Raw genomic sequence first — 55,442 nt, 5'->3', positions numbered from 1 at the left:
AGCAAAGCCTTCGTGATAGATGCCCGGATCAATGGGGTGGCGAGTTGATCCCGCCGCCAGCACGAAGGTGAGCATGCATTCGTTCCAACCCGTGATCGGGCTGTCCATCGCCCAGCCGTGGTTCGGGCTCCAGTGCCACATCAGTTGCCGGGCTCCGCGTGTGAACCAGTTCCACTCGGCCTGCAGCAACAGCGCGTTCACGCTATGGCGAAGGCGTGCCTCCTCGGTTGCCATCCCGGCGAAATACTCGCGGGCGCAGATCAGACCTTGAAACAGGAAAGTGGTTTCGACCAGATCAGCGCCGTCATCCTTGCGACGGAATGGAATTGTCGCACCGGTACGGCCATTGATGAAATGCGGGAACACGCCGTGGTAGCGCGGCGAGCTTTCCAGGAAATCCAGCATTCGCAGCAATCGGCATAATGCCACAGTGCGATCGATCCAACCGCGTTCAACAGCAACGATGATTGCCATGATACCGAAGCCAGAGCCGCCAATAGCTGTGAGATCGTTGGCCGGAGCACCGATGGTCTTCTGACGATCTCGGGCAAGACCACTGACGGGATGTGCGCCTTCCCAGAAGTACCGGGCCGTTTGCCGTTGCACGATATCCAGCAGCGCTTCATCGTCGAGCTCGCGAACGTTTGCCGGGAAGTCGGGTGCTTGGAGCGTGCTGGGAATCATCGAGCCGGTGTTCCTGAAATGGGCATACAGACCGCCGGTCAATATGTCGTACCGGCTTTGCGGCATATTGAAAAGTTTTTAGAGTTTCTCCGCCGGGCCGCTGGCGCCAAAGCCCGTTATACCGATGAAAGTGCCAGCGGCGCCTTCTTGTCGAGCATGGCTTTGGCGGTCATCAGATCGTCACTTCGCTTTTATGAGTCCGCAGCCTAAATATACCAGCACCGAGCACAGCCCAAGTCACTGCAAACGCGCCAATGACGTTGCCGATCTTCTCGGGCAGTCCGCAAGGGCTAGCTGCTTCGTGGGCCACTACATCTCAATCAGGACGTAGGCGACACCAAAGACAATGCTCATTAGAACACCAAACCATGCCCACCCCTTCAATGCGGCGCGCACGTCCTCAGGCTCAGCGCCTTTCTGGTTATCGTAGTCGTCCATAATCAGATCCCAGGTTTGTCGATCGTTACTTGGTACAAAATCAATAGAGGATGAGCAACCCCAACCCTGCACGCTAAGCGTTCGCGCTCCTATCTTTCCTCGGAGAAGGCAACGGCCCTTTACATCGCATCTTGTAATTTGACGCGGTCAGGGCATAACCACACTTGCATACGCGCAAGCTAGAGAAGCTCGAGAATTTCTCTCACAAGGTCCGTCTGGTCTGTTGACGATGCCGGAATATCTATCCAGCCTGAGACGTCCTTGCCTCCGGCTCGGCTAGACGCCGGAGGCCTGCTCTGCATTGTTCGAAAACTCATGACGATCATTGTGGCAGGAGTCCGCCGGCCGGTACGATTGCAAGGGTTCCTTCTCCTACTCGAACATGATGCGAGCGGCACCTCTTTTGGCGAGCAACATTCTCCGAGCTTCCTGGATCCGCTGAGCCTGTTGTTTGGTGTATGGACCCATTGGCCGGGTCTTTTCATCGCCGCGACGAACACGGCAATACCAGCGGCCGCTGTCCGAGAAGATTTCAACCAGGGTCGGTGCATCGTTAGCCGCCTGCTTGGCGACCTCGTCGACGAATTTCACGATCTTTGAATAACGCTGGGCGGGCGCAACCGTGTCCAAGCCACGGGTGACACCTAGTTCCTGCTGCTCTGTGGACATAGTCGAACTCCTTTCAGTCACAACCACATTCCGCTTCGCCATTCTGACTCTGACTTCCGCTTTTCGGAAGTCGAACCTAGCTTGCCATTTGGCGCTCCATTTCCAGCTCGGCCTGCAGACTTTCAACGTCGCGGAAGATTGAGGCGACAGCCAGCGTGCGCCCTTCTCGTTTGAAGCGGAGCAGGCAATCTTTGGCGGCAATGTCGCCGTCTACCGCGATCTCGTCCCACCGCTCGGCGTGACCGACATAGTTGATGGGAACATCGTAATGCTGGCTCCAGAAGAACGGCACGGCCTCGAATTTCTCACGATGGCCGAGCATGTTGAGCGCGGCTGCTTGCCCCTGCCTCTCTGCAACCACCCAGTGCTCGACCCGAATGTTCTCGCCACTGTGAGGATCTGGCCACCGCGCAATGTCGCCGGCGGCGAATATGCCTGGTGCGCTCGTCTCCAGAAAGGCGTTCACGAGAACCCCGCGGTCAAGGATGAGCCCGGCCTTTTCCGCGAGGCCGATCCGCGGGCGCACGCCTATGCCGGCGACGACGAAGTCGGCAGCTAACGTGCCGCCGCTGCTGAGCTTCACCTTTTTGCCATCGATGCTGCTCGCCGTGTCCTGAAGATGGAAAACAACGCCGTTCTCCTCATGGATAGTGCGGATGAAGTCACCCATTTGCGGACCCAGGATCCGCTCCATGGGCCGCTTATCCGGCGCCACGACATGAACTTCGATCTTGCGCGAGCGCAGGGCCGCGGCAGCTTCCAGCCCAATGAAACTGGCACCAATCACGACAGCGATATGCGCAGTGGTGGCTCGCTCAATGATCGCCTTGCAATCTGCGAACGAGCGCAGAGCGTGAACATGCGGCTGGCCTGCCTCGGGTATGGTCAAGCGAACCGGTTCGGCCCCGGTCGCAAGAAGTAGCTTGTCGTAAGGAGTCGACGTCCCGTCCGCGAGTACAACCTCGCGAGAGCGCACGTCGATCCGAGCGACGTTCGCATTAAGACGCAGGTCGATATTATTCTTTGAGTAGAAGCTTTCGCCACGCAACGGAATCCAGTCCTCCGGTGCCTTGCCGGCGAGGTAGTCCTTGGAAAGATTGGGCCGATCAACCGGCGGTGCTTCATCATTGCTGAGCATGACGATGCTGCCTTGATAGTGTTCGCGCCGCAACATTTCGGCCGCCGAGAAACCGGCTGCGCCGCCGCCGACGATGACGATCTTCTCCGGAACGGGGTCGGAGCCTCCAACGCGCGGCTTGGGGGCCGTCCGCTTGCGCTTCTCGCCCACGAATATCCGATCATCGCGTTGTTCCACCAACCAGCACGCGAGTGGCCTGAAGGCAGGCGTTCGCAAGGCTTCGCCTGTACGCAAATCAAAGCACGCGTGATGCCACGGACACCGGACGGAGTCTTCCACCACAAGGCCGTCGACGAGCGGTCCGCCGTAATGCGTGCAAGTCGCCCCGACGGCGAAGATCTCGGCCCCGCGGCGCACCAGCAGCACCTGCTCATTGCCGCTATGGCCGACCAGCTTTCCACCGTCGGGAAGATCGGCGAACGCGATGCCCTGGACCAGGTCTGGTCCGATCACCTCGGTAGGGTGCACAGCCATTTTCTTCTCCTTGGCGATTTCGAGAAAATCGCATCCAGGGGAGCGGCGACAGGCACATCAGCCTCTCAGCGCACAAAGCCAGCGCGTCTTCGAATTCTCGATTTCGCTTTCGCCCGACTAGAGCGAAACTCGCGCCCCACGGCTCAATTTCCCGCCATTCCCGACATCATGCAAACGAATTTAATCTGCAATTGAGTGCAAGTTTTATGATAGCTCTCTGCATGCCCTCGCCCGGGCGATTACAGGATCGTTTGCCCCGCCTTCTCCCAGTCGGCAAGAAAGGACTCGAGGCCCTTGTCGGTGAGCGGGTGTTTGGCGAGGTTTCTGAGTACTGCGGGCGGTACGGTTGCGATATCGGCGCCCGCCATTGCCGCCAGTTTGACATGCAGAGGCGTGCGAATAGAGGACGCCAGGATTTCCGTCGTGAACGCTTGATCGTTGTCATAGATCGTGCGGATTTCTCGGATCACCTCCATGCCATCCAGACCGAGATCGTCAAGTCTGCCGACGAATGGTGAAATGAAGGTCGCGCCTGCCTTTGCCGCGAGCAGTGCCTGGTTGGCCGAAAAGCACAGGGTGACATTGACCTTGTGTCCGAGCTGACTGAGCGCCCGGCAAGCCCTGAATCCATCCCAGGTGGACGGCACCTTGACAGCCACATTGGTCGCAATGCCGGCCAAGCGCTGTCCCTCGGCGACCATACCGTCAAAGTCGATGGCCGTGACTTCCGCTGAAACCGGGCCCTCGATCGTCTGGCCAATCTCCTGGATCACATCTCTGATCGGTCGGCCAGTCTTTGCGATAAGGGACGGGTTTGTGGTTACCCCGTCGACAATTCCAGCGGCAGCAAGCTCTCGAATTTCAGATATATCGGCGGTATCGACAAAGAATTTCATTGTCTTTCTCCTCAACTGAGCCCGCCCATCGATGATTGGATGAATTTTCCTTGGTTTGGTTCCGGGAGACGGGTTTGTTGTCGCTGTCGAGACCGCACGCCTACGTCTTTGGCAACGGAGGAGCGATGCGGCGTCTTCATCGCTGTCTCAGCAAAAGCTCTCTAAGGACGACGGCATCGTTGTGGGTCTCGTCATGAGCCGAGTAGACGAGTGTGACGGTGCCCTCCCGTATCATCTCGCGCAGCCGGTCAAGCTCACCGCGATGCTCCTGGATTTCCGCCGCATACCGCCGGCGGAATTCCGACCAGCGGGCTGGATCGTGTCCGAACCATTTCCGAAGCTCGGTGCTTGGCGCGAGGTCCTTCACCCAATGGTCGATGGCCGCTTCGGTCTTCTTGACCCCACGCGGCCAAAGCCGGTCAATCAATACGCGCTTGCCATCGCCGGCAGCAGGCCTCTCATATGCCCTCTTCAATCTTACTCTCTCGTTGAAGATTTCTTCGCTCATCGAGATCCTGTCCCGTCCATGTCTGTGTCGTTGACGGCATCGAGAAGGCTGGCGAATTTGCTCCTCAGGATTTCTTCGTCGACCGCATCCGACACGAATACGAAGATGTCGCCGCGATATCGCTCGATCCAGTGATGGCCGGCGCCGCGGCTACGCAGGTAGCTGCCGATCTGTTGGATCGTGGAATCCCCCAGACCCTTGTGCAGGAGAAATTTCATCAAGGTTGCACTTTGCCCAGGGACAGCTTCCCGTCTGGTCAGGGGCCGACCTTCTGGCCCCGAGCGTTGAACTGTTTCAGATAGGCAATGACGTCGGCGATCTCCTGGTCCTTGCTGAGACCGGCAAACGCCATCTTTGTGCCGGGCACCAGTTTGCGCGGCGCCCTGAGATAGGTCGTCAGCGTCGGTTCATCCCAGGTCAGACCCGAATTCTTGTTCGCCGAGGAATAGCTGTAATCGGGATACTCACCGGCCGTTCGGCCGACGACGCCATTCAAGGCCGGGCCCACTCCGTTCTTTGCCTCAAGGCCGACCTTGTGGCAGGCCATGCATCCCTTGAAGACGACGGCGCCGGCTTCGGCATTGCCGGAAGATGTGTCCTGCGCATGGGCCGAACCGACTGCAGTGAGAATCGCGGTGCCAATCCAGGCATGGTCCATTTCATGTTTGCTGCTTTCAACGAGCACGGGTTGGTTCTGGCCGAACTGGCCGGGGCAATATGGTACGAAACATCCCTGGAGTCCCGGATCCGGATCCAAACCGCCGGATCCGCATCCGATTGAAGTCGCCTCAGGAGGGAACAAGTGGGCCGGGACTCTTCAGATACTGGTTCTTGATCGCATCCACCGCCCAGTAGGCAAGAGCGCCTACGGGTCCGGTCGGGTTCTTCCCCGCGTTCTGGGGAAACACGCAAGCGCCGGTGACGAACACGTTCGGGACATCCCAGACCTGAAGGTATTTGTTCAGAACACTGGTGCTCGGGTCGGCTCCGAAGACTGCCCCGCCTGTGTTGTGTGTGCTCTGGTAAGGCACGATCGAATAAGGCACCGGGGGAATGCTCCGATCGACCTTGGTCGCACCCATCTCCTTGGCGATCGTCACGCAGATGTCGGCCTGAGCGTTCATCTGCTTTACCTCGTTGTCCTGGAAATCGAACGTCATCCTCATCAGCGGACGTCCGAAAACGTCGGTGTAGGTCGGATCGAGGCTCAAATAGTTCTGCCGGTACGCCATTACCGCGCCTTGGTTGCCAATGCTGGCCGCGTGGTCATAATTGTCGACCACTGCCTCCTTCCAGTCGGAGCCCCAGCGCGGCGTGCCCCGCGGCGTGGGATGCGACTGGATCGGCCTGGCGCCCGAGTTGCTGCAGCTGATGCCGCCGCCACCGATGTAGCCGGCCTTCTCGAAATCGTAGTTGTCGCCGTTGAAATCATCCATGCAGGTGCCGAGCGCGCCGGCCCCCATGAAGCGATTCAGGATGGTTTTTTTGTCGAAGAAGGCGGTAGCCCCGCCACCGCACTGATAGGCATAGTTGCGGCCGACCACGCCCTTGCCCGTTGCCGGATCATAAGGCACGCCAATGCCCGATTGCAGCAGCAGGTTGACGTTGCCGAGCGCATAGGCCGACAGGATGATGAGGTCGGCAGGCTGTTCGAACTCCCGCCCTCGTGCGTCGAGATAGGTGACGCTGACTGCCTTCTTGCGGGTCGAGTCGAGATTGACCTTCAGCACGATCGAGTTGGTGCGCAACTCGAAATTGGGGTTCTCCAGCGCCAGCGGAATGACGGTGAAATGCGGGCTCGCCTTGGCATTCGCCTCGCAGCCGAAGCGCTCGCAGAAGCCACAATAGTGACACTGGCCGAAGGCCACGCCATCGGGATTGACATAGTCCCGCGACGCGTTTGAGGAAGGATTGGGGAAAGGGTGATAGCCAAGATTGCGGGCCGCTTTCTCGAACATCAGCATGCTTTGCGCCGCAATCATCGGCGGATTGGGGTACTCGTCCTTTCGCGATCCCTCGAAGATGTTGCCGCCGTCGATCTTCCGACCGTTGATGTTGCCGGCCTTGCCGGAGGTGCCGCAGGTCTTTTCGAACTTGTCGTAATAGGGCTCGAGATCATCATAGGTGATCGGCCAGTCCTGCAGCTGCATATCTGAAGGGATGATCTTTTCGCCGTATTTTTCGATCGTGCGGGCGCGCGCCTGATGATCCCATTCGAGCCAGCGCCAGGTGACGCCGTTCCAGTGCACGCCGGCGCCGCCAACGCCCTGGCCGGGCAGGAACGAGCCGAGCTGGCGCATCGGCAGCGCCGTTTGCGCTTCACCATTGCGGAAGGTGATGGTTTCCCGCCGCACGTTCTGCATGAGGTCGTGTCGGGCGGCGTAGCGCAGTTCGTCATGGATCTGCGGGTCGATGAAGTCCGGATTGGTGTCACGCGGGCCTCCCCTTTCTAGAGCGACGATTTTCAGCTTGGTCGATGCAAGCTCCTTGGCAATGATGCCGCCCGTCCAGCCAAGACCGACAATCAGGACATCGACTGCGTTGAGTTTGGTAGCCATGCTACAGTCTCCTTCGTCTTCTTTCGTCGATTAAACGAGATCCTGAATTCCCTTCGGTTCAGCCGCATAGGCCTTGTTCCGAAATGGTTCTATCTTGTCCATGTACATGGCGTCGGCGCCTGGGAAACCGATCATCTTCCAGGCCGCCCTGTCCTTGTTTCCGCCATACATCGGGTCAGCGAAATAACCCTCGATCGTGAGCTGGAGCAGAAGCCCGAAGAAGGTTTCGGTTGGCACTGTTGGAAGCTCGACCTTCTTGCCCTCGAGGTCGCTCATCACCGCGACTCGATCTTTTGCCGAAAGGATCTCGAAAGCGCTCTTGTGGTTTTTCTGCACGTAGGCGCTGACGTCGGCGATGCCGGCCCGGATCAGTTCCGATGGCGTCATCGGCAATTGATAACCTTGCTCGCGCGTACCTTCCCTAAATGGCCCTTCCAGATACAGCCGGTCGCCCTTGCCGTACCCGCCGGCCATTTGTCTATCGATGTAGATCGCAACGCCGAGTTCCTTGGCGCCGGGGCCTGTTGAATCGCTCGGAATCAGTGTGTCGACCGCGGCCTCGATGAAGGCGGACTCGTCGACATTGAAGAATTCATAAGCCGAGCCGCGTGCATCGGATTTCGAGGCGTCGCTTGTGTGATGATGCGGCTGTCCGGTCGCCGCGGCCATCATTTCGGTCGCCGATGCGGACCCACCCAGCGGCAGGGTACTCGCCGCCGCTCCTGCCGCACCGAAGAGCTTCAGAAAGTCGCGACGCCCCACGTCTTCTTGGTTCTTGTCTTTCGTCGACATGATTTCTCCTGTGACGCTGCTGGCAAAACGATGGGTGAGGATGGAGAGAGCTTGCGCCCGCTCCAACCGGCGCTGCGCAGCATCCAGCGCTAGGCTTGGTGGAATTCTTCGAGCGTAATACTCACACTAACTATGTGACAAACGAAATTGATTGACATTTAAACGCAAATTTTATGCTATATCCGTGATGGACATCGAACTCGCCCGCACCTTTATCGAGATCGTATCGACCGGCAGTTTCATTCGGGCCTCCGAGCGCTTGAATGTTGCGCAGACGACGGTAAGCGCACGAATCCGCAACCTCGAGCATCAACTGGGCCGGGCCCTTTTTGTCCGCCACAAAGGCGGAGCTTCGCTGACCCCGGCCGGCGAGCAATTTCTGCGCCACGCCCCGATGTTCATCCAACTATGGCAACGTACACTTCACCAGGTTGCCGTGCCGCCGGGACGCCGGGCTGTTCTGACGGTGGGCAGCGAAGTCAGCCTTGCGCAACCTCTGCTGCTTGATTGGGTCCGATGGATGCGCGGCTCGCTTCAGGATATTGCGCTTCGAGTGCACGTTGATGTGCCGCAGGATTTGATCAATCAGGTCGCGTCGGGAATGGTCGACTTAGCCATCATGTACGCGCCCCCGCACAGACCGGGTTTGAAGATCGATCTGCTTCTGGAAGAAAAACTTGTTCTCGTGACTACCAATTCCGAAGCACGCCTCCTGGACGAATCCGACTATGTTTACATGGATTGGGGGCCGGATTTTGGGCTTCACCACGGGATGAATTTCCCAAGCGCTGCGCCGGATCTTTCTTTCGATCTCGGTCCGCTCGCACTGAACTATGTTCTAGCGACCGGCGGCTCCGGATATTTCAGGATGAGTTCTGTGCAGCCTCACATAGAAGCCGGCCGGCTGCATCTTGTGCCTGAGATGCCGCAGTTCTCCTATCCGGTCTATGCGGTGCAATCGGCAAGTGCGGACGAGAGCGTAGTTGGTCCAGCGCTGACGGGATTGCACTCCGTCGCAAGCGGCGACATCAAATTGTGAGAGTTCTAGTTGGGCGTCTAAATGTCGACGGGACTGACGGGAACAGAAGGTCGACCGTCGTTCCAATGCCTGGTTCACTCTTTATCCGGATCCGACCACCAACCATCTGGGTCAGTGCCTGCACTTGCGGCATCCCTATCCCGGTACCCTTCTCACCCTTCGTCGTGAAGAATGGATCAAACACCTTCCGCAAGACTTCAGGAGCCATACCGCAACCGTGGTCTTTGACGCGAACGCATGCGTAGGTTCCAGGACCGGGCGGGTCAGGCGTCGCGGTTGTCTGCACCAATCGCTCGGTGATGACGCGGATCTCCCCGCCACTTGGCATCGCATCTCGTGCGTTCATGACGAGATTAAGCACTGCGGTGTCGAAAAGTGCGGGATCGATCAAACAGTCTGGGACACCGGACCCAAGCTCCAGCTTGACGCGGACATCGGCTCCCGCGCCATACCTCAGGAAAGGCTCGAAAGACGTGAGGAACTCATTCAAATTGCCTGCGTGGATATCGAATTCCTGATGCTTTGCGAAGGCCAGTAGCTGTGACGTTAGCTCGATCCCTCGATCGATTCCTTCCCGCGCTGCCGCAATGTAGGCACGAACCCTTTCGGACTCGTCGGCTCTTCGCTCAGCGAGCCCGAGCCCGGATTCTATTACTGCCAGGAGGTTTCTGAAGTCGTGGGCAATACCGCCCGTCATCTCGCCCAAGGCGGCAAGCCGGTGCGTTGCACGCTCGCGTTGCTCGGCAGCAGTTCGGGCATCGAGAGGTGCGTCCGGCACTTGGGTGCGCACGTCGCGTCCGGCCTGAGATGATGGTTGAGTTTCACACGCAAACACGCAGCCTGACATGAAAGTCCCCTAACTCCGGATACCCAAGGAACTCTCGCTCCGTTTGGTATCTTCGGTCGCTTCTGTTGCGGAGGGCCGCGCCTTTCATGCGCATGATCTAAGCTCGCCGGACGACCCTTTTCGTCATGATGTCTTCGACAGTCGGGAATGCTTTTAGGGCCTCCTCCGGTAGGTCGCCATTTGCTCCGACCATTTCCGCCCAGCCATGTGCCTCTGGTTCGCCAACGATAACACGGCCGACCATTCCAGCATGCTCATGCGGGATACAGTAGTAGTCGTAGACCCCCCGCTCAGTGAAGGTAACCGAAAAGCTTTCCTTGGGCAGGAGGTAGTCGGAATCCCACGATTTTGCCGCCTTGGGCATGCGAAGCGGTCGCCCGAAGTTTGCCGGATTGTACGCCGTGGTCGTGTGCGAATTGCCAGGATTGAGGTTGGTCCATCGGACCGTCTGCCCTGGCTTGATCAGAATGCCGATCGGGTCGAACCAGACTTGCGAACCGTCGTCGCGCCCTTGCATCCGGATTTGGATCGCGTCGCCGGCCCATACTGCCACACAAGAGAGCGAGAGGGCGGCGGCAAGGCCGCTGCCCGCACTTAGTATCTCACGACGCGTGAGTGTCATTTGGCGACCTGGGCCTCGTCAGCGGCCGAGACATGCCACAGCACGACGTGGACATGCGGCTCTTCGACTCCCGGATGGCCGGCATTGTAGTAGACATCGACATGGTCGACATTGCCTCCGGGTGAAGCGAGATCGTCAAAACGCTTGTCTGGATTGAGGTCCTTGGTCGGCAGCATATAAATCGTGCTGACAAGCTTGCCGTCGTGGTCATAGGCAAGGAATGGTCCGGCCGGCAATGTCGTCGGATCGATGAAGAGTTGGCCCATGCCCGGCAGGAAGTCGGGCAGCTTCACAAGCTTGCTGACCTGCTGGTAAGGCGCGGCTGGCGGAGATTTGGTAACTTCACCCGCCGCCATGGCGCAAAGCGAACTCCCCGTCGTCAGGGCAACTGCGAGGACGAGTTTCTTCATCACGGATCTCCTTGTTGAAATAAAGCCGCGCTGGCCGAAGATCTGGAAGGCTGTTTTGAAAAAGCGATTTCCACTTTCTGGCACGACCTGTTCGCGTCCGGCCAGCAAGCAGCAGACTGTTTCGCTCGTCAAACGAAATTAATTGGCATTTCAATGCATTATTTCTGCTGCTCGGGTGCGCACTGTTTGCTTGATTTCGAAAAAAACCTTCACTACCTCTGAATTGCTATGAATATTTTCAGCCTCGATTTCCGGCGGGAGCCGAAGCGCTTAAAAACGGGCCTTTAGCCCGGACGCGAGAAGGCCCTGGCTTCGCGTCCGGGGGTAGCCAGGATTTCCACTTATCCCGCGGTGCATTCTGCCTGCCTAGGCAGTGCGGCTGCACTCCCATTTTGCGATTCCGGTTGGGATCGACATTGAGGTTGACCCCGATGATCTGCCCCATCCTGTCAGAAGAAGACATTTCGCTTGATCTTGTGACAAAGGGAAAGCAATCAGCCCTGTCAAAAATTGCGATCAGGATTGCGCGAAGGACCGGGCTGGACGAGCAGATGGTTCTTCGTGGCCTTTTCGACCGCGAGTATCGCGGCTCCACGGGCATAGGTCGTGGGGTCGCGATCCCTCACGCTCTACTTGGCACAATCTCTTCGCCTGCCGCGTCTTTGACACGTCTGGCCAAGCCCATCGATTTCGACGGCCCCGACGACGATCCTGTTGATCTCATTTACACGGTACTCTGGCCGCGCTCTGCCACTTCCGCCTTCCTCCCTGCCCTTTCGCAAATTTGTCGTCTCCTCCAGGCATCTCAGGTTCGGGAGCGACTCCGATCGGCACGCTCATCCGATGAGGCGTTGGCCTTTCTCGAAAATGGGTCACATCGGAGAATTTCCGCCAATTTGCCTACTGCCCGGGTCGGGCCTAGCGTGATGATGTCCACGCAGTTCAGCAATGCCCAGGTCGGACAGGCCTACCTTTGGTCCGAACCCTCCGTCGGAGAATAACATAGATTGACAATCTATCTTTTATAGAGGATGCCTCAAGGAGCGAACCCAGCGGCTTGAACCGGCTTGCATGGGAGAAAAAGCAGGAGCTGCAGATGAGCGAGGATGGTCGAAGCACGAGAACGATCGTAGTCGATGGCGTTCCGCTGCCGGACCTGCTCGACGAGACAATGATCCGCGGCGTGGTGCATGGTCTTTATGATGAAATTCATCGCGATGACCTTCTCGGCCCCATTTTCCACGATCAGATCGAGCCGGACCGTGGCCACAGCATCTTGCGAAGATGTGCGACTTCTGGTCTGCGACGTTACTTCGAACGTCCCGATATGAAGGCCGGCCACTGCCACCACATCTGGCCATAGCCGGCCTCGGCTCGGCGCATTTCCGTCGCTGGCTACAGTTGTTTCGCACAACGGTGCGCCGCATCTGCCCGCCCGAGGTGGCAGCGCTTTTTATGGAGCGCGCTCTGCGCATCGCTCACAGTTTCCGTCTCGCGATCGCCTTCAATCGCGGCGAGACCACGATCGGCATCGAACCCATCGTTGAGAAGGACCTGTGATGCAGGATTGGTTTGTGAGGGTTTCCACAAACGCGCAGCGATCGACGGAAGGAGACATCCATGCGGCTTACAGCTTTCTCGGACTATGCATTGCGGCTGCTGATGTACACGGCCTCTGCCGGTGGCCGGGTCATAACGATCGAGGAAGCTGCGCGTAGCTTTACCGTGTCGAAGACGCATCTCAACAAGGTCGCCAACACGCTGACCCGCAGCGGCTATCTGAAGGCGATCCGTGGCCGTTCCGGTGGTCTCGTTCTGGGGCGCCGGCCCGAGTTGATCCGGATCGGCGATGTCGTGCGATTGACCGAGCCGGATTTCGCACTGGTTGAGTGTTTCTCCACTGCAAACCAGTGCATATTGACCGGCTCTTGCAAGCTTTCAAGCATGTTTGGCGAAGCGATAGCATCCTTTCAGAACACTCTTGACCGCTATACGCTGGCCGACATCACACTGATGCCGGAAGACTTCATTGGCGGTCCAATACTATCGGTGCGCACCGGGGTGGCACGCAACGGGGCGTAGTATTACGTGGTTTCTAGGCTTGCTGCTTTACTCGGATGGAGATGAGTCATGGCCGAATCAAAGAAGAACGACAAGCCGCTAACGAAGGAGATTGATTCTGGTATCGACCCCGACAACAGTCTAATGCCAATGCTTATCGGTGGGCTTGTCCTGATAGTCCTCGGCGCGATCATCGTTATGATGTTTGTCTAGTTTCGCAACGACGGCGTGTGGTGCTGTCGAAAACGTTTATGCCTGCAGGCTAAGCGCCCACATGCGAGTTTTGTTGAACGATCAAGTGCGACACTCTCGTGATAGTTCTCGCCAGCGGTAGAGCAGTAAGGAATCCCTGGCGCTATCGAATGTTCCTCATCCCTGCCAACTTGAGCTTCTCGACGCACCGCGAGCAACGAAACGCGGCCGCCCTGTCGGTCGAAACCCATGAGCAGCAGCAGGGCCGTATGGGCTTGCTGCATTTAGCCCCCCGAAATGCCAAGCTTGAAAGGTAGAGCAATTTCGGCTTCTGTCGCTCCTTATGGACTACAATGAAGCGTTCTTTACTTGCGATGCTGGTGGGACTTACGATCTTTACTGCTGACGCCCGAGCAGCAGTGGATCCCAGGTACAAGGCAGAACAGAGCGCCCTGATTAAATGCAATCTGTTGTGGTCGGCAAAGCTATCAGTTCAGCCCGGCGATCCGTACTCGTTAGCCAGAAAGGCGCAGCAATATGCCGGCGATAGTTACGAGCCAAAACTGCCGCGCCGATGAGCGCGCTCACAGCCCCAGTCCCTGCCTTCTGCCGAAGCTCCAGTCGATACCGCCGCTGTTTTGCACGAACCCGCTGATGTGCTGGCCGATGCGCTTGTCGAGCATCGGCTGCCACGGCACCAGCTGAAACCCGAGCCCGTCGTCCAGCACGGCGAAGCGCCCGCTGGCAAGTGGGACCGAGCCAAGGAGCGTGCCGCCGACATGGTTGCCGGGCTGAACGGGCGCGTAGGTGCGGCCGCGCGCCGCGGCCATTTCCTTGCCGACGCGCGTGATCTCCTGGCCCTCCAGCGTGGCAACAAGGTCGCGCGCGAAGGTGACCGTCCCGCTCCCCGCATCGCGTTCGCCATGGCCCATCCTGACGAGCTGGGCAGCCCGTTTGTCGAGCGCGTTGTCCACGTCGAGACCAAAGCCTGACCTCACCAGCGGCACCGGGCTTTTGGCCGTGAGCTCCCGGTCGAGCCAGGTGGCACCGTCGCTGCCGATCTGCGCGTCAAGATCGAACGTCGAGAGCACACGCACGGAGAAGTCCTTGCCGGCGTTGCGGGCGTCGTAGGCGATGCCGCGCTCGGACAGGTCTTCCGGAACGCGCCAGTGGTCTTCGTCGATGCGCTCGACGTGGCCTGCCCGGCGCAGCGCTTCAAGACGGCGGACATGGAAACGGACGAAGGCATCCGGGTCCTTGCCCTGCCCCAAAAATGTCTCGCGGATCGCGTCCAGGTGCTGGCTCGGGCGATAGATGCCACCCTCGCCGGCTACGACGCTGATGTTGCGGTCGGCCGCACGCGGCTCCTGCTTCGGCAGGATCGGATCGAGCGCTACGATATGCCCGCGCTGAACGTCGTCGAACTTTGCCGTATCAGCAGTCTCGACATAATGCGTGCGCCCGTCGACGCCGTCGATGACGAGCGACAGCCGGTCGCTCATCTCGTCGCCGGCAAGGCCCTTGGCCAGCACGCGTCCGACCACCGGCTCGGTGATGGTCTTCCGATGCATGACATATTGCGCAGCACCCCGTTCATCGGCGAGGCCGTGCTCGAGCGCCCTATGCATGGTCTTGATGATGTCGTTGCGCTCGCCAAGTGCCCGCAGCGTGCTTTCGGCTCTGTCGGAGATGACCCATCGGCCGGGCTCGATCTCGTTCGCCAGGCCGAAGTGCTGCAGCCTCTTTGAGCGATCGATCAGCAGGTAGCGGTTGCTGGAAATGGTGTAGCTGTCGCTGGCGTTGGGACGGAGGTCGACAAGGTCGTGCTCCCGCTGTTCGGTAATCAGCATGCGGTCGAGCCGGGTCAGGCGTTCGGCGTCCACCTCGTTGGCGAGCTTGCGGGCGACCTCGAGCTCGCTTTGCAGCCCGAGTTCCCGTTCCACCAGTTCGCCTGCCCGGTGGCGGATGCCGTGGGCGATGTAGTCGCCGGCGATGTTCAGGATCTTGCCGTCATCGGTAACGCCGCGCACCAGGATGTGGGTGTGCGGATGACCGGTGTTGTGGTGGTCGACAGCGATCCAGTCGAGGCGCGTGTTGAGGTCGGTTTCCATCTGCCGCATGAGATCGCGGGTGAAGGAGCGCAGGTCTTCCATCTCGGCGGCATCTTCCGGCGCGACGATGAACCGGAACTGGTGCCGGTCGCCACGGCCGCGCTGGACGAAGGCCTTGCCGTCGGCCTCGTCCTCGACGGCCGAGTATACCCTGCCCTCCTTGCCGTCCCTGGTGACGCCGTCGCGCTGGAGATAGCGCAGATGCGCATCGACGGCCTTGCTCGTCGTCGCGAATTTTTGGCCGCGCGCGCTGATCCCCTTCCCTTGCTTCGGCAGCTTGACAACGCGCGCCTTTACCACGACGCGGCGGGAGCGAAAGCGGACGCCATTGGAGTCCTGCTTCCAACTGCCGCTGTCCCTTGGCAATCCTGCCGCCGCTTTGCCGCCCCGGCCGCGAGCATTGAAGCGGCCACTCCCCTTCCCGGCGTTCCTGCTTGCGCCGAGGCGATTCGGATTGCCGCCCTGCTTGCGGATGGCAATCTCGACCTGGCGCAGAAAGGGCAGCGTGCGCGAATTAACCGGCGTGCTGCTGCGCCGGATCCGGCCAATGCGAACCTCGAATCTGTCGCTGTCACGATCTGCCATGACGACAGCATCGGGAGTCGGATTTGGTGCTTCAAGGTGGCCGGAGCGCCGGGCGTTCTACGGCGCGCAAAGACTTGCTGCGGCGTAGAACAACCGATCGCACATCGCTGCGGCACGACAGCTTTGCTTTTCTGATCAACAGCATAGCCATAGACCGTCAACCCCGCACCTCGCGTCATTCTGCGTTGCGTCGACATCCGCCCGGAAAAACAATGTGCAGACAGACACTTACGAGCGAAGCGAGCGCGAGCGCCAGCTCGCTTTATCTTGCTGTCCTAATCCACCCTCGCTGTCCTAATCCACCCTCGGTAAGCGTCCGGTCCCTGCACCTATTCGGCTAGTGCAATTGAGCTTCATGTGGGGTTCCTTCGTCATATGGAGGATCTCCGATGGCGGCTCGCCGCTCCTGGGCCAAGGCCAACAGTCCTTACTGGTCGTCGCATGTTGCGAGCTGGTATCGCGGCAACCAGGATGCACTGGAATACTGTCGCCGACGCGATCTCTCGATCACCACATTCGAGCTGCGGATGCGCCATCTGGTGAGCGCGGATGATCTGCGCAAGCGTGCGGAAAGGCTGCAGAACTTGCACCGGAAGAAGGCAGCACGTTCGCGCAAGGAGGTGCCGCCGAAGCGGCCCAAAAGGCCTCCGCGCCATCGCTACGGCAGGCGTACGGACAGCGGCCCGATCGCTCTGCGGGCATTCTGGAGCATGCATGTCAAGGCGATGAACTGGAGCGGCATGGGGGCACGCGGAGTATGCCGCTGCACTTGGTCTGTCGCCGCATGCGTTGCGGATCTGGCGCAATCGCCTGGAAGAATCCGGCGACGAAACCGAGTGGCGATCCCTGCTTCACCCGAGTGCCCGAGCCCAATCAAGCAGCGCTGCTAATTGCGCGCGACGCAAATACCGCTTGACGCCGGACGCGGTCGACGGGCGATCGAACCGGCGCCGCTTCAGCGACAACCAGAAGCGGGCGATCGTGCAGGAGACGGAGAAGCCCGGCGTCGCCGTGGCGCAGGTCTGTCGCCGCCATGGCGTCGCCACCAGCATGGTGTTCCGCTGGCGGGTCGAGTTCGGCCTGACCGCTCGCAAGGCGCCGCAACTGGCAACGGTGGTGCTTGCCGATGGCGCAGCAAAAGAGCTGCCCGCGCTCGGGGCCTTGCGCTATCTGGTGCAGCCGCCCGACGGCATGGTGGCGATTGAGCTGGCTGATGGACGGCGCGTGTTTGCACCGGCCGGCAGTACTCCGGCTGCGGTAAAGCGGCAGCTCACTGGGAAGGAGAAGGCGTCATGATCGTCGTTCCGGCCGGCGTGAAAGTGCACCTGGCGCTCGGTCACACCGACATGCGAAAGGGGCTCGATGGCCTCGCCACGCTGATCCAGGAACATCCGAAGAAGGACCCGTTCTCGGGACATCTGTTCGTGTTCCGCGGCAGGAATGCGTCGCTCCTGAAGATCCTGTTCTGGGACGGAACGGGCTTTGTCTGTTCACTAAGTGCATCGACCGCGGCAACTTTTGGTGGCGGCGTCTGGCCGAGCCAGGTGGGTCGGTGATGCTGTCGCCAGCACAACTCGCGATGCTCATCGAAGGGATAGACGCACGCCGGAACGCTTCTGGCGACCGCTTTTGGCCGGCTGAAAAGCGTAGCAAAATCGCACCAAATCGAGCGAAGTTGCTTCTTCGAATCAGCCGATTCGGGTAGATTCGGACATGCTGCTCGACCTCGACAATCTGCCCAGCGAACCGGCTCTTCTGCAGCATCTTGTGCGTGACATAGCGACGGTTGTCGAGCACCGCGAGGGTGAGATCGAGCGCCTTAAATCCATCATAAAGCAGCTGCAGCGCGCGCAGTTCGGCCGCCGTTCCGAGCGGCTCGATCCTGATCAACTGGCGCTCGGACTGGAAGAGCCCGACGGTGATCTCGCCCGCGAAGAGGAGCGCCGTCCGCGTGTCGCGAGACAGCAGATCGAACAGCCGTCCCGCCGCAAGCCGCTGCCCCATCATCTGCCGCGCGAGGAGGTTCTGGTCGATGTCGACGGGACCGTCTGCGCCGGCTGCGGTGGCGCGCTGAATCTTATCCGCGAAAGCGTGAGCGAGATGCTGGACTGGGTGCCAGCGCAGCTGCGCGTGATCCGCACCACGCGCCCCAAATACGCCTGCCGGACCTGCGAGAAGGTGGTGCAGGCGCCGGCTGCGGAGCGGCGGGTTGGCGACGCCGGCGCTGCTCGCGCAGGTGCTGGTCAGCAAATATTCCGATCACACGCCGCTCTATCGGCAGTCGCAGATCTTCGCAGGAACGGTGTTGATCTTCCACGTTCGACGCTCGCCGGCTGGGTTGGCGGCTCCTGCTGGTGGCTGGAAGCCCCGCACGAGCGACTGGCGAAAAACGTCTTCGCCTCCGATCATCTTTTTGCCTATGACACACCGGTTCCGGTGCTCGATCCAGGCCGTGGCCGCACCAAGACGGGACCGCTGTGGGTGTAAGCCCGCGAGCAACACCCCTGGGGCGGACCGGAGCCGCCCGCGGCAATCTATCTGTTTGAACCAAACCGCAAGGCCGAACGCCCGGCCTCGCATCTCGAGCACTTCGAGGGCGTGCTGCACGTCGATGGCTATGCCGGCTTCGAGCAACTCACCAGCAAGGGAGATATCGTTCTCGCCGCTTGCTGGAGCCATAGGGTGTGGGCCCCCTCCCGCGCAGAAGGCGAGCGGAAAGATTCGCTTCTCCGACGCGATCAGTAACATTGACTGCAGCCGGGCCGAACGATGGAAGCGAAGCATGCCCGCTTGATATTTGCAACCAATTAGGTTTGTTGGCGGAAATAACGAATTGTTTGCGAGATTGGCAATAAACAGCTCATCCGTTTCAACGCGCGCCATTAGACAAGAGGAAAACTCGATGACCGTTCCTGCAGACCGAAACTACAACGATGATCTCGTAGCAATTACCGCCGACATCGTTTCCGCCTACGTGTCGAACAATCCGCTGCCGGTCGGCGAGGTGTCGAAGCTGATTGGGGACACCTATGTTGCCTTGCAAGGGATCGGCACGCCTGTCGCTCCGGCCGCAGTCAAGCTGGAGCCGGCGGTATCGGTCAAGAAATCAGTGTCACCTGATTTCATCATCTGCCTGGAAGATGGAAAGAAATTCAAATCCTTGAAGCGACATATCGGGACGCATTACAATCTGAGCCCTGACCAATACCGGCAGAAATGGAGCCTGCCCTCGGATTACCCGATGGTGGCGCCGAACTACGCAGCTACCCGCTCGGCTCTGGCAAAATCAATCGGCCTCGGACGCAAGGCGGTGGCGCCCACTCCTGCCGCGGCGGAAAAACCAAAACGGGCTGCCCGTGCGGCAGCAGCGACAGCAACCGCAACGGCAATCAAGTCGCCGACTAGGAAGGCGCGCAAGGCACTCGTCAAAGCGTAGCGTGCTGCACCTAACAGGAGTGCCAACGAGTGGCGGACCCGAACTTGGCGAAGCCCCGCCGAGCGGCGGGGCTTCGTGTTAGCTCGGATCATTCTGCGGCGCGGCGAGCCCATATCAGCGAGAACTCGCCGTCGGTGTCGGTCTCGACCAGGCTCGCATAGATCGGAGCGGGAAAACTTGGATCGTCGAGCTTGACCGAGTGGTAGTCGCGGCCCTCACGCGAGGTCTTCTTCCATGCCGCTCCGAATTCGGTGGCTCCGGCAAAGATGCGGAAGTCCGGACCTTTCTCGTTGTCGCCTTCGGCCGGTGTCAAAGTCACCGTCTTGACGTTGAGGTTCAGGGTCTTGACCGAGCCGGAGAAGCCGTTCGCGGTGCGGGAGAAAGTGCCGATCGTCGCCATTGTGGTCGTTCCTTCTGTTTTCTCGGGCCGCGCCTATCGCGGCCTCGATGGTGGTCGTGAGACCGGGGACGATCGGGCCGCACCCAAAGTGGCTGAAACGAAGTGGAAGACGGCGGCGCGAGGCTTTCTTGGGCCGCGAGGAATGGACGCAAACCGGGCTCCCCGCCATGCCTGCGTGGTGGGGTGGTATGGCCAGGGGAAGAAAACGAGAGCGCCGTCGTTGCGCGAAGACGATCGAGACTGAGCGAAGCGAAGGCGGTCCTTGGTCAGACCCAATCCATCGAGGACGGCATAGGCTCAGGATGAACAGACAGGAGTGAACGCGGGGACCGCGATCAGTCACGCGCTTGCCCATCCGTGTTATGAGCGCGGCGATGACGCGTATGGTTGTGACGCCGCGCGAGGCTCCCGTAGCGAACGAAGAACTCAGGGTCAAACGCTCAAGTGAGTATTCCTACGGTGGAAGCCGGCTGAGCAAGTGATTTTCTGAGCAGTAGCGACTATGTCAGGAATGGGGCCGTGAGCCGACTGTCAGCTTCTAGGCTGAAGTCACCAGCAAATGGACGTTCCGCTGGCGACCTCATTGCGGACCTAAACAGAACAAACAATCTCTATTGGCGGATGGTTCAAAGCCTAGCAGTCTGGCATCGCGTTGCTCGCCAACAGTGACGATCCGACCTCTCCGTCGAGCGCAAAACGCTGGCAGCGCTCGCCGTGGGACTCATCGATTAAGCTCTCGATATGTTTGAAGCCGAGCTTCGCCAATATTCGCAGCGACGCGAAATTGCGCGCCGCTGCCTCGGCCGTCACCTGTTCAAGCGCCAGAGTTTCAAAGGCGTAGCGGAGGACTTCGCGCGCCGCCTCGCTGCCCAGTCCGTGCCCCCAATGCGCACGCGCCAGCACAAATCCCAATGCGGCTGCCTTGGCGTCGGTTGCGCCGAAGGACAGGGTTATCGTCCCGATCGCGTCCGATACTCCTGCTTGGTCTACGGACCACTGGATCGCCTTGCCGTCAGCGAATCGCTGACGCGAACGGGCGAACCACCGTTCGCCTGCCCTTCTGTCGTCACGAACGGGATCGCCGGCAAGGGACGACATCCATCGCGCGCGCAAACCATGCTGGGATATCCCGTTCGCTCGGCGCCCGAAGCACGAGCCTTGGTGTCGTGAGCTTGGGAAATCGGACTGCTTCCATGGGGCATTTTCGACCTGAGGCGGCGCCAACGCAACGGCCCTGGCAGGCCGCTAATCACCAATGACAGCCCCTTGGTAGTGTGCCGTCTTCAGGTCGCAGCCCAATCGCTGAGACCCATTTATCAACCAGCCGGGCATACTGCCGTGTGCTCATCGGCGCCTCGGAGAGCCTTGCGTCCGAAACCAACCATCCAACCACGATCAGCCCGTGAGGCGCGCACTAAACAAGGTGCAGCCGTCCGCCAGGCGCGACCTGGAGATATCCCGGAATCCAGCCTCGGTCATCCACGCTCGATACTGACCTTCAGTGTACGATTCGCCGTGGCCATAGAGGTTCAAGAAGGTGATATTGAGAAAGACACCCTCAGGCGGGCCGAGGCGGTCGTCATCGACGACACCCCACCCCGCAATTGCGATCTCGCCTCCCGGTGTGAGGCAACGCGCCGCGTTCAGGATCGAACTGCGCGCCTGGTCAGGCGGAAGGACCTGGACGACGGCCTTCAGGATCGCCAGATCGTGCCGACCGATCGATGGCGCGACAGTTATGTCCCCCTCTTCGACAACCACGTCGTCGGCACCGTATTCTGACAGGATATCTGGCGCGGCCGCTGCGACCGTTGGCAGTTCCATCAATGTCGCCGCAATCTGCGGCTGCCGCTCGCGAAGTCCGACGAGAATGGTCCCGGAGCCCCCGCCGATGTCGATCACCGAACCGATCGCCGAGAGGTCTATCTCCCGGGCCAGATGTCGGCCGAAGATCACCCCGCCCGGTGCGAGCATGCGGCTGAAGGCCGCCGCCGCTGCGGGCCCTGCTTCAGAAAAGTCGTGCAGCGCAGCCGGCCGGTTCTGTCGCAGCGACTCTGCGGTCAGCAAGTCGGCTCCCCAGAGCTCGCGCAGGAGCGCATGATCGCCGCCGCGATAGGTCGGCTTGGACGCGTCGAGGAAGGCCGATGCTTCGGCTCCGTTGCGAAATTGACCATCCTTGACTTCGAGGAGACCGATGCTGGCGAGCGCGTAGAGGAGCCGCGACAGACGATCGGGCTCGACTTTGAGCGCGGCCCCCAGGCTGTCAGCAGTCACCGCGCTGCCACCGAGCCGGGTGAAGATGCCAAGGTCCAGCCCGGCTCGAAGCGCTAAGGCGGGGGGCACCGCTGCGATCAGCTTGTCGATCCGAGCAGAATCCACCATGTCGCCCCCCTTCCGCGATCCAGGACCGAATTTGAAGCAGCTCCCATAGATTAGAACCTCCGTTCTCCGGAAAGTGAAGACAAAATCATTATTTGGAGCGACCGACACGATGACGTAGCGGATACTCCTGGCAAAGCTGAACGTCAGCTTCTGAGAATGTCTATCGCCGCCTCGAACGGCCGACATAAGCGCAAAGCGGTTATGCGCGGCTTCATCTGCGATTGTTTGCTTCGAGCCAAAAGGGGCGACCACCTATGGTTTGGAGTTCTGCCCAATTTGCGGCCAGACATTCGACAAGCGAAACCTTGTCGAGTGCTGCATCATCACCTTCCCGGCATGAGCCGTTCGCGACGGATAGGTGACGGAGGTCGAAGCCGACTCGGTTTCCGCGAATTGGATAAAAAGTCCCGCCGCACATGCCAAGACGGCGGGATCCGATCAAGTGGCTTGCACCACGCTGGGGGATGCGGGATGGGCCTGCCCGGTGCACGCGGACCGTCAGGGACTTTAGGCGCATCAGCTGCAATGCGTCCACCAACCGACGGTTGGAACGAAATTCGGCCACCGACGGATCGGTCATCCCGGATCGCTGTGGCCTGCAAACCCGTGACAGGGACGCATCCCGGGTGAAAGCCTTTGTTAAAGAAACTAAGGAACGGTGGACGAGGAAGGCGGCAAGGTGACCATCGACGTGAGGCCGCCGGTGACGATCGACCTCGACAAGGCCAGGCTGGTTGAAAATACAGGCCGCCGAAGCGCAAGAGCCCCTGCGGGCCATGCTGGATTAGCTCTTTGTATGTAAAAAAGAGACATTGAACATTTTCCGGCAATCCTGGTTAGGATTGATGCCGCGCTATTTCTTCGACTTGTCCAGCAATGGAGAGACCTTCCCAGACCCTGAAGGTTCAGAGCTTCCGAACCTGGAATCTGCGGAGGACGAGGCAGCAAAAACGCTGCTTGAAATCGCAAGAGAAAAGCTGCCCGATGGCACCTATCACGAGGCTGGCATTCAAGTCCGCGATGAAGCAGGCAACCAGCTAGCCCAGATCGTGGTCAAATTCGAACTGAACCGCATAGTCCGCATCAGACAATGAATCGATGGGAACCTGATCGTCTTCACCTTGGTCACTCGAGCCACTTGTCCGATCACCCGCTCAGAAATTTCTATCAAACATTCTGGTCTACCATTCCAGACGAAATCGTCGAGAGAACAAAGCAGAGGTCAGATGCGGCCTGCAGCTACCTTCGAAAGCTGCTTAGTCTATCATTAAAACGAACGCTGACGGATGAGCAAAAGTTGCTTAGGGGGCTTAAGGGGCGGCAAGGGCGGCAAGGAGTGACCCTTATGCCAAATCATTGGGTCTCCCCTCCGGTCCCTGTCGGGACTGAGTCTCCAAGTATGACGAACCACGTCAACAACGCCGATGCAGCGGCTAAGGAACTCCTGAAGTGGACCAAACGTGGCCCTCAGTGGAATCTCGCGGTGCACGTCTGCGTCGCTGTGCTTGCCGACGAGATGGAGCCTGAGGAGGCCCGCAAGGCATTCCTGGCTGCCGCCAAGGAGCAGGGGATATTAGTCCCTCCATAAGGCGGGCCCGCCACTCGTGAGAAAGCCGGCGGACCCAACAGCGGCTGCATCCACGAAGAATTGACCGCTGCGATTTCTAAACTACCGAGGACCTGCGTTGTTCCATTATCGCGGACTACCACTGGGTGGTCGGCAGGCTCGTCCCGCCCTACATTCCCGTCATGCCAACCCATTGGTTCGTCCCTCCGGTGTTCGTAAGGACTGAAGCCGGTGATCGGCGTAGCTGCAACAATGCGAGGGCAGCCCTTGAGCAGCTCAAGACGTGGACCCGGCGAGGACCTCGCTGGCACAACGCTGTGACCCTCTGCCTGTCGGCTGTGGAGGGCGATCCGATTGACCCTCACGTGATCCGAAAGGCATTTGAGGCTGCCGCTAAGGAGGCCAAAATGTACCTCTCCCCTGAGAATTAGGTACACGGTCAAGGGAGCCCGGGTGGATATAGTGGCAGCCGCCGAAGGGCTGCCCGTGCGGTTATGCCGGCTGGCATGAACGCGCTCTGGTGACTATCGTCCCACTGAAGGGAAACCATGCGCGCGGGCTCATTTGTGGCCTGTTTCCTCGGGACGCTCGCCGCAATGGGTCGCGCCTAGGCACGCGCGTCCTATGGCAGCTCGGCCGTGGCAATGCCTCCTTGCAAGCCTTCGGCTCGCCCATGGCGTGCGTGGCATAGATCAGGCAGCGAATAGCGTGGCGCGGCGACGACCAAAGTAATCGGCCCCAAGCGTCGCCACCAAATCGGCGACTTGCAGAACAATGAGTACTGTGATGGCGGTTTTCACGGTCTTTCCCCCCGGGCCGGCGCGGCCCAGATTCAGTGCATCAATCCCACGAAATGCCCGCCACCGCCACTGGCACCCCCTACGTATACGCGCGGAGCTATGATTATGGGACGGAAGGCGACCCGAGCAGCAGGACGTGAAGGAAACGAAGGGGGCACGGGGGGCGTAAGTTGAACATCAACCGCGAGCAATCGGCCTTCATGTTCTCCATTGTATGGCTTAGACTCGCCGCATGGGACTATTGACTTTCAGCATCAACGTCACCCTGGACGGCTGCGTCGACCACCAGGAGGGAATTGCCGACGACGAGACGCACGCCTTCTTCACCCGCCTTATGGATGAGGGCGGAGCAATGCTGTGGGGTCGCGTCACCTACGAGATGATGGAGAGCTACTGGCCGGCAGTCGCCCGCGGCGACGAGGAGGCGCCGCCGGCGATACGCGAGTGGGCGGTCAAGCTGGAGGCCAAGCCGAAGTACGTAGTGTCATCGACGCGAAAGGCCTTCCCGTGGACCAACAGCCACCACATCGGCGGCGAACTGCGCACGGGCGTGCAGAGGCTCAAGGACGCGACCCCGGCCGGCGTGCTCCTCGGTAGCGGCAAGCTCGCGACCGAGCTGGACCGGCTGGATCTAATCGACGAGTACAAGCTCCTCGTGCACCCGAGAATCGCGGGCCACGGCCCGACCCTCTACCAAAGCGGGCTGCCCAGCACGCGACGGCTCGAGCTGATCTCGGCCAAGCCGCTCCGCAGCGGCGCGGTCGCCATGCATTACCGGCGCGCGCGCTGACTCGGAGCAGGCTCAACGCGCCCAGCTCGGGGGCTTGCGCGTCGCAGGAGCGCCGCCGATTCACAGTCGGCTTTGGTCGCCTGGCGTCCTGGATGAGAACAGATGCACCCAAGCGCAAGAAGCCCCTGCGGGACATGGTGGACTAGTATGGAAACGGGCCTTTGCTCTCGCAGCAAACATGAGGCACCGCTCCTGTGCCGCGACGGCAGCGCGTAGGCTTTGGCGCCGGCCACTTTCAGCCCCCTCGTTCAAAAGTTGGCTTCCAGCCGCGATTGCGCGCACGCTGCTGGCCTTCGTAGTCAGGAATGCATGTGAAGAACACCGGCCGGCGGTCACGGCCGGCAGCCCTGCAATCTGAGCAAACAAAAGCCCGACTAGGTCGTTACGCATTGAGCCGTGGTCACGGCCGAGCCTGTCACTCAGCGCCGGATATCGAGCCTCGTCGATTTTGCAGCACATCGGATGGCCGCAATTGACATAGGCCGTCTCGCGGGCGGCCAGAGTGTCGGCAAGTGTTTCTGAGGCATGCATGGCGATCTGTTGAAGGTGTCGCCGCACCGAATTTCACTGTCCGGTCTGTCGGCCGGATGCTAGTCGCTTCAGGGCATTTCCACCATGCCGCCTTCACGATGCAGCATGGCGTCGAAAATGACGTCGAAAACGTTCCCGACCTCCTCTTCGATCTCATGTGCCTTGATGCCGCTCTCCTCAGCCGCTTTGAGAGCCTGGTCGGCAAGATCCCTAATGGCGAACGGATCGTTTGACCTTGCGTTAGGCAGATGCTCTGCCATCCATTTGTCGAAGAAGTTGATGCCGCGTGTGCTCATCCAGCCATAAGCTGGCGAATGGGATTAAGTTCCTTCTTCCCGAAAATCCTGCAGCGAGGCGTGCCAAAGGTCCTCCTCGCCCCTGAGACAGGTGTACGCCCTCGGCAAAGTTGCCGCGCAATCCGGGGCAGTCTTCGGTTATGTTTCCCTTTGACCCAACCCGGGTCGCGAGATCGACTGCCCGGAATTCAATGGAACTCCCCGCCCGCCTTGAGACAAACTTGCAAAACTGCGGCTCTTGCGGATGGATGATATGAGGTCGTCGACTCGGTCCACCGGCTCGGCCACCGGCTTTCTCGCATGCGATCGAGCCTCCAGCCGGTTGTCATAAATGCGCTTCAGCAAATCGCAGGCCACTTTGGCGCGCTGCCATGTCCGACCGACAAGTGAGCAGCCTCCTAAGCTTGCCGGGGCATTGTCGACCTCATCCCACACCATCCACGTGCCGGACGGCTCGGGGTGACAACGGAATCTAGATTGATCGTCTTCCATAGACGACTAACGAGAAAGCCACCTCTAGGTTCGATGTAAGGCGATAACGTGGTTAACGTGGCGCCGACCTTTTCTTCTACCCTTGGCTGCTTTCGGCTTTTCTTTGTTCCCGGTCCGCCGAGCGAACTCTTGGTCGGGGTTGCTTCTGACCTGCCACTGAATTTTCATCCGCCTGCAGTTAGAGCCTCGGCGGGTTTTACGCCGTATGGCGCGGGTTGAGCAACGGGTGATCGGCGGAACTGGTCGGGTTGCGCAGCCGATCGTCCGTTGCGGTGAGATTGGCGGCATAGGCCGCAGGCGTGAGGTATCCGAGCGCCGAATGTGGGCGCGATCGGTTGTAGTCGTCTGCCCATTCGGCGATGGTTGTTCGGGCATGGTCGAGGCCGAGGAACAGGGTTTCGTTCAGCAACTCGTCCCGCATCCGCCCGTTGAAGCTTTCGCAGACGCCGTTCTGCATCGGCTTGCCCGGCGCGATGAAGTGCCATTCCACCTGATGATCCTTCGACCAGGCGAGGATCGCGTTCGAGGTGAACTCGGTGCCGTGGTCAGAGACGATCATGCCCGGCTTGCCGCGCCGGGCGATCAGTTCCGTCAGTTCACGCGCCACCCGGCGGCCGGAGTTCGAGGTGTCCGGGATCGCAGCCATTCGCGCGTTCACGTCGTCGACGATGTTGAGGACGCGGAAGCGCCGGCCGCAGCCGAACTGGTCATGGACGAAATCCAGCGACCAGCGCGCGTTCGGCTTCCCCTGGACCAGGATCGGAGCCCGCGTTCCTACCGCTCGGCGCCTGGAGCGTCGCTTGCGCACGGCCAGTCCTTCTTCGCGGTATAGCCGGTAGATGCGGTTGATACCCGATGCCTCGCCTTCGCGCCTGAGCAGAATGAACAGCCGCCGATAGCCGAAGCGCCGGCGCTCGTTGGCCAGATCGCGTAGCCGGCCGCGCAGTGCCGCCTCAGGTGGGCGACAAGAACGATACCGGATCATCTTGCGATCAGCGCCCACAAAGGAACAGGCCCGCCGCTCCGACAGGCCCACGAGGCCTGCAGATGCGCGACGGCTTCGCGCTTGGCGGCCGGCCCTACCATTTTTTTGACAGAAGCTCGCGCAGTGCCGACGTTTCCAGCATCTGGTCGGCGAGCAGCTTCTTCAGCTTCGCGTTCTCGTCTTCCAAAGCTTTCAGCCGTTTGGCATCGGAGACGTCCATCCCGCCATACTTCGCCTTCCAGTTATACAGCGTCGCCTCGGAGATCCCATGCTTGCGCGCCAGGTCGCCCGCCTTCGCCCCCGCTTCGTGCTCACGCAGAACCGCGATGATCTGCTCTTCCGTAAACCGCTTTCTCTTCATCAGTCCGTCCTTCAATCGAGGCCGGACTCTAATCTCAGATGGAGGAAAAACTCAGTGGCAGGTCATGCCCCATCAACCATCGTCATGACTCCCAATTTCGAGTTCGTGGGACTCGATTTCGATTTGTTGTCAGGCCGCTTGCCCACAGTAGCAAAAGAACGCCTCGTCAATAAAAAGGGCGTACAAAGCGCAGTCGATGAAATGTCCATTGGTCTAAGGAGGATTCATTTCGTCGACGTAGCCAGTTCGTGACCTCGAGACCGGTTAACCGGGTGCCGAAGGAGCGTCAGCATAGCGGCGCCACAGGCGAGACGCGGGACCGCCACCCCCGGCGAGAGGTGCCGTACCGCGACTGATCTGCAGTCGCGTGCCATAGATGGTGGGTTGCGGATTCCGATCTCCGGCGGATGAAGGCCTAACGCCGATCGATTTCAGAGCTGCCGCCGCAGGCCCGTTTTCCGATTTCTACGCCGAAGCGCGCCGCCGCACTATGCCAGAGCCAAACCGCTTTTCTCACCTGCTCCTGCTGCCATTATCTCCTCTGTGTCATCACCGAGCCGAAAACGGAGATGGGAACCGCGGATGAATTGTGCTCTGCCACGGGTCAGCACGGTTCCTGAGTCTGTGACGTTAGAGCGAATTGACCGCGCTCTGGATACACTGGCGCTTGCTATTCACAAGGCTGGCAAAAAAGGACAAGCGTATCTCCCAATTTACGAGCGTCTTGAAAGCGAAAGGAAGAAACTGATGGCAGAGACGGGCGCAATGCTGCGCGTCCAGGAACGGCTCAAACGATCTCGGGATCGAAAGGCAAAGCAATTTTTTTGAGCTCGTCGCGTCGCCATTGCAGTGATCCGCCCGAACCATACTCTACCCGCTCGATCGTATGGCCCATCAAGATTTTGCGAAGCTCACTGTCGAGGCCTGCCTCTTTCATACGATCCTCGAAACTGTGCCGGAGCGAGTAAATCTTGTGCTTCAGAGTCGGGAACAGTTTGTGGGTTTTGAAATACTTATTCAGGTTTGCTGAAAGTGCCTCTTCACGATTGCGGTAGCGCGGAAATCCCTGTGGACTTCTCTTAAAAACTTCCAAGGCGACGCCTACCAGCGGCACATCTCGCACGGACCATTCGGTCTTGATTTCGCGCGGATCATCGGCGTCCTCCCGTGGGGTGATGCGAATGTAGGGAACCGGTGTGTCAAGGAAGATCACGGTCTCGTCGAGATTGCATATCTCGCTTGGCCGTGCGCCTGTCTCGATCAGCGCCAAAACGCATCGGCGCGCTTGAGCATCCAGGGATGCTAAAGCGCCTGGCCTCATGATCTGATCGGATATCCATTTGGGTTCGAATGACGGGCGTTTACGACGGCGCTTGCCACGCTCCGAAAAGCGGAGGTCATCAAATGGGGTGCCTTTTTGTTCCTCGCCCAGATGTGCGAAATAGCGCCTGTAGAGATCCCGCATGTTGCCGAGATCTCGATTGCCGGCCGAGGCGGAATGTGTTGCGGGTCCGACATCAGGCGACGGCGCAACGCGCTTGAGCCAAAATCGGTAGAAAGCCAGTCCATCCTCGCGCGTGATTTCACCGATGGGCTTGTCGCCGACCAGGGCGACAAAATTGCTGACGGCCCTCTGCTTTACTTTCCTCCACATTCGGCGCTGAGACTGGCTCTTGCCTGCAATTTCATGTGCCATGATCTCATCGGCATAGAGATCAAAAGCGTCTGAGATTTTGACCGGCGGCACCGGCACACCGCCAAGGAGAGCGTCGGCCACGGCGGGGGCCGCTTGAACGCGCTCCAGCGCTTCGACACGCTTCAAGATCGCATCAACATTCTGAAAGCCTGCCACTTGTCCGTTTGAAAGATAGGAGACCCCCATGGCTTCAGCTCGGCGGACCGCGTAGCGATACTGATCAAGTGCTGATCTTGTCTCGCCGCCGCAAAGAAGCACGGCCCACAGGGTCTTATCCGCGTCTTCAAGCCTGTCGCGCATTGCACGTGCCAGGCGACGCTCGTCCGTTCCCAAAGACTTGCGAATGAAGCTGCCTCGATCGTCGATGCCGGCCAGCTTGGCAGGCACTCGCCGATGGTAATAGAAAATCCCGTCGCGCTGGATGAGGTAGCGATCCGGGTCCCTGGCGGGCTCTGCGACGGCCTCTTTTCGCATGGGCCAATCTCGCGATGTATCTCTTTTTGTATCGCAGACTGTATCGCATTACAGCAAGAATTCCAAGTTCCCCCCGAGAACGGGGGATTTGTCGGAATGATATTTCAATGAGTTAGGAGAGTCAGCTCACAAGTCTAATGGTGCGGTCGAGAAGACTCGAACTTCCACGGGTTGCCCCACAGCGACCTCAACGCTGCGCGTCTACCAATTCCGCCACGACCGCACGTGGTAGGAGCCGGAACCAACCGGCCCGCGGCGTGTAGCAAATCGTTTCCGGTGAAACAAGTGCGCGGCCAGCAATAATCGGCCGAACATCGGCATAACTCTTCAAGGGCCGAGCGTGCCCGGAACTGGACGTTTGTACCGATTGCCGCCATATGAGTGGCGAGACGAGATATCATGACAGAACGCAGCCAGATCGCCACGTCGTTCCTGCCCTCCCCCGGCTCGGCACCGGTCGAATGGCGCATCGAACCAGGCCTCACCGCCTACCCCGATGCGCTCGCCGTGATGGAGGCGCGCGCCGAGGCCATCCGCAGCGGCACCGCCGTCGAGATGGTCTGGCTGGTCGAGCACCCGCCGCTCTACACGGCCGGCACCAGCGCTCGCAGCGAGGACCTGATCGAGCCGGAGCGTTTCCCGGTCTTTGCCGCCGGGCGCGGCGGCGAATACACCTATCATGGGCCGGGCCAGCGCGTCGCCTATGTGATGCTCGACCTGAAGCGGCGGCGCGAGGATGTCCGCGCCTTCGTCGCCGCACTCGAACAATGGATCATCGGCACGCTCGCCGCCTTCAACGTGCGTGGCGAACGCCGCGAGGATCGCGTCGGCGTCTGGGTGGTGCGGCCGGATCGCCCTACTTTGCCCGATGGCTCGGCGGCCGAGGACAAGATCGCCGCCATCGGCATCAGGCTGAGGCGCTGGGTGAGCTTTCACGGCATCGCCATCAATGTCGAGCCGGACCTCAGCCATTTCAGCGGCATCGTGCCGTGCGGCGTCCAGGATCACGGCGTCACCAGCCTTGTCGATCTCGGCCTTCCCGTGACCATGGCCGACCTCGACCTGGCGCTGAAATCCGCCTTCGAGGACGTGTTCGGGCCCGCCGCGGTATCGCCCGTCGAATTGTCCCGCAGGGCCGGCTGAAACACTCGTCGAACGCCTGCGCCGAGGTGCGAAGGCGGCCCTCGCTCATCAGCGTCGAGCCACATCCTTGAGCTCAATCCTCACATCGCACCGATCCAGATTGCCATGGAAATGAGGAACGTGCTCATGCACACCAACGAGACGACATCCTGAACAAGATCGGTCATAACTCTCTCCTGTTGTTAGTATGTTCGTATTTTGTTCTAATTTTGTTCGAATGTCAACGAGCCCAATCCCGGCATGGCCGGAATTGGGATCGGTCATTTTCGGCAGGGTTAAGAAAGGGTTGAGAGGGAGATTGCCGACCCTTTCGGGGCCGACAGCGCCCGTGGAATGCGGCGGGACGGCGCACGCCGCCTCGCAGGCCGTCATCACCTCAATTGCAGCCCACACCTAAAGTGGCACGACCTTGCCGTCGGCCAGCGTCACGCGGCGGTCCATGCGCGAGGCAAGCTCGTGATTGTGGGTGGCGATCAGCGCCGCCAGGCCCGATTGCCGGACCAGCGCTGCCAGCGCCTCGAACACATAGGAAGCGGTCACCGGGTCGAGATTGCCGGTCGGCTCGTCGGCCAAAAGCACCAGCGGCGCATTGGCGACGGCACGCGCAATGGCGACCCGCTGCTGCTCGCCGCCGGAGAGCTCGGAAGGGCGATGCTGCGCCCGCTTGCCGATCTGCATATAGTCGAGCAATTGCGCCGCCCGCTCGGCCGCCTCCTTGCGCGGCAGCCCTTTTATCAGCTGCGGCATCATGATGTTTTCCAACGCCGAGAATTCAGGCAACAAATGATGGAACTGGTAGACGAAGCCGACATCGTTGCGGCGGATCGCCGTGCGCTCGTCGTCGGAAAGCCGGCCGCAGGCGCGCCCCGCCAGGATCACGTCGCCGGCGTCCGGACGCTCCAGCAGCCCGGCCGTATGGAGCAACGTCGACTTGCCGGTGCCCGACGGCGCCACCAGCGCCACCATCTCGCCACGCTTCAGCGAAAAATCGGCGCCGTTCAGGATGGTCAGCTTGCGCGGCCCCTGCACATAGTGCCGCTCGACGCTCTTCAACTCGATAATGGCCTCGGCCATCATTCGTACCTCAGCGCTTCGACCGGATCGAGCCTGGCCGCGCGCCAGGCCGGAAACAGGGTCGCCAGGAACGACAGCGCCAGCGCCATGAGAACGACCGAGATCGTCTCGCTGGCATCCATCCGGGCCGGCAGCTGGCTTAGGAAATAGAGCTCGGGATTGAACAGCCGCTCGTTGGCCAGCCAGGAGAAGAACTGGCGGATGCGCTCGACGTTGAGGCAGATCACGATGCCGAGCAGCACGCCGGCGATGGTGCCGACAACGCCGATCGCAGCCCCTGTCATCAGGAAGATGCGCAGGATCGCGCCGCGCGTCGCGCCCATGGTGCGCAGGATGGCGATGTCGTGGCCCTTGTCCTTCACCAGCATGATCAGCCCCGAAATGATGTTGAGGGCCGCCACCAGCACGATCAGCGTCAGGATCATGAACATGACGTTGCGCTCGACCTGCAGCGCGTCGAAGAACGTCTTGTTGCGTTGCCGCCAATCGACAAGGCTGATCGGCCGCTGCGCCGCCACTTCGACCTTCGGCTTCAGTGCGTCGATATTGTCGGGATTGTCGGCGTAGATCTCGATCGTCTGCGCCCTGCCGTCCATGTTGAAATAAAGCTGCGCTTCCGAAAACGGCATGTAGACGATGGAGCTGTCATATTCCGACATGCCGACCTCGAAGATCGCGGTGACCGGATAGCCCTTCATGCGCGGCGTCGTGCCGAGCGGCGTGATGTCGCCCTCGGGCGAGATCAGCGTGATGGTATCGCCGAGCACAAGGCCGAGATTTTCGGCCATGCGGCTGCCGATGGCGACGCCCTCGCCGGTGTCGAAGCCGACGATCGAGCCCTCCTTGATGTTGTTGGCGACGATGGTGATCTTGCCGAGATCCTCGCCGCGTATGCCGCGCACCAGCGCGCCGGTGCCGCCGCCGACATTGCCTTGCGCCAGCACCTGCCCGTCGATCAGCGGAATGGCGTATTTAACGCCGGGCAGGCCGTTGATGCGGCCGGCAACCTGGGCATAGTCCTCCAGCGGCATGTCGAGCGGCTGCACGATCAGGTGCCCGTTGACGCCGAGGATGCGCGTCAGCAGTTCGGCGCGAAAGCCGTTCATGACCGCCATGACGACGATCAGCGTGGCGACGCCCAGCATGATGCCGAGGAAGGAGATCGAGGCGATCACCGAGATCACCGTCTCCTTGCGGCGCGAGCGCAGATAGCGCCACGCCACCATGCGTTCGAAGCCGGAAAAGGGTCCTGCCGCCGAAGGTTTGGCTGCTGCCGCTTCGTTCATGCGGCGGCACCGAAACGCTTTTTCACGTCACCGATCGGCAGCGTCTCGCGCTCGCCGGTCCTGCGGTTCTTGATCTCGACCTCGCCGGCGGCGACGCCGCGCGGGCCGACGATCACCTGCCACGGGAGCCCGATCAGGTCGGTGGTAGCGAACTTGCCGCCCGGCCGCTGGTCGGTGTCGTCGTAGAGCACCTCCTTGCCGGCGGCGGCAAAGGCGGCATTCAGTTCGCCGCAGACGCGGTCGCATTCGGCATCGCCAGCCTTCATGTTGATCAGGCCGACATCGAACGGTGCCACCGCTTCCGGCCAGACGATGCCGTTATCGTCGTGGCTGGCCTCGATGATCGCCGCGACCAGTCGGGACGGGCCGATGCCGTAGGAACCGCCAGAGACGAAATGATCCTTGCCGTCCGGCCCGGTCACCTTGGCGCCCATCGGCTTGGAATATTTGTCGCCGAAATGGAAGATATGGCCAACCTCGATGCCGCGCGCCGAGACCCGGTCGCCGGTCGGCACCTTCTCCCATGCCGCCTCGTCATGCATCTCGTCGGTGGCGGCATAAGGCGTCGTCCACGTCTTAACGATCTCGGCGATCTCGGCGTCGTTCGAAAAGTCGGTATCCGCCCCCGGCACCTCAAGCGAGAGATAGTCGCGATGGCAAAACACCTGGCTCTCGCCGGTGTCGGCCAGAATGATGAACTCATGGCTGAGATCGCCGCCGATCGGCCCGGTGTCGGCGCGCATCGGAATGGCCTGCAGCCCCATGCGGGTAAATGTCCTGAGATAGGACACGAACATGCGGTTATAGGCGGCTTTGGCGCCTTCATAATCGAGGTCGAAGGAATAGGCGTCCTTCATGAGGAACTCGCGCGAACGCATGACGCCGAAGCGCGGGCGCACCTCGTCGCGAAACTTCCACTGGATGTGATAGAGGTTGAGCGGCAGGTCCTTGTAGGACTTGACGTAGGAGCGGAAGATCTCGGTGACCATCTCCTCGTTGGTCGGCCCGTAGAGCATATCGCGGTCTTGCCGGTCCTTGATACGCAGCATCTCCTTGCCGTAATCTTCATAGCGGCCGCTTTCGCGCCACAGCTCGGCCGATTGGATGGTCGGCATCAGGATTTCGAGCGCGCCGGCGCGATTCTGCTCCTCGCGAATGATCCGGCAGACCTTGTCCAGCACCCGCTTGCCGAGCGGCAGCCAAGAAAAGCTGCCCTGCCCCTGCTGGCGGATCATGCCGGCGCGCAGCATCAGCCGATGCGAGACGATCTCGGCCTCGCGCGGATTTTCTTTGAGAATGGGCAGGAAATAGCGCGACAAACGCATGGACTGGTCCGTGAGAGAGGATGGCGGCGCCGGAATCGGCGCAGCGCTGGCTTGCTTGCCCCGGCTTCATAGCCATTTCATGGCGGAATGGAAACCCGGCCCAGGCGCTGCATAGACGCCGCAATTGCCGCACACGGCTTGCTGGGCGTTTCGCAAGCAACGCCTGCCGTACTATTGTGCACTGCAGCACGAGATTGCCTGTTTCCGGGCAAAATTCTTCGTGACATTTTCACCCGCCTTAGGCTAGTGTGCCCCCATAACCGAGAGGGTAGAGAAAAATCTGCTCTCCTACGCGGTCAAAGTCTTGGGAGGATGCGATCTAGGCGCGGTAACTCGCTGCCGCCGGACACCGGAAACAGATCGGACGCGTTTAAATTGCAAGGCCTCGCGCCTTGCATTTTTTTTGTGCAATCATTTGGTTAGCACGACAGATTACCAAACTACATGACGTTGCGTCAGCCCAAACCCGCCCCGGCCTTTACTTTGGGTTGACCTTGCTGGCGCAGCTTGATTTCAGGGCGTCGGCTAGGCTGGGATAGCCGGACACGGTAGGTAGCCGGCTAATGCGCTGGGCTCTGGTTGAAATCCGGCACGATGTGCGGGATGTCGTCGATACCGAGACCAAGCCCTCTCGTGATGCCGTAGAAGATACCCATGAGGACCAGCGTGGCGATTGTCGTGCGTAGCGCCGCGCGCAACATGTGCGGTCCGCGCGGTGCACTCGGAACCGTGCCAAGCGTCACGTCCTGGTCTTCGTCCTGCGTCCGCATGCTGAACGGCAGGACGGCGAACAACACCACCCACCATGTGGCGAAGAACAGGGCGACAAACGAAACCCAGCTCATGCTTGCTCCAGTTCGACCAGCGTGCCGAAGAAATCCTTGGGGTGCAGAAACAATACCGGCTTGCCATGTGCGCCGGTCTTCGGATTGCCGTCGCCCAGCACGCGCGCGCCGCTGGCCTTGAGACGGTCGCGCGCCGCAACAATGTCGTCCACCTCATAGCACACGTGGTGCATGCCGCCGGACGGATTCTTCTCGAGGAATGCGGCGATCGGCGAGGCTTCGCCGAGCGGCTCGAGCAACTCCATCCTGGTGTTGCCGACGTCGACGAACACCACCGTAACGCCATGCTCCGGCAGCCGCTGCGGCGCAGTCACGCGGGCGCCAAGCGTATCGCGATAGACCGCCGCAGCCGCAGCCAGATCCGGCACGGCAAGCGCAACATGGTTGAGACGTCCGAGCATAGAGTACTCCCGGGTTAGGGGAGTAGGGGAGTAAGGCAGTAGGGGAGTAGGGAAAAACTGGATCTAGAAGTGCATCTGTTTGCGCTCCTACCTGCTACTTCCCTATTCCCCTACTGCCTTACTCCCCTACTCCCTTGTTCGTCACCGCGTGACGAACACTGTCACCAGCGGCTTCTTGCCCCAGGCTTCGTTGGCCGCGCCACGCACCGCGCGCCGCACCGCCTCCTGGACCAGGTCGAGGTCTTTTCGGCGCTGGCGGGGGATGGAGTCCACGGCGCCGATTGCCGCATCGATCATCAGGTCTTCCAGGCTCTCGCCGCTGCCGTCGGCCTCGGCGACGCCGATGGCGACGAGATCGGGATCGCCGGCAAGCTCGTATTTGTCGTCGAGCACGACATTGACGGCGACATGTCCGGCGAAGGACAGCTTGCGGCGGTCGCGAATACCCATCGCCTGGTCGGTGCCGATCAGCCTTCCGTCCTTGTAGATGCGGCCGAACGGCACCTGGTCGATAATGGCGGCGGCACCCGGATACAGCCTGAGCATGTCGCCGTCGCGCACCTGCGCCACCTGGCCGATGCCGGACGTCGACATCAGCGAGCCCTGCGCTACCAGATGCGCCGCCTCGCCATGCACGGGAACGCCGATCTGCGGCCGCACCCATTCATACATCTTGCGCAATTCGCTGCGGCGTGGATGGCCGGAGACATGCACCAGCGCATCGCCATCCTCGATGATCTTGATGCCGAGATCGATCAGGCGGTTCTTGATCTCGAGGATCGCCTTCTCGTTGCCGGGAATGGTGCGCGAGGAAAACACCACCGTGTCGCCGGCCGTCAGCGCTACCGACTTCATCTCGTCGCGCGACAGCTTGGCAAGTGCGGCAAGCGGCTCGCCCTGGCTGCCGGTGCAGATGATGACGAGGTTTTCGCGCGGGATGAAGCCGTAATCCTCCTCGGCGATGAATTCCGGCAAGCCGTCCATATAGCCGAGTTCATCAGCCACATCGATGACGCGCTTCATCGAGCGGCCAAGCACCAGGCACTGGCGACCGGCATCGCGCGCTGCCCTGGCGATGGAGACGATGCGTCCGACATTGGAGGAGAAGCTGGTGACGGCGACCCGCCCCTTGGCGTTCTGGATGACGCTCTTGAGGCCCTCGCCCACCGCCACTTCGGACGGCGATTCCCCTTCCCGCATGGCATTGGTAGAATCGCAGACCAGCGCCAGCACGCCCTTGTCGCCATAGGCGCGGAAGCGCGCCTCGTCGGTCATCGGCCCGACCGTCGGCGCCGGATCGATCTTCCAGTCGCCGGTATGGATGACGACGCCGGCCGGCGTGGTGATCGCCAGCGACATCGGTTCGGGAATGGAGTGCGCGACGGGGATGGCTTCGATCTCGAATGGGCCGACGGTGAATTTCTCGCCAGCCCGGTAGATCGTCACCGGGATCTTCGGCGCCCCTGGTTCGCCCTGCCGCTTGGCTTCCAGCAGGCCGGCGCTGAACGGCGTCATCCACACCGGCGCCTTGAGCTTCGGCCAGATGTCATGCAACGCCCCGTAATGGTCCTCATGCGCATGGGTGATGACGATGCCGCGCAGATTGGCGACATTCTCCTCGATGAAGCGGATGTCGGGCAGTACCAGGTCGACGCCGGGCAGGGTTGCATCGGGAAAAGTAACGCCGACGTCAACGACGATCCATTCGCGCGCATTGGCCGGCCCATAGCCGTAGAGGGCGAAGTTCATGCCGATCTCGCCGACACCGCCGAGCGGCACGAAGACAAGTTCGGCGTTTTCCGCTATCGCCATGGTCTTTCCTTCCTTGCCGGTCAAAATTGTGGGCCGGTCAAAATTGTCGGCCGGTCAAATTCAAGCTGGTCAAATACCTGGCCAGTCAAACGTATTGGCCAGTCAACCGCCAGCCGAGGCAACCGCGCCGAAATGCACGTCGCCGGCAGCGATCGTCAGAACCGAACCTTGATCGTCGCGGATCACGAAACGGCAGTCCTCGTCAATGGTCTCGAAGGTGCCGCGCACCACATTACCGTCAATTCTGACAGCAACCTGCCCGCCAAGCCCCGCCGCACGCGCCAGCCACCGCCGCCTGACGGCGGCAAGCCCACGCCCTTCGTTCCACAGCCGCGCATTCTCGCTCCACGCATCCGACAGCGCCAGAAACAGCGTCTCGGCATCGCAAGCAGACCCCAGCGCGTTGAGCGACGTCGCTGGATAGGGCAAATCCTCAGGGTATGCCACCACGTTGACGCCGATGCCGACAGCCACCGCCGAACGGTCGCCATCCAGCATCGCCGATTCCAGCAGGATGCCGGCGAGCTTGGCGCCCGAGGCAAGCACATCGTTCGGCCATTTCAGCTCGAAACGGTTCTTGCCTTGGCTCGCACCATCGAGGCCGATCGCGATCCTGCCCTTCGGCACGACGGCGTCGAGCGCGTCGGCCAGCGCCAGTCCGGCAACGAAGCCGAGCGTCGCGGCAAGTCGAAGCTCGGTGTTGGTAATCACCAGCAGCGTCGCGGCCAGATTGCCCTCGGGCGTCGCCCAGGCGCGGCCGCGGCGGCCACGCCCGGCCTCCTGCTTTTTTGAGACGACCCAGAGTTTGCCCGGATCGCCGGCCCGCGCGTGCTCCAGCGCCAGCGCGTTGGTGGAGCCGACCGTATCGTGCGCCTCGAGCCGGAACCCTTCCGAAGCCGCGGTTGGAGCAAGCCTGAACGTCATTCCGTTAGAAGAAGGTCTTGGCCGCGGCTGCCGCGTAGGTTCCGATCGGGCCGCCGATCAGCACGTAGAACAGCACGAAGGCGCCACAGACACCGAGCACGACGCGCAGTTCGGTCGCCATCGGCACGAAGCCGCCGACCGGTTCGTCGAACCACATGATCTTGATGATGCGCAGATAATAATAGGCGCCCACCACAGAGGCGAGCACGCCGATGATCGCCAGCGCGTAGAGATTGGCATTGATGGCGGCGAGGAACACGTACCATTTCCCCCAGAAGCCGGCGAGCGGCGGGATGCCGGCCAGCGAGAACATCAGGATGGTGAGGATCGTCGCCATGATCGGATTGGTCGCCGACAGGCCGGCGAGATCGCTGATCTGCTCGACATTGCCCTCCTTGCGTCGCATGGCGAGGATGAAGGCGAAGGTGCCGAGCGTCATCACCAGGTAGATCAGCATGTAGATGGCGACGCCGCGCACGCCGTCCTGGCTGTTGGCGGCAAGGCCGACCAGTGCATAACCCATATGGCCGATGGAGGAATAGGCCATCAGCCGTTTGATGTTGGTCTGGCCGATGGCCGCAAAGGCACCGAGCGCCATCGAGGCGATCGAGATGAAGACGATGATCTGCTGCCAGTCGGCGGCGATCGGCTTGAAGGCGCCCATGGTGACGCGCACCATCAGCGCCATCGCCGCCATTTTGGGTGCCGCCGCCAGAAAAGCCGTCACCGGCGTCGGCGCGCCTTCATAGACGTCGGGCGTCCACATGTGGAACGGCACCGCCGAGATCTTGAACGCAAGGCCGGCCAGCACGAAGACCAGGCCGAAGACGAGGCCAAGCTGGCGCTCGCTGCCGCTCAACGCCGCGGCGATCTCCTGGAAGCCGGTATTGCCGGTGTAGCCGTAGACCAGCGAGATGCCGTAAAGCAGCATGCCCGACGACAGCGCGCCAAGGACGAAGTATTTCAGCCCGGCCTCGGTCGAACGCAGATTGTCGCGGTTGATCGCCGCCAGCACGTAGATCGCCAGCGACTGCAGCTCGAGGCCGAGATAGAGCCCGATCATGCCGTTGGCCGAGATCATCAGCATCATGCCGAGCGTGCAGAGCAGGATCAGCACCGGATATTCGAACTTGTCGAAACGCTCCGCCTGGGCAAAGCGGACCGACATGACCAGCGTCACCGCCGAGCCGATCAGCGCCAGCACCTTCATGAAGCGGGCGAATGGATCCTGGATGAAGGCTTCGCCATAGGCGTTGCCCTGCCCCGGCGACAAGATCAGCCAGGCGCCGGCGATCACCAGCACGGCGACTGCAAGGCCGCTCACCGTGACGGTGGTGTTGGCGCGCGAATAGGCGCCGAGCATCAACAGCGCCAAGGCGCCGATGGCGAGGATCAGCTCTGGCGTCGAGAGCGACAGGCTGGAGAGAAGGTCCGGCGTCATGGTTCGCAAAACCCCCAGTCAGTTCGCCGCCGCGGTCTGCGCGGCGCCGATGGATGCGGTGACATTGGTGACGAGCGCCTTGACCGATTCGGCCGTCGCGTCGAAGATCGGCGCCGGGTAGACGCCGAAGAAGATGACCAGCGCGACCAGCGGATAGATGATCACCTTCTCGCGCGTCGACAGGTCGAGCAGGCCTTTCAGGCTTTCCTTGGTCAGCGCGCCGAAGATCACCTTGCGGTAGAGCCAGAGCGCATAGGCCGCCGACAGGATGACGCCGGTGGCGGCGAAGAACGCCACCCAGGTGTTGACCCGGAACACGCCGAGCATGGTCAGGAACTCGCCGACGAAGCCGCTGGTGCCGGGCAGGCCGACATTGGCCATGGTGAAGATCATGAACACGGTTGCATATTTCGGCATGTTGTTGACCAGCCCGCCATAGGCGTCGATGTCACGCGTGTGCATGCGGTCGTAGACGACGCCGACGCAGAGGAACAGCGCGCCGGAGACCAGGCCGTGCGACAGCATCTGGAAGATCGAACCCTGGACGCCTTCCTGGTTCATGGCGAAGATGCCCATGGTAACGAAGCCCATGTGAGCGACCGACGAATAGGCGATCAGCTTCTTCATGTCCTCCTGCATCAGCGCCACCAGCGAGGTGTAGATGATGGCGACGACGGAGAGCGTGAAGATCAGCGGCGCGAACATTTCGGATGCAATCGGAAACATCGGCAGCGAAAAACGCAGGAAGCCGTACCCGCCCATCTTGAGCAGGATGGCGGCCAGGATCACCGAGCCGGCCGTCGGCGCCTCGACATGCGCGTCCGGCAGCCAGGTGTGCACCGGCCACATCGGCATCTTCACCGCGAAGGACGCGAAGAAGGCAAGCCATAGCCAGGTCTGCATACTGGCCGGGAAATTGTGCGTCAGAAGCGTCGGGATGTCGGTGGTGCCGGACTGGAAGAACATCGCCATGATGGCGAGCAGCATCAGCACCGAGCCGGCCAGCGTATAGAGGAAGAACTTGAACGAGGCATAGACGCGCCGCTTGCCGCCCCACACGCCGATGATGATGAACATCGGGATCAGCCCGGCTTCGAAGAAGACGTAGAACAAGACGATGTCGAGCGCGCAAAACACGCCGATCATCAGCGTCTCGAGCAACAGGAAGGCGATCATATAGGCCTTGACGCGCTTCTCGATCGATTCCCACGAGGCGAGGATGCAGAGCGGCATCAGGAAGGTAGTCAGGATGACGAACAGCATGGAGATGCCGTCTACGCCCATATGGTAGGAGATGCCGGAATCCAGCCAGGCAAACTTCTCGACGAACTGGAAGCCAGGCTGCGAATTGTCGAAGCCGGTCCAGATAAACAGCGAAATCACGAACGTGAACGCAGTCGTGAACAGCGCGATGGCGCGGATGTTGCGGCGCGCGTTCTCGCTGTCGTCGCGCACGAAAAGGATGAGCAGCACACCAACCAGCGGCAGGAAGGTGACCAGCGATAGGATCGGCCAGGCGGTCATCAGAGCATCATCCAGGTGACGAGTGCGGCAACGCCGATCAGCATGGCGAAGGCATAGTGATAGAGATAGCCGGTCTGCAGCTTGACGACCCGGTTGGTGACGTCGACGACGCGCGCCGAAATGCCGTCCGGCCCGAGCCCGTCGATGACGGTGCCGTCGCCGGTCTTCCACAGGAAGCTGCCGAGGCGCTTTGCCGGCCGCACGAACAGGAAGTCGTAGAGCTCGTCGAAATACCATTTGTTGAGCAGGAAGGCGTAGAGCAGGCGATGGTTGGCGGCGACGCTCCGAGGCATTTCCGGCGCGCGAATATAGAACTGCCAGGCAATCGCAAAGCCGATCAGCATGGCGATGAACGGCGACAGCTCGACCCACAACGGCACTTCGTGGATTTCGTGCAGGATGTGGTTGTCCGGCAGCGTGAACAGCGACGCCTTCCAGAATTCGGCATAGCCCTCGCCGATGAAGGCGCCGTGGAAGATCACGCCGGCGAACAGCGCGCCCGCCGCCAGGATGAACAGCGGCACCAGCATGACCGGCGGCGATTCATGGACATGGTGCATGACCTCGTGGCTGGCCCGCGGCTCGCCATGGAAGGTCATGAAGATCAGCCGCCAGGAATAGAAGGAGGTGAAGCAGGCCGCGATCACCAGCAATATAAAGGCAAACGCGGCGACCGCGTTGTGGCCGGCGAAGGCCGCTTCGATGATGGCGTCCTTGGAAAAGAAGCCCGCCGTGCCGATGATCGTGACCGGGATGCCGACACCGGTCAGCGCCAGCGTGCCGATCACCATCATCCAGTAGGTCGTCGGGATGAGCGTCCTCAGGCCGCCCATCTTGCGCATGTCCTGCTCGTCGGAGACGGCGTGGATGACCGAGCCCGAGCCGAGGAACAGCAGCGCCTTGAAGAAGGCGTGGGTGAACAGATGGAAAATCGCCGCCCCATAGGCGCCGACGCCGAGTGCCACGAACATGTAGCCGAGCTGCGAACAGGTCGAATAGGCGATGACGCGCTTGATGTCGTTCTGGACGAGACCGACGGTCGCCGCGAAGAAGGCGGTGAAGGCGCCGATGAAAGTGACCACCGTCAGTGCCGAATGCGACAGCTCGAACAGCGGCGACAGCCGCGCCAGCATGAACACCCCTGCCGTGACCATGGTCGCGGCATGGATCAGTGCCGAGACCGGCGTCGGGCCTTCCATGGCATCCGGCAGCCAGGTGTGCAGCGGCACCTGCGCCGACTTGCCCATCGCGCCCATGAACAGGAGCAGGCAGACGACCGTCATCGCAGCCTGCTTATCGAGTGCATAGCCGAGGAAGGTCAGCACGGCCGCACCTTGCGGCGCGCCTTCCGCCGGAATGAACGTCGCCGCATTGGCGAAGATGGTGCCGAGATTGACCGAGCCGAAAAGCACGAACACGCCGAATATGCCGAGCGCAAAGCCGAAATCGCCGACGCGGTTAACGATGAAGGCCTTGATCGCAGCCGCATTGGCCGACGGCTTCTTGTACCAGAAGCCGATCAGCAGATAGGAGGCAAGGCCGACGCCTTCCCAGCCGAAGAACATCTGCACGAGGTTGTCGGCCGTCGCCAGCATCAGCATGGCGAAGGTAAACAGCGACAGATAGGCGAAGAAGCGCGGCCGGTCCGGGTCGTGATGCATGTAGCCGATCGAGTAGATATGGACCAGCGCCGACACCGTATTGACGACGACCAGCATCACCACCGTCAGCGTATCGATCCGCAGCGCCCACGACGCTTCGAGGCCGCCCGACTGGATCCACCGCATCACCGGCACGGTGAACACTTCGCCGCCGCCGAAGCCGACGGAGAACAAGGCGACCCACGACAGCACAGCCGCGATCACCAGGAAGCCGGATGTGATGTATTCGGAAGCCTTGGCACCGAGCGAGGTGCCGAACAGGCCGACGATCAGAAAGCCGAGCAGCGGAAGGAAGACGATGGCCTGATACATGGTGGTTCCGTCAACCCTTCATCATGTTCACGTCTTCGACCGCGATCGAGCCGCGGTTGCGGAAGAAGACGACGAGAATGGCAAGGCCGATCGCCGCTTCGGCCGCGGCCACCGTCAGCACGAACAATGCGAACACCTGGCCGACCAGATCGCCGAGCGCCGCCGAAAAGGCGACGAAATTGATGTTGACCGCAAGCAGGATCAGCTCGATCGACATCAGGATGACGATGACGTTCCTGCGGTTCAGGAAGATGCCGAACACGCCGAGCGTGAACAGGATCGCCGATACGGTCAGGTAGTGCGCGATGCCGACGACCATCTCAGACTCCTTCGCCCGTCTTGACCTTGCGGATTTCCACCCCGGTTGCCGCCGTGCGGCCGACCTGGGCGGCGATCGACTGCCGCTTGACGCCCGGCTTGTGGCGCAGCGTCAGCACGATGGCGCCAATCATCGCGACCAGCAGCACCAGCCCCGCAATCTGGAAGTAGTAGAGGTAATCCGTATAGAGGATGTCGCCGAGCGCTGCCGTGTTGGAGCGCGCGGCCAGGTCCGGAATGGGCTTGGCGACCGTCGCCGCCAGTTTCGGCGCGAATGTATAGCCGCCGAGCACGACGATCAGCTCCGCCGCCAGGATCAGCCCGACCAGCGCGCCGATCGGCGCATATTGCAGGGCGCCTTCCTTCATTTCAGCGAAATCGACGTCGAGCATCATTACGACGAACAGGAACAGCACCATGACCGCGCCGACATAGACGACGAGCAGGATCATCGCCAGGAACTCGGCGCCGGTCAGCATGAACAGGCCGGCGGCGTTGAAGAAGGTCAGGATCAGGAACAGCACCGAATGCACGGGATTACGCGCCGAAACGACCATGAACGCCGATGCCACCGCGACAAAGGCGAAGAGGTAGAAAAAGGCCGCCTCTAGTCCACTCAGCATGGGTTCCCCCGGGGTTTCCTGTCAGAACAGGACGTTCGTCCTGTTTTTTGCCACCGCCTCCGGTTGGCAAGTTGCGTGTTCCTTAAACGAGGGCCCTCGCCCCGTCCATGCGTCAAATATCAGCGGTAAGGCGCATCCAGCGAGATGTTGCGCGCCAGTTCGCGCTCCCAGCGGTCGCCATTGGCCAGAAGCCGATCCTTGTCGTAATAAAGCTCCTCGCGCGTCTCCGTCGCGAATTCGAAATTCGGCCCCTCGACGATGGCGTCGACCGGGCAGGCTTCCTGGCAGAAGCCGCAATAAATGCATTTCACCATGTCGATGTCGTAGCGCACGGTACGCCGTGTGCCGTCATTGCGGCGCGGGCCGGCTTCGATGGTGATGGCCTGTGCCGGGCAGATCGCCTCGCACAATTTGCAGGCGATGCAGCGTTCCTCGCCGTTCGGATAACGGCGCAGCGCATGCTCGCCACGAAAGCGCGGGCTGACCGGCCCCTTCTCATGCGGATAGTTGATCGTCTCCTTCGGCGCGAAGAACTGGCGCATCGACAGGAAGAAAGCGCTGACGAAATCCTGCAAAAGCAGCGACTTGGCGGCCTGAGATAGCGTACTCATTCAGCACCCCCAAATATCTGTATTGCAGCGATTGCGCCAATGAATCCGAAAAGGACAGGCATCTGGAAACGGTACATAAGCCTCGTAAGCGACGCCATTTTCTGCTTGTCCCAACCAAACACCGGAACTCGGTAGTTTGCTGCCAACCTTCGGTCCTGTTGCCGCAAGACGTAGGGCAGCACAACAATGTTGCCAAAGACCGCAACGAGCACGCCGACAACTGCACCCAGAAAACCAACGGTCAGATTGCCCATCACGCAAACCCCGTGATCTTTAGGAATGCGGCGGTGGCGACCACCATGAACAGCGAGATCGGCAGGAAGACCTTCCAGCCGAGCCGCATCAGCTGGTCGTAGCGGTAGCGTGGCACGAACGCCTTCACCATCGAGAACATGAAGAACACCAGGCAGACCTTGAGCACGAACCAGATCAGCCCCGGCACCCAGGTGAACGGCGCGAAGTTGAAGGGCGGCAGCCAGCCGCCAAGGAACAGGATGGTGGCCAGCGCGCACATCAGGACGACGGCGACATATTCGCCGAGGAAGAACAACAGGAACGGCGTCGAGGAATATTCGACCATATGGCCGGCGACGAGTTCCGATTCGGCTTCCACGAGGTCGAAGGGCGGACGGTTGGTTTCCGCCAGCGCCGAGATGAAGAAGACGATGAACATCGGGAACAGCGACAGCCAATGCCAGTCGAGGAAGGTGTTGGGCAGGCCGAGCCGGGTGCCCAACCCGTCCTGTTGCGACAAGACGATGTCGGACAGGTTGAGCGAGCCGACGCAAAGTAGCACGGTGACTATGACGAAACCGATGGAGACCTCGTAGGACACCATCTGCGCCGCCGAGCGCAGCGCGCCAAGGAACGGGTATTTCGAATTGGACGCCCAGCCGCCCATGATCACGCCATAGACCTCGAGCGAGGAGATGGCGAAGACATAGAGGATGCCGACATTGACGTTGGCGATCGCCCAGCCCTCATTGACCGGGATCACCGCCCAGGCAGAGATCGCAAGCACCGCCGACACCAAGGGCGCCAGCAGGAAAACGCCCTTGTTGGCGCCGGACGGGATCACCGGCTCCTTGAAGACGAATTTCAGCAGATCGGCGAAGGCCTGCAGCGTGCCCCACGGGCCAACGACATTCGGGCCTCGGCGCAATTGCACCGCCGCCCAGATCTTGCGGTCGGCGTAAAGCACATAGGCGACGAAGATCAACAGAACGACGATCAGCACGACCGACTTCAAAAGGATCAGCAGCGCCGGCAGCACGTAGAAGGAGAAGAAGGTGTCCATGTCTACTCCGCCGCCTGCCTGAAGCCGTTCTTCGCCAAAGCCGAGCACTCGGCCATCACCGCGGAAGCCCGCGCGATCGGGTTGGTCAGGTAGAAATCCTTGACCGGCGAGGTGAAGGTGCCCTTGTTCAGCCGCCCGCCGAGCTTGGCCACCCTGGCGATGTCGGCCGGATCGCCGGCCGCGACATGGTCGATGCGGGCAAGATGCGGGTATTCCGCATAGAGCTTAGCGCGCAGCTGCGGCAGCGAATCGAACGGCAGCTTCTTGCCGAGCACATCCGACAGAGCTCTGAGAATAGCCCAGTCCTCGCGTGCTTCGCCGGGCGCGAAGCCCGCCCGGTTGGTCTGCTGTACGCGGCCCTCGGTGTTGACGAAGGTGCCCGACTTCTCGGTATACGCTGCTCCCGGCAGGATGACGTTGGCGCGATGCGCGCCCTTGTCGCCATGCGTGCCGATATAGACGACGAAAGCGCCGCCGGTCTTGGCCATGTCGATCTCGTCGGCGCCGAGCAGGAACAGCACGTCGGTCTCGCCCAGCATGCCGGCGACGTTCCTGCCGCCCTCGCCCGGCACGAAGCCGACATCGAGGCCGCCGACGCGCGCCGCCGCGGTGTGCAGCACGGCAAAACCGTTCCAGTCGGCCCTTGCGGCATTGACGGCGACGGCGAGCTTCGCCGCCTGGCCAAGCACGGCCGCGCCGTCCGGACGCGCCAGCGCACCCTGTCCGACGATGATCAGCGGATGCGTCGCCTTCTTCAGCAGCTGGAAGAATTTGCCGTTGCCGTCGGCCAGATCCTTCAGCGATTCCGGCCCGGCGCCGAGCTGCTCGTAATCATAGCGCGTATCGCCGACATCGCCGATAACGCCGACCGGCAGATTGCCGGCCCGCCAGCGCTTGCGGATGCGAGCGTTGAGCAAGGACGCCTCGAAGCGCGGATTGGCGCCGATGATCAGCACCGCATCGGCCTGTTCGATGCCTTCGATGGTCGGGTTGAACACATAACTCGCCCGGCCGAGCGACGGATCGAGTGCGGCACCGTCCTGGCGGCAGTCGGTGTTCTTCGAGCCGAGCGAAGCCATCAGAAGCTTCAGCGCGTAGATCTCCTCGACGGCGGCAAGATCGCCGGCAATGGCACCGATCTTTTCGGGTGCGGCATTCGACACCGCTTCCTTGATCGCGGCAAAAGCCTCCGCCCAGCTTGCCGGGGCCAGTCTGCCGTCCTTGCGCACATAGGGGCGGTCGAGGCGCTGCGTGCGCAAGCCGTCCCAGATGAAGCGGGTCTTGTCGGAAATCCATTCCTCGTTCACCGCCTCGTTGGTACGCGGCAGGATGCGCATCACTTCGCGGCCCCGGCTATCGACGCGGATCGCCGAGCCGACGGCGTCCATCACGTCGATGGATTCTGTCTTGGTCAGTTCCCAAGGCCGTGCCTGGAACGCATAGGGTTTGGAGGTCAGCGCGCCGACCGGGCAAAGGTCGATGACATTGCCCTGCAGCTCCGAAGTCATCGCGCTTTCGAGATAGGTGGTGATCTCGGCATCCTCGCCGCGGCCGATCAGACCAAGCTCCGATATGCCGGCAATCTCGGTGGTAAAGCGGACGCAGCGCGTGCAATGGATGCAGCGGTTCATGATCGTCTTGACCAGCGGCCCGATATACTTGTCTTCGACCGCCCGCTTGTTCTCGTGGTAGCGCGAGGAATCGACGCCGAACGCCATCGCCTGGTCCTGCAGGTCGCACTCGCCGCCCTGGTCGCAGATCGGGCAATCCAGCGGATGGTTGATCAGAAGGAATTCCATCACGCCTTCCCTGGCCTTCTTGACCATCGGCGTGTTGGTGAAGATTTCCGGCGGCTCGCCGTTCGGGCCCGGGCGCAGGTCGCGCACGCCCATGGCGCAGGACGCCTGCGGTTTGGGCGGCCCGCCCTTGACCTCGATCAGGCACATGCGGCAATTGCCGGCGATCGACAGCCGCTCGTGGAAGCAGAAGCGCGGCACTTCCGCGCCGGCGTCCTCGGCCGCCTGCAGCAGCGTGTAATGGTCGGGTACAGTGATCTCTTTCCCGTCGACCTTGAGCTTTGCCATTTCGCCTCAAACCCCTGCGGACGTTCCGCAATCTTTCCTTCCGGGCGCAGCCGAGACCGCGCACGACATTGAATTCACTTTTTGGCCCCGGCCAACGCGGCCGCCTGACCGATCCAGCCGTCACGGCCGATGCGGCCCTTCAACGACAGGTAATCTTCGACCCAGGCGATCTCTTGCGGCGTCCACGCGGCAATCTGGGCGTATGTCCAGATGCCAAGGCCGTTCAGCACCTTTTCCAGTTTCGGCCCGATGCCCGATATCGCCTTGAGGTCGGCCGGCTCGGTTGGCCGGTCCATCGGCTTGGGCTGCTTGAAATCCTCCGGCATCAGCCCGGCCGACGCATCCGCTGCAACGGTGCTCGCATTCGCTAGGCTCCGCGCCGCACTGCTCGTCGCAATGTCGGTCACGTCGTTGGCGAAGGACTGCGCCTCGGCAATCAGGGTTTTGGTGGCTGCGCGCGCCTTTGTCGAGGAGCTTTTGCCGGTCGCAGAAAAGCGGTCAGTTCGGGCCTCGGAATCCTCGGCAACCGGCTGCCAAAGCCGCTGCGAGGTCTCGGCCGCGCCTGAAAGCACGCCCATCCAGATACCAAAGGCGTGGTTGGCGAGGCCGATGCCGAGTGCCGTCATCGCCGCCGCGCCCGCGACAGGATGCGCCAGGAGATTGACGGCATTGGCCATCTCCTTGGGCATCATCCTGGTCAGATCCTGGTTCATCTTCAACAACGGGTCCATTTCGGGCGTAAAATCGTCGGGTGTCGAAAACAGCGACATAGGTGGTCTCCTGGTCGTTTCCGTCTGCCCCGCGCTCGTTTCCTCGTTTCGGACATTCGCCCGCATTTTTGAATTCTTCTATTCCGCCGCAGCCAGCACCGGTTCGGCGCGGTGTGCGTTGCGCGAAAACTCGTCGATGCGCCGCTCCACCTCGCCGCGGAAATGCCGCATCAGGCCCTGGATCGGCCATGCCGCGGCATCGCCCAGCGCACAGATCGTGTGGCCCTCGACCTGCTTGGTCACGTCGAGCAGCATGTCGATCTCGCGCTTCTGCGCCTCGCCGCGCACCAGCCGTTCCATCACCCGCCACATCCAGCCGGTGCCCTCACGGCAGGGCGTGCACTGGCCGCAGCTTTCGTGCTTGTAGAAATAGGACAGCCGCGCGATCGCTTTCACGATATCGGTGGATTTGTCCATGACGATGACAGCTGCCGTGCCGAGGCCCGATTTCAGGTCGCGCAGCGCATCGAAATCCATCGGCGCGTCGATGATCTGCTCGGCCGGCACCAGCGGCACCGAGGCGCCGCCGGGAATGACCGCCAGCAGATTGTCCCAGCCGCCGCGAATGCCGCCGCAATGCGTCTCGATCAGTTCGCGGAACGGGATCGACATCGCCTCTTCGACGGTGCACGGATTGTTGACGTGGCCGGAGATGCAGAACAGCTTGGTGCCGACATTGTTGGGCCGGCCGAAGGACGAGAACCAGGCGGCACCGCGGCGCAGGATGGTCGGCGCGACCGCGATCGACTCGACATTATTGACTGTCGTCGGGCAGCCATAGAGGCCGACATTGGCCGGAAATGGCGGCTTCAGCCGCGGCTGGCCCTTCTTGCCCTCGAGGCTTTCGAGCAGCGCCGTTTCCTCGCCGCAGATATAGGCGCCGGCGCCGTGGTGCATGTAGATATCGAAATCATAGCCGGACGTGTTGTTCTTGCCGATCAGCTTGGCCGCATAGGCCTCGTCGATGGCGCGTTGCAGTGCCTCGCGCTCGCGGATGAACTCGCCGCGCACATAGATGTAGGCGGCGACCGCGCCCATGGCGAAGCCGGCAAGCAGGCAGCCTTCGACCAGCGTGTGCGGGTCGTGGCGCAGTATGTCGCGGTCCTTGCAGGTGCCGGGCTCGGATTCGTCGGCGTTGACGACGAGATAGCTCGGCCGGCCGTCGCTTTGCTTGGGCATGAACGACCATTTCAGCCCGGTCGGGAAACCGGCGCCGCCGCGGCCGCGCAGGCCCGAAGCCTTCATCTCGTTGACGATCCACTCGCGCCCCTTGGCAACGATGCCGGGCGTGTTGTCCCAGGCGCCGCGCGCCATGGCGCCCGCCAGCGACTTGTCGAAGCGGCCGTAGATGTTGTTGAAGATGCGGTCTCTGTCCTGAAGCATTGCTCGTTCCTCAGACCGGCTTCTTGCCGGTCGGCCGGCTCCTGTTTCCGGGCGACGGCTTGGTCGCCTTGGCGGCAGCCTTCGCCGGTTTGACCTTGGCCTCCGGCGCCTTGAAAGCAGACGCCGGCTCGGCCTTGTTCTTGGGCCCTTTGCGCTGTTTCGAGACGTCCTCGACCTGCGGCTCGGCCTTGTTGGCATTGGCGGCCGAATGCAGCGGCGCTGCAACGCTCGCCGCCTTCTCCGCCGCGGGCGCGACTTTTGTCGCCGACGGCGATTTCAGCGCCGGGCTCGTCTCGACCGCATCGGTTTTCGGCTTGCTGGCATTCGAGGGCGCAACCGGCGCCGGCGCGGCAGGAGCGGCTGGCAGGGCCGGCGCCGCGGGTGCTGCGGCGGCAGCCGCCGGCGCCGTTTCCTTGGCGGCCTTGGTCGCCGCCCTGGTTTCCCGGTCGCGGGTCGCCTTTAGGATCGCCTTTTCGCTCTTGAGGGTCGTCAGGCCGCTGGCCGGCTCGGAGGTGACGCGGCCGTTTTGCGGCCCTGGCGTCACCGAAGCACCCTTGCCGGTGTCATAGAGGTCAATGATCTCGGCAAGCCGCTCCGGCGTCAAATCCTCATAGGTGTCCTTGAATATCATCACCATCGGTGCGTTGACGCAGGCGCCGAGGCACTCGACCTCCTCCCACGACAGCGTGCCCTTGTCGTTGGTGTGGAACTGGTCGTGATGGATCTTCGAGCGGCACACATCCATCAGCGCCTCCGAGCCGCCCAGCATGCAGGGCGTGGTGCCGCAGACCTGGATATGGGCGCGAGTGCCGACCGGATTGAGCTGGTATTGCGTATAGAAGGTGGCGACTTCCAGCCCGCGAATATAGGGCATGCCGAGCATGTCGGAGATCGTCTCGATCGCCGCCTTGGTCACCCAGCCTTCCTGCTCCTGCGCCAGCATGAGCAAGGGGATAATCGCGGATTGCTCGCGCCCCTTCGGATATTTCTTGATCCACTGCTTCGCCGCTGCCGCATTCGCCCGGTTGAAGGCGAAGGAGGCTGGCTGGAGGCTGGCTTCTGCGAGACGGCGGACTGACATTTAGCGATCGACCTCACCAAACACGATGTCGAGGGAGCCGAGAACGGCGGTGACGTCGGCCAGCATGTGGCCGCGGCACAAAAAGTCCATGGCTTGCAGATGCGCGAAGCCGGGCGCGCGCAGCTTGCAGCGATAGGGCTTGTTGGAGCCGTCGGAGACGAGATAGACGCCAAATTCGCCCTTCGGCGCCTCGACGGCTGCATAGACCTCGCCGGCCGGCACGCGGTAGCCTTCGGTGTAGAGCTTGAAGTGATGGATCAGCGCTTCCATCGAGCGCTTCATCGCCTGGCGCTTCGGCGGCACCACCTTGCCGTCGAGGTTGGACACCGGCCCGCTGCCCTCTTTGCCGAGCAACAGGTCGACGCACTGGCGCATGATTTTCGCCGACTGCCGCATCTCTTCCATGCGCACCAGATAACGGTCGAAACAGTCGCCGTTCTTGCCGATCGGAATGTCGAAATCCAGCTCGGCATAGCATTCGTAGGGCTGCGATTTACGCAGATCCCACGGCGCACCCGAGCCGCGCACCATGACGCCGGAAAAACCCCAAGCCCAGGCGTCCGCCAAGGAGACGGTGGCAATGTCGACATTGCGCTGCTTGAAGATACGGTTACCGGTCAAAAGCGCGTCGAGATCGTCGACCGACTTCAGGAACGGATCGATCCACTTGCCGATGTCCTCGATCAGCTTCTGCGGCAGGTCCTGATGGACGCCGCCCGGCCGGAAATAGGCGGCGTGCATGCGCGAGCCAGAGGCGCGCTCGTAAAACACCATCAGCTTTTCGCGCTCGACGAAACCCCACAGCGGCGGCGTCAGCGCGCCGACATCCATCGCCTGCGTCGTCACATTGAGGATGTGCGACATGATGCGGCCGATCTCGGAGTAGAGAACTCGAATAAGTTGCCCGCGCTTCGGCACCTCGATACCGAGCAGCCGCTCGGCGGCAAGCGCAAAGGCATGCTCCTGGTTCATTGGCGCGCAATAGTCGAGCCGGTCGAGATAAGGCACGGCCTGCAGATAAGTCTTGTGCTCGATCAGCTTTTCCGTGCCGCGATGCAAAAGCCCGATATGCGGATCGACGCGATCGACGACTTCGCCGTCCAGCTCAAGAACCAGCCTCAAAACACCATGCGCTGCAGGATGTTGAGGGCCGAAATTGATGTTAAAATTGCGGACGGAGGTTTCAGCCATTTACTGCTTTGCCTTCTCATCCCCGGGCAGCACGTAATCCGTGCCTTCCCAAGGGGACAGAAAATCGAAATTGCGGAATTCCTGCTTGAGCTCGACCGGCTCGTAGATGACGCGCTTGGCTTCGTCGTCGTAGCGCACCTCGACGAAGCCGGTCAGCGGAAAATCCTTGCGCAGCGGATGGCCCTCGAAGCCGTAGTCGGTCAGGATTCTGCGCAGATCGGGATGGCCCGAAAACAGCACGCCGTAGAGATCATAAGTCTCGCGCTCGAACCAGTCGGCGCCGGGATAAATGCCGGTGATCGACGGCACCAGCGTCTCTTCGTCGGCCTGGACCTTGATGCGGACGCGGATATTCTGTCTCGGCGACAGCAAATGATAGACGACGTCGAAGCGCTTTGCCCGCGACGGGTAATCGGCGCCGCAGACGTCGATGATCGAGATGAACTGGCATTTCGGGTCGTCGCGCAGGAAGGTCACCACCTCGATCAGGTCGCGCGGCTCGACCGAGATGGTGAGTTCGCCATAGGCGAGCACCGCCTCGCCGATCCGGCCGGTCAGCTTCTCGCCGAGATAGGTCGAGAGATCGTTCAACGCCTGGGTCATGCCGCTCACCGTTCGATCGTGCCGGTGCGGCGGATCTTCTTCTGCAGCAGAAGGATGCCGTAGAGCAGTGCTTCGGCGCTCGGCGGACAGCCGGGCACGTAGATGTCGACCGGCACGATGCGGTCGCAGCCGCGCACCACCGAATAGGAATAATGATAATAGCCGCCGCCATTGGCGCAGGAGCCCATCGAGATGACGTAGCGCGGCTCCGGCATCTGGTCGTAGACCTTGCGCAGCGCCGGCGCCATCTTGTTGGTCAGCGTTCCGGCGACGATCATGATATCGGACTGGCGCGGAGACGCGCGCGGCGCGACACCGAACCTCTCCGAGTCATAGCGCGGCATCGAGGTGTGGATCATCTCGACGGCGCAGCAGGCGAGACCGAACGTCATGAACATCAACGAGCCGCTGCGCGCCCAGGTGATCAGCGCCTCGGTCGAGGTGACGAGAAAGCCCTTGTCAGCGAGCTCGTTGTTGATCTCCAGGAAGAACGGATCATCCTCCCCTACCGGCCTGCCGGTGTTGGGGTCGATGAGGCCCTTGGGCTTCGGCGCGACGAGCGTGCCGGAATTGTCGCTCAATCCCATTCCAGCGCTCCTTTCTTCCATTCATAGGCAAAGCCGATGGTCAGCACCGCCAAAAACACCATCATCGACCAGAAACCGAGCATGCCGATCTGACTGAACGACACCGCCCAAGGAAACAGGAAGGCCACCTCCAGGTCGAAGATGATGAACAGGATCGACACCAGGTAGAAGCGGATATCGAACTTCATGCGGGCGTCGTCGAACGAGTTGAAGCCGCACTCATAGGCCGAAAGCTTTTCCGGATCGGGGTTGCGGTAGGCCACCAGGAAGGGTGCGGCGAGCAGCGCCAGCCCGACCACCAGCGCCACGCCGATGAACAGGACTATGGGCAGGTACGAACCTAAAAGTGCGTTCATGCTGCAGTTTCCGTTGGCGGCCAATCCACTCTGATTACAGCACCGGACCCACTTGCGGAAGCGTGACAGTTTAACCACTGAACCGTTTTAAGGGGGCTCTATGCTGCAACGCGGCGAGGGTTAGCGCAGCGCTTTCGGCGAAGCAAGTCAAACCTTGTTCAAATCGCGGTGCTGGGCGGCATATCCGGCAAAACTGGTCCGATCCGCTCCTGTTTGATTTCTTTCATTTTTCACTCCACTTTTCTCTCCTGACATGGATGCCGCCAAAACCCTGCTAGCATGGCACGGAATCGCAGGTTCTCTGCTCTGTCCAGCATCATCAGGATACCGCGTTGATGAAGGAAAAAATCTCGCTTCGCATGGCCCGTCGCATCGCGCTGGCGGCACAGGGATTCAACGACCCCCGCCCCGCCGGTACGCCCGACCGCAGGCATCTGGCCCGCGTGCTTGCCCGTACCGGCCTGCTGCAGATCGATTCCGTCAGCGCCGTGGTGCGCGCCCACTATATGCCGCTCTATTCGCGGCTTGGCCCCTACAAGCTGGCGCTGCTCGACGA

At 61.2% G+C, this 55,442-nt stretch carries 57 protein-coding genes, 1 tRNA gene and 3 pseudogenes (2 of these 61 only partly in view); 17 read left to right on the top strand and 44 right to left on the bottom strand.

What is annotated here, in order from left to right:
• From NKG60_RS01950 to NKG60_RS01905, 10 genes are all read right to left on the bottom strand, one after another.
• Positions 1-726: the 5' portion of a glucoamylase family protein gene (locus NKG60_RS01950; protein WP_352973938.1), read on the bottom strand. It extends 657 nt beyond the left edge of the window; the window shows 726 of its 1,383 coding nt (coding positions 1-726); its start codon is at positions 724-726; the stop codon falls past the left edge of the window.
• A 267-nt stretch (positions 727-993) separates the two neighbouring features.
• On the bottom strand, positions 994-1,122 hold the full coding sequence (locus NKG60_RS01945; RefSeq protein WP_352566357.1) for a hypothetical protein: 129 nt from the start codon (positions 1,120-1,122) through the stop codon (positions 994-996).
• A gap of 372 nt (positions 1,123-1,494) precedes the next feature.
• Positions 1,495-1,791, bottom strand: coding sequence for a hypothetical protein (locus tag NKG60_RS01940; protein ID WP_352668574.1), 297 nt, complete (start codon positions 1,789-1,791; stop codon positions 1,495-1,497).
• Positions 1,792-1,867: 76 nt separating this feature from the next.
• Positions 1,868-3,403 carry an FAD-dependent oxidoreductase gene (locus tag NKG60_RS01935; RefSeq protein WP_352973936.1) on the bottom strand — a complete coding sequence of 512 codons (1,536 nt, stop codon included), beginning with the start codon at positions 3,401-3,403 and terminating at the stop codon, positions 1,868-1,870.
• A 239-nt stretch (positions 3,404-3,642) separates the two neighbouring features.
• Positions 3,643-4,299: a fructose-6-phosphate aldolase gene (gene fsa, locus NKG60_RS01930; protein WP_352668569.1), complete on the bottom strand. Its 657-nt coding sequence runs from the start codon at positions 4,297-4,299 to the stop codon at positions 3,643-3,645.
• A 136-nt stretch (positions 4,300-4,435) separates the two neighbouring features.
• Positions 4,436-4,807: a DUF488 domain-containing protein gene (locus tag NKG60_RS01925; RefSeq protein ID WP_352566350.1), complete on the bottom strand. Its 372-nt coding sequence runs from the start codon at positions 4,805-4,807 to the stop codon at positions 4,436-4,438.
• Entirely contained in the window at positions 4,804-5,025 is a 222-nt protein-coding gene (locus tag NKG60_RS01920) for a hypothetical protein (protein ID WP_352566349.1), read from the bottom strand. The genes NKG60_RS01925 and NKG60_RS01920 overlap by 4 nt, the downstream gene beginning before the upstream one ends.
• 38 nt (positions 5,026-5,063) lie before the next feature.
• Complete coding sequence (locus NKG60_RS01915) at positions 5,064-5,465, bottom strand: c-type cytochrome (RefSeq protein WP_352668567.1); 402 nt, start codon at positions 5,463-5,465, stop codon at positions 5,064-5,066.
• A gap of 130 nt (positions 5,466-5,595) precedes the next feature.
• Positions 5,596-7,365 carry a GMC family oxidoreductase gene (locus NKG60_RS01910; RefSeq protein ID WP_352973933.1) on the bottom strand — a complete coding sequence of 590 codons (1,770 nt, stop codon included), beginning with the start codon at positions 7,363-7,365 and terminating at the stop codon, positions 5,596-5,598.
• Positions 7,366-7,395: 30 nt separating this feature from the next.
• Positions 7,396-8,157 carry a gluconate 2-dehydrogenase subunit 3 family protein gene (locus NKG60_RS01905; RefSeq protein ID WP_352668562.1) on the bottom strand — a complete coding sequence of 254 codons (762 nt, stop codon included), beginning with the start codon at positions 8,155-8,157 and terminating at the stop codon, positions 7,396-7,398.
• Between the two features lie 187 nt (positions 8,158-8,344).
• Here NKG60_RS01905 and NKG60_RS01900 point away from each other — a divergent pair, with 187 nt between their 5' ends.
• Complete coding sequence (locus NKG60_RS01900; RefSeq protein ID WP_352917289.1) at positions 8,345-9,196, top strand: LysR family transcriptional regulator; 852 nt, start codon at positions 8,345-8,347, stop codon at positions 9,194-9,196.
• Here the strand turns inward: NKG60_RS01900 and NKG60_RS01895 are convergent.
• From NKG60_RS01895 to NKG60_RS01885, 3 genes are all read right to left on the bottom strand, one after another.
• Positions 9,186-10,043, bottom strand: coding sequence for a two-component system sensor histidine kinase NtrB (locus tag NKG60_RS01895; RefSeq protein ID WP_352973931.1), 858 nt, complete (start codon positions 10,041-10,043; stop codon positions 9,186-9,188). The genes NKG60_RS01900 and NKG60_RS01895 overlap by 11 nt on opposite strands.
• Before the next feature lie 97 nt (positions 10,044-10,140).
• Complete coding sequence (locus tag NKG60_RS01890) at positions 10,141-10,665, bottom strand: plastocyanin/azurin family copper-binding protein (protein ID WP_352973929.1); 525 nt, start codon at positions 10,663-10,665, stop codon at positions 10,141-10,143.
• Complete coding sequence (locus NKG60_RS01885; RefSeq protein ID WP_352974058.1) at positions 10,662-11,075, bottom strand: DUF5602 domain-containing protein; 414 nt, start codon at positions 11,073-11,075, stop codon at positions 10,662-10,664. Before NKG60_RS01885 ends, NKG60_RS01890 begins: the two co-directional genes overlap by 4 nt.
• Positions 11,076-11,506: 431 nt before the next feature.
• Between NKG60_RS01885 and NKG60_RS01880 the strand changes: the two genes are divergently transcribed.
• The 4 genes from NKG60_RS01880 (at position 11,507) to NKG60_RS01865 (ending at position 13,349) form a co-directional block, all read left to right on the top strand.
• Positions 11,507-12,076 carry a PTS sugar transporter subunit IIA gene (locus NKG60_RS01880; protein ID WP_352711725.1) on the top strand — a complete coding sequence of 190 codons (570 nt, stop codon included), beginning with the start codon at positions 11,507-11,509 and terminating at the stop codon, positions 12,074-12,076.
• Positions 12,077-12,132: 56 nt separating this feature from the next.
• Complete coding sequence (locus NKG60_RS01875; protein ID WP_352973927.1) at positions 12,133-12,438, top strand: globin family protein; 306 nt, start codon at positions 12,133-12,135, stop codon at positions 12,436-12,438.
• Between the two features lie 257 nt (positions 12,439-12,695).
• Complete coding sequence (locus NKG60_RS01870; RefSeq protein ID WP_352711699.1) at positions 12,696-13,157, top strand: RrF2 family transcriptional regulator; 462 nt, start codon at positions 12,696-12,698, stop codon at positions 13,155-13,157.
• Between the two features lie 48 nt (positions 13,158-13,205).
• Positions 13,206-13,349 (top strand): hypothetical protein, encoded by a 144-nt coding sequence (locus tag NKG60_RS01865; RefSeq protein WP_352670032.1) that lies wholly within the window; start codon positions 13,206-13,208, stop codon positions 13,347-13,349.
• A gap of 563 nt (positions 13,350-13,912) precedes the next feature.
• Here NKG60_RS01865 and NKG60_RS01860 read toward each other — a convergent pair.
• Positions 13,913-16,024 (bottom strand): DUF3363 domain-containing protein, encoded by a 2,112-nt coding sequence (locus tag NKG60_RS01860; RefSeq protein ID WP_352973926.1) that lies wholly within the window; start codon positions 16,022-16,024, stop codon positions 13,913-13,915.
• A 389-nt stretch (positions 16,025-16,413) separates the two neighbouring features.
• On the opposite strand from NKG60_RS01860, the gene NKG60_RS01855 reads away from it, so the two are divergent.
• From NKG60_RS01855 to NKG60_RS01830, 5 genes and pseudogenes are all read left to right on the top strand, one after another.
• Positions 16,414-16,914: a hypothetical protein gene (locus NKG60_RS01855; protein ID WP_352711705.1), complete on the top strand. Its 501-nt coding sequence runs from the start codon at positions 16,414-16,416 to the stop codon at positions 16,912-16,914.
• A gap of 22 nt (positions 16,915-16,936) precedes the next feature.
• Positions 16,937-17,320, top strand: coding sequence for an IS66-like element accessory protein TnpA (gene tnpA / locus NKG60_RS01850; protein ID WP_352711707.1), 384 nt, complete (start codon positions 16,937-16,939; stop codon positions 17,318-17,320).
• Positions 17,317-17,729, top strand: a pseudogene (gene tnpB, locus NKG60_RS01845) (IS66 family insertion sequence element accessory protein TnpB). The gene tnpA and the pseudogene tnpB overlap by 4 nt, the downstream one beginning before the upstream one ends.
• A gap of 8 nt (positions 17,730-17,737) precedes the next feature.
• Positions 17,738-18,703: pseudogene (gene tnpC / locus NKG60_RS32195) on the top strand (IS66 family transposase); the annotation flags it as partial.
• Positions 18,704-18,926: 223 nt separating this feature from the next.
• Positions 18,927-19,460: a Ros/MucR family transcriptional regulator gene (locus tag NKG60_RS01830; protein WP_352973924.1), complete on the top strand. Its 534-nt coding sequence runs from the start codon at positions 18,927-18,929 to the stop codon at positions 19,458-19,460.
• An 88-nt stretch (positions 19,461-19,548) separates the two neighbouring features.
• Here NKG60_RS01830 and NKG60_RS01825 read toward each other — a convergent pair whose 3' ends face one another.
• From NKG60_RS01825 to NKG60_RS01815, 3 genes are all read right to left on the bottom strand, one after another.
• Positions 19,549-19,860: a DUF736 domain-containing protein gene (locus NKG60_RS01825; RefSeq protein WP_352711711.1), complete on the bottom strand. Its 312-nt coding sequence runs from the start codon at positions 19,858-19,860 to the stop codon at positions 19,549-19,551.
• A 633-nt stretch (positions 19,861-20,493) separates the two neighbouring features.
• Positions 20,494-20,958, bottom strand: coding sequence for a GNAT family N-acetyltransferase (locus tag NKG60_RS01820; protein WP_352711713.1), 465 nt, complete (start codon positions 20,956-20,958; stop codon positions 20,494-20,496).
• A 297-nt stretch (positions 20,959-21,255) separates the two neighbouring features.
• The gene (locus NKG60_RS01815) at positions 21,256-22,242 is read right to left on the bottom strand and encodes a methyltransferase (protein WP_352711714.1); all 987 of its coding nucleotides are present in this window, start codon (positions 22,240-22,242) and stop codon (positions 21,256-21,258) included.
• Between the two features lie 845 nt (positions 22,243-23,087).
• On the opposite strand from NKG60_RS01815, the gene NKG60_RS01810 reads away from it, so the two are divergent.
• The 4 genes from NKG60_RS01810 to NKG60_RS01795 all read left to right on the top strand — a co-directional run bounded on the left by NKG60_RS01810 (position 23,088) and on the right by NKG60_RS01795 (position 25,399).
• Positions 23,088-23,336 carry a DUF6894 family protein gene (locus tag NKG60_RS01810; RefSeq protein WP_352711716.1) on the top strand — a complete coding sequence of 83 codons (249 nt, stop codon included), beginning with the start codon at positions 23,088-23,090 and terminating at the stop codon, positions 23,334-23,336.
• On the top strand, positions 23,333-23,830 hold the full coding sequence (locus tag NKG60_RS01805) for a DUF982 domain-containing protein (RefSeq protein WP_352973922.1): 498 nt from the start codon (positions 23,333-23,335) through the stop codon (positions 23,828-23,830). Before NKG60_RS01810 ends, NKG60_RS01805 begins: the two co-directional genes overlap by 4 nt.
• 161 nt (positions 23,831-23,991) lie before the next feature.
• On the top strand, positions 23,992-24,240 hold the full coding sequence (locus NKG60_RS01800) for a DUF982 domain-containing protein (protein ID WP_352711719.1): 249 nt from the start codon (positions 23,992-23,994) through the stop codon (positions 24,238-24,240).
• Between the two features lie 601 nt (positions 24,241-24,841).
• A complete protein-coding gene (locus NKG60_RS01795; protein ID WP_352450320.1) occupies positions 24,842-25,399 on the top strand; it encodes a dihydrofolate reductase family protein in 558 nt (185 codons plus the stop codon).
• A gap of 599 nt (positions 25,400-25,998) precedes the next feature.
• On the opposite strand, the gene NKG60_RS01790 is transcribed toward NKG60_RS01795, so the two are convergent.
• On the bottom strand, positions 25,999-26,226 hold the full coding sequence (locus NKG60_RS01790) for a DUF768 domain-containing protein (protein WP_352711721.1): 228 nt from the start codon (positions 26,224-26,226) through the stop codon (positions 25,999-26,001).
• A gap of 656 nt (positions 26,227-26,882) precedes the next feature.
• Positions 26,883-28,064: pseudogene (locus NKG60_RS01785) on the bottom strand (IS3 family transposase).
• Between the two features lie 54 nt (positions 28,065-28,118).
• Between NKG60_RS01785 and NKG60_RS01780 the strand changes: the two are divergent.
• Positions 28,119-28,316: a hypothetical protein gene (locus NKG60_RS01780; RefSeq protein ID WP_352711723.1), complete on the top strand. Its 198-nt coding sequence runs from the start codon at positions 28,119-28,121 to the stop codon at positions 28,314-28,316.
• A gap of 535 nt (positions 28,317-28,851) precedes the next feature.
• On the opposite strand, the gene NKG60_RS01775 is transcribed toward NKG60_RS01780, so the two are convergent.
• Positions 28,852-30,234 carry a DUF6538 domain-containing protein gene (locus tag NKG60_RS01775; RefSeq protein ID WP_352711724.1) on the bottom strand — a complete coding sequence of 461 codons (1,383 nt, stop codon included), beginning with the start codon at positions 30,232-30,234 and terminating at the stop codon, positions 28,852-28,854.
• A 138-nt stretch (positions 30,235-30,372) separates the two neighbouring features.
• Positions 30,373-30,457, bottom strand: a tRNA-Leu gene (locus NKG60_RS01770).
• Between the two features lie 176 nt (positions 30,458-30,633).
• Between NKG60_RS01770 and lipB the strand changes: the two genes are divergently transcribed.
• Positions 30,634-31,377: a lipoyl(octanoyl) transferase LipB gene (gene lipB / locus NKG60_RS01765; RefSeq protein ID WP_352670007.1), complete on the top strand. Its 744-nt coding sequence runs from the start codon at positions 30,634-30,636 to the stop codon at positions 31,375-31,377.
• A 393-nt stretch (positions 31,378-31,770) separates the two neighbouring features.
• Here lipB and NKG60_RS01760 read toward each other — a convergent pair whose 3' ends face one another.
• From NKG60_RS01760 to NKG60_RS01650, 23 genes are all read right to left on the bottom strand, one after another.
• On the bottom strand, positions 31,771-32,454 hold the full coding sequence (locus NKG60_RS01760) for an ABC transporter ATP-binding protein (protein ID WP_254818120.1): 684 nt from the start codon (positions 32,452-32,454) through the stop codon (positions 31,771-31,773).
• Positions 32,451-33,737, bottom strand: a complete 1,287-nt coding sequence (locus NKG60_RS01755) for a lipoprotein-releasing ABC transporter permease subunit (RefSeq protein ID WP_352670004.1) — start codon at positions 33,735-33,737, stop codon at positions 32,451-32,453. Before NKG60_RS01755 ends, NKG60_RS01760 begins: the two co-directional genes overlap by 4 nt.
• Entirely contained in the window at positions 33,734-35,062 is a 1,329-nt protein-coding gene (gene proS / locus NKG60_RS01750; protein WP_352670001.1) for a proline--tRNA ligase, read from the bottom strand. Before proS ends, NKG60_RS01755 begins: the two co-directional genes overlap by 4 nt.
• A gap of 560 nt (positions 35,063-35,622) precedes the next feature.
• Positions 35,623-35,907: a DUF1467 family protein gene (locus NKG60_RS01745; RefSeq protein ID WP_292663027.1), complete on the bottom strand. Its 285-nt coding sequence runs from the start codon at positions 35,905-35,907 to the stop codon at positions 35,623-35,625.
• Positions 35,904-36,308, bottom strand: a complete 405-nt coding sequence (gene mce, locus NKG60_RS01740; RefSeq protein ID WP_352669998.1) for a methylmalonyl-CoA epimerase — start codon at positions 36,306-36,308, stop codon at positions 35,904-35,906. Before mce ends, NKG60_RS01745 begins: the two co-directional genes overlap by 4 nt.
• A 141-nt stretch (positions 36,309-36,449) precedes the next feature.
• Complete coding sequence (locus NKG60_RS01735; protein ID WP_352669995.1) at positions 36,450-38,120, bottom strand: ribonuclease J; 1,671 nt, start codon at positions 38,118-38,120, stop codon at positions 36,450-36,452.
• 102 nt (positions 38,121-38,222) lie between these two features.
• Positions 38,223-39,044, bottom strand: coding sequence for a biotin--[acetyl-CoA-carboxylase] ligase (locus NKG60_RS01730; RefSeq protein WP_352669992.1), 822 nt, complete (start codon positions 39,042-39,044; stop codon positions 38,223-38,225).
• A gap of 4 nt (positions 39,045-39,048) precedes the next feature.
• Positions 39,049-40,485, bottom strand: coding sequence for an NADH-quinone oxidoreductase subunit NuoN (nuoN, locus tag NKG60_RS01725; RefSeq protein WP_352669989.1), 1,437 nt, complete (start codon positions 40,483-40,485; stop codon positions 39,049-39,051).
• An 18-nt stretch (positions 40,486-40,503) separates the two neighbouring features.
• Entirely contained in the window at positions 40,504-42,009 is a 1,506-nt protein-coding gene (locus NKG60_RS01720; RefSeq protein ID WP_352973919.1) for an NADH-quinone oxidoreductase subunit M, read from the bottom strand.
• Positions 42,009-43,982 (bottom strand): NADH-quinone oxidoreductase subunit L, encoded by a 1,974-nt coding sequence (gene nuoL, locus NKG60_RS01715; RefSeq protein ID WP_352973917.1) that lies wholly within the window; start codon positions 43,980-43,982, stop codon positions 42,009-42,011. Before nuoL ends, NKG60_RS01720 begins: the two co-directional genes overlap by 1 nt.
• A gap of 10 nt (positions 43,983-43,992) precedes the next feature.
• Positions 43,993-44,301 carry an NADH-quinone oxidoreductase subunit NuoK gene (nuoK, locus tag NKG60_RS01710; protein WP_023676620.1) on the bottom strand — a complete coding sequence of 103 codons (309 nt, stop codon included), beginning with the start codon at positions 44,299-44,301 and terminating at the stop codon, positions 43,993-43,995.
• A 1-nt stretch (position 44,302) separates the two neighbouring features.
• Positions 44,303-44,923, bottom strand: coding sequence for an NADH-quinone oxidoreductase subunit J (locus NKG60_RS01705; RefSeq protein WP_352669982.1), 621 nt, complete (start codon positions 44,921-44,923; stop codon positions 44,303-44,305).
• Between the two features lie 119 nt (positions 44,924-45,042).
• The gene (nuoI, locus tag NKG60_RS01700) at positions 45,043-45,534 is read right to left on the bottom strand and encodes an NADH-quinone oxidoreductase subunit NuoI (protein ID WP_352745068.1); all 492 of its coding nucleotides are present in this window, start codon (positions 45,532-45,534) and stop codon (positions 45,043-45,045) included.
• Positions 45,531-45,788 (bottom strand): hypothetical protein, encoded by a 258-nt coding sequence (locus NKG60_RS01695; RefSeq protein WP_352865170.1) that lies wholly within the window; start codon positions 45,786-45,788, stop codon positions 45,531-45,533. The genes nuoI and NKG60_RS01695 overlap by 4 nt, the downstream gene beginning before the upstream one ends.
• Positions 45,788-46,831: an NADH-quinone oxidoreductase subunit NuoH gene (gene nuoH / locus NKG60_RS01690; RefSeq protein WP_292663045.1), complete on the bottom strand. Its 1,044-nt coding sequence runs from the start codon at positions 46,829-46,831 to the stop codon at positions 45,788-45,790. Before nuoH ends, NKG60_RS01695 begins: the two co-directional genes overlap by 1 nt.
• Before the next feature lie 2 nt (positions 46,832-46,833).
• Entirely contained in the window at positions 46,834-48,915 is a 2,082-nt protein-coding gene (gene nuoG, locus NKG60_RS01685; RefSeq protein WP_023676624.1) for an NADH-quinone oxidoreductase subunit NuoG, read from the bottom strand.
• Between the two features lie 74 nt (positions 48,916-48,989).
• On the bottom strand, positions 48,990-49,685 hold the full coding sequence (locus NKG60_RS01680; RefSeq protein ID WP_352865165.1) for a helix-hairpin-helix domain-containing protein: 696 nt from the start codon (positions 49,683-49,685) through the stop codon (positions 48,990-48,992).
• 78 nt (positions 49,686-49,763) lie between these two features.
• Positions 49,764-51,068, bottom strand: a complete 1,305-nt coding sequence (nuoF, locus tag NKG60_RS01675) for an NADH-quinone oxidoreductase subunit NuoF (RefSeq protein ID WP_023676626.1) — start codon at positions 51,066-51,068, stop codon at positions 49,764-49,766.
• A gap of 10 nt (positions 51,069-51,078) precedes the next feature.
• Complete coding sequence (gene nuoE, locus NKG60_RS01670; protein ID WP_352865162.1) at positions 51,079-52,149, bottom strand: NADH-quinone oxidoreductase subunit NuoE; 1,071 nt, start codon at positions 52,147-52,149, stop codon at positions 51,079-51,081.
• Positions 52,150-53,340, bottom strand: coding sequence for an NADH-quinone oxidoreductase subunit D (locus NKG60_RS01665; RefSeq protein WP_352669969.1), 1,191 nt, complete (start codon positions 53,338-53,340; stop codon positions 52,150-52,152).
• Entirely contained in the window at positions 53,341-53,943 is a 603-nt protein-coding gene (locus NKG60_RS01660) for an NADH-quinone oxidoreductase subunit C (protein WP_352669967.1), read from the bottom strand. It lies immediately after the preceding gene.
• 5 nt (positions 53,944-53,948) lie between these two features.
• The gene (locus NKG60_RS01655) at positions 53,949-54,530 is read right to left on the bottom strand and encodes a NuoB/complex I 20 kDa subunit family protein (RefSeq protein WP_292664697.1); all 582 of its coding nucleotides are present in this window, start codon (positions 54,528-54,530) and stop codon (positions 53,949-53,951) included.
• Positions 54,521-54,886 (bottom strand): NADH-quinone oxidoreductase subunit A, encoded by a 366-nt coding sequence (locus NKG60_RS01650; RefSeq protein WP_023720750.1) that lies wholly within the window; start codon positions 54,884-54,886, stop codon positions 54,521-54,523. The genes NKG60_RS01655 and NKG60_RS01650 overlap by 10 nt, the downstream gene beginning before the upstream one ends.
• A gap of 335 nt (positions 54,887-55,221) precedes the next feature.
• Here NKG60_RS01650 and NKG60_RS01645 point away from each other — a divergent pair, with 335 nt between their 5' ends.
• On the top strand, positions 55,222-55,442 hold the 5' portion of the coding sequence (locus NKG60_RS01645; RefSeq protein WP_352973915.1) for a winged helix-turn-helix domain-containing protein. It continues 1,000 nt past the right edge of the window; 221 of the gene's 1,221 nt are visible here — the first part of the coding sequence; it begins with the start codon at positions 55,222-55,224; its stop codon lies beyond the right edge, outside the window.

Origin of the sequence: Mesorhizobium sp. M1428, from assembly GCF_040317515.1 — a bacterium.
Classification (GTDB): Bacteria; Pseudomonadota; Alphaproteobacteria; order Rhizobiales; family Rhizobiaceae; genus Mesorhizobium.
The sequence above is the reverse complement of the archived record's forward strand: the minus strand, read 5'-3'. Positions and strand labels throughout refer to the sequence as shown.

Bases quoted from the DNA above. Each gene is read 5' to 3' on its own strand.
- NKG60_RS01890 (WP_352973929.1), bottom strand. From the start codon at position 10,665: ATGACACTCACGCGTCGTGAGATACTAAGTGCGGGCAGCGGCCTTGCC.
- NKG60_RS01795 (WP_352450320.1), top strand. From the start codon at position 24,842: ATGGGACTATTGACTTTCAGCATCAACGTCACCCTGGACGGCTGCGTC.
- NKG60_RS01655 (WP_292664697.1), bottom strand. From the start codon at position 54,530: ATGGGATTGAGCGACAATTCCGGCACGCTCGTCGCGCCGAAGCCCAAG.
- NKG60_RS01815 (WP_352711714.1), bottom strand. From the start codon at position 22,242: ATGGTGGATTCTGCTCGGATCGACAAGCTGATCGCAGCGGTGCCCCCC.
- NKG60_RS01865 (WP_352670032.1), top strand. From the start codon at position 13,206: ATGGCCGAATCAAAGAAGAACGACAAGCCGCTAACGAAGGAGATTGAT.
- lipB (WP_352670007.1), top strand. From the start codon at position 30,634: ATGACAGAACGCAGCCAGATCGCCACGTCGTTCCTGCCCTCCCCCGGC.
- NKG60_RS01895 (WP_352973931.1), bottom strand. From the start codon at position 10,043: ATGTCAGGCTGCGTGTTTGCGTGTGAAACTCAACCATCATCTCAGGCC.
- NKG60_RS01760 (WP_254818120.1), bottom strand. From the start codon at position 32,454: ATGATGGCCGAGGCCATTATCGAGTTGAAGAGCGTCGAGCGGCACTAT.
- nuoF (WP_023676626.1), bottom strand. From the start codon at position 51,068: ATGCTTCAGGACAGAGACCGCATCTTCAACAACATCTACGGCCGCTTC.
- NKG60_RS01805 (WP_352973922.1), top strand. From the start codon at position 23,333: ATGAATCGATGGGAACCTGATCGTCTTCACCTTGGTCACTCGAGCCAC.
- nuoL (WP_352973917.1), bottom strand. From the start codon at position 43,982: ATGTATCAGGCCATCGTCTTCCTTCCGCTGCTCGGCTTTCTGATCGTC.
- nuoE (WP_352865162.1), bottom strand. From the start codon at position 52,149: ATGTCAGTCCGCCGTCTCGCAGAAGCCAGCCTCCAGCCAGCCTCCTTC.
- NKG60_RS01745 (WP_292663027.1), bottom strand. From the start codon at position 35,907: ATGAGCTGGGTTTCGTTTGTCGCCCTGTTCTTCGCCACATGGTGGGTG.
- nuoN (WP_352669989.1), bottom strand. From the start codon at position 40,485: ATGACGCCGGACCTTCTCTCCAGCCTGTCGCTCTCGACGCCAGAGCTG.
- NKG60_RS01870 (WP_352711699.1), top strand. From the start codon at position 12,696: ATGCGGCTTACAGCTTTCTCGGACTATGCATTGCGGCTGCTGATGTAC.
- NKG60_RS01755 (WP_352670004.1), bottom strand. From the start codon at position 33,737: ATGAACGAAGCGGCAGCAGCCAAACCTTCGGCGGCAGGACCCTTTTCC.
- NKG60_RS01880 (WP_352711725.1), top strand. From the start codon at position 11,507: ATGATCTGCCCCATCCTGTCAGAAGAAGACATTTCGCTTGATCTTGTG.
- NKG60_RS01905 (WP_352668562.1), bottom strand. From the start codon at position 8,157: ATGTCGACGAAAGACAAGAACCAAGAAGACGTGGGGCGTCGCGACTTT.
- NKG60_RS01680 (WP_352865165.1), bottom strand. From the start codon at position 49,685: ATGTCGCTGTTTTCGACACCCGACGATTTTACGCCCGAAATGGACCCG.
- NKG60_RS01720 (WP_352973919.1), bottom strand. From the start codon at position 42,009: ATGACCGCCTGGCCGATCCTATCGCTGGTCACCTTCCTGCCGCTGGTT.
- NKG60_RS01790 (WP_352711721.1), bottom strand. From the start codon at position 26,226: ATGAGCACACGCGGCATCAACTTCTTCGACAAATGGATGGCAGAGCAT.
- NKG60_RS01735 (WP_352669995.1), bottom strand. From the start codon at position 38,120: ATGGCGATAGCGGAAAACGCCGAACTTGTCTTCGTGCCGCTCGGCGGT.
- NKG60_RS01665 (WP_352669969.1), bottom strand. From the start codon at position 53,340: ATGGCTGAAACCTCCGTCCGCAATTTTAACATCAATTTCGGCCCTCAA.
- NKG60_RS01775 (WP_352711724.1), bottom strand. From the start codon at position 30,234: ATGCGAAAAGAGGCCGTCGCAGAGCCCGCCAGGGACCCGGATCGCTAC.
- NKG60_RS01695 (WP_352865170.1), bottom strand. From the start codon at position 45,788: ATGGGCAATCTGACCGTTGGTTTTCTGGGTGCAGTTGTCGGCGTGCTC.
- NKG60_RS01820 (WP_352711713.1), bottom strand. From the start codon at position 20,958: ATGTCGTCCCTTGCCGGCGATCCCGTTCGTGACGACAGAAGGGCAGGC.
- nuoI (WP_352745068.1), bottom strand. From the start codon at position 45,534: ATGAGTACGCTATCTCAGGCCGCCAAGTCGCTGCTTTTGCAGGATTTC.
- NKG60_RS01940 (WP_352668574.1), bottom strand. From the start codon at position 1,791: ATGTCCACAGAGCAGCAGGAACTAGGTGTCACCCGTGGCTTGGACACG.
- NKG60_RS01945 (WP_352566357.1), bottom strand. From the start codon at position 1,122: ATGGACGACTACGATAACCAGAAAGGCGCTGAGCCTGAGGACGTGCGC.
- NKG60_RS01800 (WP_352711719.1), top strand. From the start codon at position 23,992: ATGCCAACCCATTGGTTCGTCCCTCCGGTGTTCGTAAGGACTGAAGCC.
- NKG60_RS01650 (WP_023720750.1), bottom strand. From the start codon at position 54,886: ATGAACGCACTTTTAGGTTCGTACCTGCCCATAGTCCTGTTCATCGGC.
- NKG60_RS01825 (WP_352711711.1), bottom strand. From the start codon at position 19,860: ATGGCGACGATCGGCACTTTCTCCCGCACCGCGAACGGCTTCTCCGGC.
- NKG60_RS01920 (WP_352566349.1), bottom strand. From the start codon at position 5,025: ATGAAATTTCTCCTGCACAAGGGTCTGGGGGATTCCACGATCCAACAG.
- nuoH (WP_292663045.1), bottom strand. From the start codon at position 46,831: ATGGACACCTTCTTCTCCTTCTACGTGCTGCCGGCGCTGCTGATCCTT.
- NKG60_RS01855 (WP_352711705.1), top strand. From the start codon at position 16,414: ATGGCGGCTCGCCGCTCCTGGGCCAAGGCCAACAGTCCTTACTGGTCG.
- fsa (WP_352668569.1), bottom strand. From the start codon at position 4,299: ATGAAATTCTTTGTCGATACCGCCGATATATCTGAAATTCGAGAGCTT.
- NKG60_RS01705 (WP_352669982.1), bottom strand. From the start codon at position 44,923: ATGCTGAGTGGACTAGAGGCGGCCTTTTTCTACCTCTTCGCCTTTGTC.
- NKG60_RS01915 (WP_352668567.1), bottom strand. From the start codon at position 5,465: ATGGACCATGCCTGGATTGGCACCGCGATTCTCACTGCAGTCGGTTCG.
- proS (WP_352670001.1), bottom strand. From the start codon at position 35,062: ATGCGTTTGTCGCGCTATTTCCTGCCCATTCTCAAAGAAAATCCGCGC.
- NKG60_RS01860 (WP_352973926.1), bottom strand. From the start codon at position 16,024: ATGGCAGATCGTGACAGCGACAGATTCGAGGTTCGCATTGGCCGGATC.
- NKG60_RS01925 (WP_352566350.1), bottom strand. From the start codon at position 4,807: ATGAGCGAAGAAATCTTCAACGAGAGAGTAAGATTGAAGAGGGCATAT.
- NKG60_RS01935 (WP_352973936.1), bottom strand. From the start codon at position 3,403: ATGGCTGTGCACCCTACCGAGGTGATCGGACCAGACCTGGTCCAGGGC.
- mce (WP_352669998.1), bottom strand. From the start codon at position 36,308: ATGCTCGGACGTCTCAACCATGTTGCGCTTGCCGTGCCGGATCTGGCT.
- NKG60_RS01900 (WP_352917289.1), top strand. From the start codon at position 8,345: ATGGACATCGAACTCGCCCGCACCTTTATCGAGATCGTATCGACCGGC.
- NKG60_RS01830 (WP_352973924.1), top strand. From the start codon at position 18,927: ATGACCGTTCCTGCAGACCGAAACTACAACGATGATCTCGTAGCAATT.
- NKG60_RS01885 (WP_352974058.1), bottom strand. From the start codon at position 11,075: ATGAAGAAACTCGTCCTCGCAGTTGCCCTGACGACGGGGAGTTCGCTT.
- NKG60_RS01660 (WP_352669967.1), bottom strand. From the start codon at position 53,943: ATGACCCAGGCGTTGAACGATCTCTCGACCTATCTCGGCGAGAAGCTG.
- nuoK (WP_023676620.1), bottom strand. From the start codon at position 44,301: ATGGTCGTCGGCATCGCGCACTACCTGACCGTATCGGCGATCCTGTTC.
- NKG60_RS01730 (WP_352669992.1), bottom strand. From the start codon at position 39,044: ATGACGTTCAGGCTTGCTCCAACCGCGGCTTCGGAAGGGTTCCGGCTC.
- NKG60_RS01910 (WP_352973933.1), bottom strand. From the start codon at position 7,365: ATGGCTACCAAACTCAACGCAGTCGATGTCCTGATTGTCGGTCTTGGC.
- nuoG (WP_023676624.1), bottom strand. From the start codon at position 48,915: ATGGCAAAGCTCAAGGTCGACGGGAAAGAGATCACTGTACCCGACCAT.
- NKG60_RS01810 (WP_352711716.1), top strand. From the start codon at position 23,088: ATGCCGCGCTATTTCTTCGACTTGTCCAGCAATGGAGAGACCTTCCCA.